This window comes from Acinetobacter brisouisimilis, assembly GCF_000368265.1.
GTDB lineage: Bacteria > Pseudomonadota > Gammaproteobacteria > Pseudomonadales > Moraxellaceae > Acinetobacter.
Window position 1 is genome coordinate 693,856 of sequence record NZ_KB851219.1, and the last position, 57,671, is coordinate 751,526.

The 57,671-nt window shown below is 42.5% G+C and carries 60 protein-coding genes and 1 tRNA gene (1 of these 61 running past the window's edge); 38 read left to right on the top strand and 23 right to left on the bottom strand.

From position 1 onward, the window contains the following. Positions 1 to 2: 2 nt before the first annotated feature. Positions 3 to 87: transfer RNA gene (locus F975_RS06980), tRNA-Leu, on the top strand. A 132-nt stretch (positions 88 to 219) separates the two neighbouring features. Here F975_RS06980 and F975_RS06985 read toward each other — a convergent pair. The 8 genes from F975_RS06985 to F975_RS07020 all read right to left on the bottom strand — a co-directional run bounded on the left by F975_RS06985 (position 220) and on the right by F975_RS07020 (position 7,031). Then, on the bottom strand, positions 220 to 423 hold the full coding sequence (locus F975_RS06985) for a hypothetical protein (protein ID WP_004751698.1): 204 nt from the start codon (positions 421 to 423) through the stop codon (positions 220 to 222). A gap of 301 nt (positions 424 to 724) precedes the next feature. Continuing rightward, entirely contained in the window at positions 725 to 1,459 is a 735-nt protein-coding gene (gloB, locus tag F975_RS06990) for a hydroxyacylglutathione hydrolase (RefSeq protein ID WP_004751700.1), read from the bottom strand. A 120-nt stretch (positions 1,460 to 1,579) separates the two neighbouring features. Next, entirely contained in the window at positions 1,580 to 2,503 is a 924-nt protein-coding gene (locus F975_RS06995) for a CysB family HTH-type transcriptional regulator (RefSeq protein WP_004751702.1), read from the bottom strand. Positions 2,504 to 2,542: 39 nt separating this feature from the next. After that, positions 2,543 to 3,598: a sulfate/molybdate ABC transporter ATP-binding protein gene (locus tag F975_RS07000; RefSeq protein ID WP_004751703.1), complete on the bottom strand. Its 1,056-nt coding sequence runs from the start codon at positions 3,596 to 3,598 to the stop codon at positions 2,543 to 2,545. Between the two features lie 16 nt (positions 3,599 to 3,614). Then, positions 3,615 to 4,502: a sulfate ABC transporter permease subunit CysW gene (cysW, locus tag F975_RS07005; RefSeq protein ID WP_004751705.1), complete on the bottom strand. Its 888-nt coding sequence runs from the start codon at positions 4,500 to 4,502 to the stop codon at positions 3,615 to 3,617. Then, the gene (gene cysT, locus F975_RS07010) at positions 4,499 to 5,332 is read right to left on the bottom strand and encodes a sulfate ABC transporter permease subunit CysT (protein ID WP_004751707.1); all 834 of its coding nucleotides are present in this window, start codon (positions 5,330 to 5,332) and stop codon (positions 4,499 to 4,501) included. The genes cysW and cysT overlap by 4 nt, the downstream gene beginning before the upstream one ends. Positions 5,333 to 5,396: 64 nt before the next feature. Continuing rightward, entirely contained in the window at positions 5,397 to 5,990 is a 594-nt protein-coding gene (locus F975_RS07015) for an RBBP9/YdeN family alpha/beta hydrolase (RefSeq protein ID WP_004751709.1), read from the bottom strand. Between the two features lie 27 nt (positions 5,991 to 6,017). Continuing rightward, positions 6,018 to 7,031: a sulfate ABC transporter substrate-binding protein gene (locus tag F975_RS07020; RefSeq protein ID WP_004751711.1), complete on the bottom strand. Its 1,014-nt coding sequence runs from the start codon at positions 7,029 to 7,031 to the stop codon at positions 6,018 to 6,020. 168 nt (positions 7,032 to 7,199) lie between these two features. On the opposite strand from F975_RS07020, the gene pabC reads away from it, so the two are divergent. From pabC to F975_RS07055, 7 genes are all read left to right on the top strand, one after another. Continuing rightward, positions 7,200 to 8,015, top strand: a complete 816-nt coding sequence (pabC, locus tag F975_RS07025; RefSeq protein WP_004751713.1) for an aminodeoxychorismate lyase — start codon at positions 7,200 to 7,202, stop codon at positions 8,013 to 8,015. 3 nt (positions 8,016 to 8,018) lie between these two features. Next, positions 8,019 to 9,086: an endolytic transglycosylase MltG gene (gene mltG / locus F975_RS07030; RefSeq protein WP_004751715.1), complete on the top strand. Its 1,068-nt coding sequence runs from the start codon at positions 8,019 to 8,021 to the stop codon at positions 9,084 to 9,086. Continuing rightward, positions 9,086 to 9,691 carry a dTMP kinase gene (tmk, locus tag F975_RS07035; RefSeq protein WP_004751718.1) on the top strand — a complete coding sequence of 202 codons (606 nt, stop codon included), beginning with the start codon at positions 9,086 to 9,088 and terminating at the stop codon, positions 9,689 to 9,691. Before mltG ends, tmk begins: the two co-directional genes overlap by 1 nt. 325 nt (positions 9,692 to 10,016) lie before the next feature. Beyond that, positions 10,017 to 10,910: an amino acid ABC transporter substrate-binding protein gene (locus F975_RS07040; RefSeq protein ID WP_004751720.1), complete on the top strand. Its 894-nt coding sequence runs from the start codon at positions 10,017 to 10,019 to the stop codon at positions 10,908 to 10,910. Between the two features lie 78 nt (positions 10,911 to 10,988). Then, on the top strand, positions 10,989 to 11,831 hold the full coding sequence (locus tag F975_RS07045) for an amino acid ABC transporter permease (RefSeq protein WP_004751722.1): 843 nt from the start codon (positions 10,989 to 10,991) through the stop codon (positions 11,829 to 11,831). Between the two features lies 1 nt (position 11,832). After that, positions 11,833 to 12,510: an amino acid ABC transporter permease gene (locus F975_RS07050; RefSeq protein ID WP_004751724.1), complete on the top strand. Its 678-nt coding sequence runs from the start codon at positions 11,833 to 11,835 to the stop codon at positions 12,508 to 12,510. A 17-nt stretch (positions 12,511 to 12,527) separates the two neighbouring features. Next, the gene (locus F975_RS07055; protein WP_004751726.1) at positions 12,528 to 13,271 is read left to right on the top strand and encodes an amino acid ABC transporter ATP-binding protein; all 744 of its coding nucleotides are present in this window, start codon (positions 12,528 to 12,530) and stop codon (positions 13,269 to 13,271) included. Positions 13,272 to 13,339: 68 nt separating this feature from the next. Here F975_RS07055 and F975_RS07060 read toward each other — a convergent pair whose 3' ends face one another. Continuing rightward, complete coding sequence (locus tag F975_RS07060) at positions 13,340 to 13,930, bottom strand: uracil-DNA glycosylase family protein (RefSeq protein ID WP_004751728.1); 591 nt, start codon at positions 13,928 to 13,930, stop codon at positions 13,340 to 13,342. A gap of 80 nt (positions 13,931 to 14,010) precedes the next feature. Between F975_RS07060 and F975_RS07065 the strand changes: the two genes are divergently transcribed. From F975_RS07065 to F975_RS07110, 10 genes are all read left to right on the top strand, one after another. Beyond that, positions 14,011 to 14,466, top strand: a complete 456-nt coding sequence (locus F975_RS07065) for an acyl-CoA thioesterase (protein WP_004751730.1) — start codon at positions 14,011 to 14,013, stop codon at positions 14,464 to 14,466. A gap of 148 nt (positions 14,467 to 14,614) precedes the next feature. After that, the gene (gene lepA, locus F975_RS07070) at positions 14,615 to 16,435 is read left to right on the top strand and encodes a translation elongation factor 4 (RefSeq protein ID WP_004751732.1); all 1,821 of its coding nucleotides are present in this window, start codon (positions 14,615 to 14,617) and stop codon (positions 16,433 to 16,435) included. 19 nt (positions 16,436 to 16,454) lie between these two features. Then, positions 16,455 to 17,318, top strand: coding sequence for a signal peptidase I (lepB, locus tag F975_RS07075; protein ID WP_004751733.1), 864 nt, complete (start codon positions 16,455 to 16,457; stop codon positions 17,316 to 17,318). 21 nt (positions 17,319 to 17,339) lie between these two features. Beyond that, positions 17,340 to 17,717 (top strand): DUF4845 domain-containing protein, encoded by a 378-nt coding sequence (locus F975_RS07080; protein WP_004751735.1) that lies wholly within the window; start codon positions 17,340 to 17,342, stop codon positions 17,715 to 17,717. Beyond that, positions 17,689 to 18,390 (top strand): ribonuclease III, encoded by a 702-nt coding sequence (gene rnc, locus F975_RS07085; RefSeq protein WP_004751736.1) that lies wholly within the window; start codon positions 17,689 to 17,691, stop codon positions 18,388 to 18,390. Before F975_RS07080 ends, rnc begins: the two co-directional genes overlap by 29 nt. A gap of 2 nt (positions 18,391 to 18,392) precedes the next feature. Continuing rightward, on the top strand, positions 18,393 to 19,412 hold the full coding sequence (era, locus tag F975_RS07090) for a GTPase Era (protein WP_171063169.1): 1,020 nt from the start codon (positions 18,393 to 18,395) through the stop codon (positions 19,410 to 19,412). Positions 19,413 to 19,436: 24 nt separating this feature from the next. Next, positions 19,437 to 19,655 carry an NF038104 family lipoprotein gene (locus F975_RS07095; protein WP_034425857.1) on the top strand — a complete coding sequence of 73 codons (219 nt, stop codon included), beginning with the start codon at positions 19,437 to 19,439 and terminating at the stop codon, positions 19,653 to 19,655. A gap of 8 nt (positions 19,656 to 19,663) precedes the next feature. Next, on the top strand, positions 19,664 to 20,380 hold the full coding sequence (recO, locus tag F975_RS07100) for a DNA repair protein RecO (RefSeq protein WP_004751743.1): 717 nt from the start codon (positions 19,664 to 19,666) through the stop codon (positions 20,378 to 20,380). 14 nt (positions 20,381 to 20,394) lie between these two features. Then, positions 20,395 to 21,123, top strand: a complete 729-nt coding sequence (gene pdxJ / locus F975_RS07105) for a pyridoxine 5'-phosphate synthase (protein ID WP_004751745.1) — start codon at positions 20,395 to 20,397, stop codon at positions 21,121 to 21,123. Then, a complete protein-coding gene (locus F975_RS07110) occupies positions 21,123 to 21,779 on the top strand; it encodes a MiaE family protein (RefSeq protein ID WP_004751747.1) in 657 nt (218 codons plus the stop codon). The genes pdxJ and F975_RS07110 overlap by 1 nt, the downstream gene beginning before the upstream one ends. Before the next feature lie 184 nt (positions 21,780 to 21,963). Here F975_RS07110 and F975_RS07115 read toward each other — a convergent pair whose 3' ends face one another. The 4 genes from F975_RS07115 to F975_RS07130 form a co-directional block, all read right to left on the bottom strand. Further along, entirely contained in the window at positions 21,964 to 22,590 is a 627-nt protein-coding gene (locus tag F975_RS07115; RefSeq protein ID WP_004751749.1) for an FMN-binding negative transcriptional regulator, read from the bottom strand. A 98-nt stretch (positions 22,591 to 22,688) separates the two neighbouring features. After that, complete coding sequence (locus F975_RS07120; RefSeq protein WP_004751751.1) at positions 22,689 to 24,005, bottom strand: ammonium transporter; 1,317 nt, start codon at positions 24,003 to 24,005, stop codon at positions 22,689 to 22,691. Positions 24,006 to 24,336: 331 nt separating this feature from the next. Next, positions 24,337 to 25,653 carry an ammonium transporter gene (locus F975_RS07125; RefSeq protein WP_004751753.1) on the bottom strand — a complete coding sequence of 439 codons (1,317 nt, stop codon included), beginning with the start codon at positions 25,651 to 25,653 and terminating at the stop codon, positions 24,337 to 24,339. A gap of 109 nt (positions 25,654 to 25,762) precedes the next feature. Further along, positions 25,763 to 28,168: a DUF1989 domain-containing protein gene (locus F975_RS07130; protein ID WP_004751754.1), complete on the bottom strand. Its 2,406-nt coding sequence runs from the start codon at positions 28,166 to 28,168 to the stop codon at positions 25,763 to 25,765. Between the two features lie 173 nt (positions 28,169 to 28,341). On the opposite strand from F975_RS07130, the gene F975_RS07135 reads away from it, so the two are divergent. The 11 genes from F975_RS07135 (at position 28,342) to F975_RS07185 (ending at position 38,867) form a co-directional block, all read left to right on the top strand. Then, positions 28,342 to 29,517, top strand: coding sequence for a sensor histidine kinase (locus F975_RS07135; protein WP_004751756.1), 1,176 nt, complete (start codon positions 28,342 to 28,344; stop codon positions 29,515 to 29,517). Positions 29,518 to 29,529: 12 nt separating this feature from the next. Continuing rightward, the gene (locus F975_RS07140) at positions 29,530 to 30,210 is read left to right on the top strand and encodes a response regulator (RefSeq protein WP_004751758.1); all 681 of its coding nucleotides are present in this window, start codon (positions 29,530 to 29,532) and stop codon (positions 30,208 to 30,210) included. Between the two features lie 7 nt (positions 30,211 to 30,217). Further along, positions 30,218 to 30,991 (top strand): PAS domain-containing protein, encoded by a 774-nt coding sequence (locus F975_RS07145; protein WP_004751761.1) that lies wholly within the window; start codon positions 30,218 to 30,220, stop codon positions 30,989 to 30,991. Between the two features lie 120 nt (positions 30,992 to 31,111). Beyond that, positions 31,112 to 31,609, top strand: a complete 498-nt coding sequence (locus F975_RS07150) for a cytochrome b (protein ID WP_004751763.1) — start codon at positions 31,112 to 31,114, stop codon at positions 31,607 to 31,609. 420 nt (positions 31,610 to 32,029) lie between these two features. Further along, on the top strand, positions 32,030 to 33,397 hold the full coding sequence (locus tag F975_RS07155) for a trimethylamine monooxygenase (RefSeq protein ID WP_004751766.1): 1,368 nt from the start codon (positions 32,030 to 32,032) through the stop codon (positions 33,395 to 33,397). Between the two features lie 478 nt (positions 33,398 to 33,875). Then, a complete protein-coding gene (locus F975_RS07160; RefSeq protein ID WP_004751768.1) occupies positions 33,876 to 34,385 on the top strand; it encodes a dimethylamine monooxygenase subunit DmmA family protein in 510 nt (169 codons plus the stop codon). Then, a complete protein-coding gene (locus F975_RS07165; protein WP_004751770.1) occupies positions 34,373 to 35,314 on the top strand; it encodes a PDR/VanB family oxidoreductase in 942 nt (313 codons plus the stop codon). The genes F975_RS07160 and F975_RS07165 overlap by 13 nt, the downstream gene beginning before the upstream one ends. Before the next feature lie 10 nt (positions 35,315 to 35,324). Further along, positions 35,325 to 36,338, top strand: a complete 1,014-nt coding sequence (locus tag F975_RS07170) for a heme-dependent oxidative N-demethylase family protein (RefSeq protein WP_004751772.1) — start codon at positions 35,325 to 35,327, stop codon at positions 36,336 to 36,338. A 52-nt stretch (positions 36,339 to 36,390) separates the two neighbouring features. Beyond that, the gene (locus F975_RS07175) at positions 36,391 to 37,521 is read left to right on the top strand and encodes an aminomethyl transferase family protein (protein ID WP_004751774.1); all 1,131 of its coding nucleotides are present in this window, start codon (positions 36,391 to 36,393) and stop codon (positions 37,519 to 37,521) included. Between the two features lie 201 nt (positions 37,522 to 37,722). After that, a complete protein-coding gene (locus F975_RS07180; RefSeq protein ID WP_004751776.1) occupies positions 37,723 to 38,301 on the top strand; it encodes a helix-turn-helix domain-containing protein in 579 nt (192 codons plus the stop codon). Between the two features lie 20 nt (positions 38,302 to 38,321). After that, entirely contained in the window at positions 38,322 to 38,867 is a 546-nt protein-coding gene (locus tag F975_RS07185) for a GNAT family N-acetyltransferase (RefSeq protein WP_004751778.1), read from the top strand. A gap of 162 nt (positions 38,868 to 39,029) precedes the next feature. Here F975_RS07185 and F975_RS07190 read toward each other — a convergent pair whose 3' ends face one another. Continuing rightward, positions 39,030 to 39,626 (bottom strand): GNAT family N-acetyltransferase, encoded by a 597-nt coding sequence (locus tag F975_RS07190; protein WP_004751779.1) that lies wholly within the window; start codon positions 39,624 to 39,626, stop codon positions 39,030 to 39,032. A gap of 112 nt (positions 39,627 to 39,738) precedes the next feature. Between F975_RS07190 and F975_RS07195 the strand changes: the two genes are divergently transcribed. Further along, positions 39,739 to 39,918 (top strand): hypothetical protein, encoded by a 180-nt coding sequence (locus F975_RS07195; RefSeq protein WP_004751781.1) that lies wholly within the window; start codon positions 39,739 to 39,741, stop codon positions 39,916 to 39,918. 173 nt (positions 39,919 to 40,091) lie between these two features. On the opposite strand, the gene F975_RS07200 is transcribed toward F975_RS07195, so the two are convergent. The 7 genes from F975_RS07200 to purU all read right to left on the bottom strand — a co-directional run bounded on the left by F975_RS07200 (position 40,092) and on the right by purU (position 47,424). Then, positions 40,092 to 40,430: a P-II family nitrogen regulator gene (locus F975_RS07200; RefSeq protein ID WP_004751783.1), complete on the bottom strand. Its 339-nt coding sequence runs from the start codon at positions 40,428 to 40,430 to the stop codon at positions 40,092 to 40,094. A 63-nt stretch (positions 40,431 to 40,493) separates the two neighbouring features. Beyond that, the gene (locus F975_RS07205; RefSeq protein ID WP_004751785.1) at positions 40,494 to 41,159 is read right to left on the bottom strand and encodes a sarcosine oxidase subunit gamma; all 666 of its coding nucleotides are present in this window, start codon (positions 41,157 to 41,159) and stop codon (positions 40,494 to 40,496) included. Then, positions 41,159 to 44,059: a glycine cleavage T C-terminal barrel domain-containing protein gene (locus tag F975_RS07210; RefSeq protein WP_004751787.1), complete on the bottom strand. Its 2,901-nt coding sequence runs from the start codon at positions 44,057 to 44,059 to the stop codon at positions 41,159 to 41,161. Before F975_RS07210 ends, F975_RS07205 begins: the two co-directional genes overlap by 1 nt. Beyond that, complete coding sequence (locus F975_RS07215; protein WP_004751790.1) at positions 44,056 to 44,373, bottom strand: sarcosine oxidase subunit delta; 318 nt, start codon at positions 44,371 to 44,373, stop codon at positions 44,056 to 44,058. Before F975_RS07215 ends, F975_RS07210 begins: the two co-directional genes overlap by 4 nt. 10 nt (positions 44,374 to 44,383) lie before the next feature. Further along, positions 44,384 to 45,622, bottom strand: coding sequence for an FAD-dependent oxidoreductase (locus F975_RS07220; protein ID WP_004751791.1), 1,239 nt, complete (start codon positions 45,620 to 45,622; stop codon positions 44,384 to 44,386). 27 nt (positions 45,623 to 45,649) lie between these two features. Further along, positions 45,650 to 46,558, bottom strand: coding sequence for a bifunctional methylenetetrahydrofolate dehydrogenase/methenyltetrahydrofolate cyclohydrolase FolD (gene folD, locus F975_RS07225; RefSeq protein WP_004751793.1), 909 nt, complete (start codon positions 46,556 to 46,558; stop codon positions 45,650 to 45,652). Next, a complete protein-coding gene (gene purU, locus F975_RS07230) occupies positions 46,555 to 47,424 on the bottom strand; it encodes a formyltetrahydrofolate deformylase (protein WP_004751795.1) in 870 nt (289 codons plus the stop codon). Before purU ends, folD begins: the two co-directional genes overlap by 4 nt. Positions 47,425 to 47,748: 324 nt before the next feature. On the opposite strand from purU, the gene F975_RS07235 reads away from it, so the two are divergent. Together F975_RS07235 and F975_RS07240 are read left to right on the top strand one after the other, a co-directional pair. Next, the gene (locus F975_RS07235) at positions 47,749 to 48,600 is read left to right on the top strand and encodes a 3'(2'),5'-bisphosphate nucleotidase CysQ family protein (protein WP_004751797.1); all 852 of its coding nucleotides are present in this window, start codon (positions 47,749 to 47,751) and stop codon (positions 48,598 to 48,600) included. Positions 48,601 to 48,658: 58 nt separating this feature from the next. Beyond that, positions 48,659 to 49,402 (top strand): histidine phosphatase family protein, encoded by a 744-nt coding sequence (locus tag F975_RS07240; protein ID WP_004751799.1) that lies wholly within the window; start codon positions 48,659 to 48,661, stop codon positions 49,400 to 49,402. Between the two features lie 45 nt (positions 49,403 to 49,447). Here the strand turns inward: F975_RS07240 and rpsT are convergent, their stop codons facing one another. Then, positions 49,448 to 49,714: a 30S ribosomal protein S20 gene (gene rpsT, locus F975_RS07245; RefSeq protein ID WP_004751801.1), complete on the bottom strand. Its 267-nt coding sequence runs from the start codon at positions 49,712 to 49,714 to the stop codon at positions 49,448 to 49,450. 205 nt (positions 49,715 to 49,919) lie between these two features. Between rpsT and F975_RS07250 the strand changes: the two genes are divergently transcribed. The 6 genes from F975_RS07250 to F975_RS07275 all read left to right on the top strand — a co-directional run bounded on the left by F975_RS07250 (position 49,920) and on the right by F975_RS07275 (position 56,629). Continuing rightward, a complete protein-coding gene (locus tag F975_RS07250) occupies positions 49,920 to 50,600 on the top strand; it encodes a Rossmann-fold NAD(P)-binding domain-containing protein (RefSeq protein WP_004751803.1) in 681 nt (226 codons plus the stop codon). Further along, positions 50,585 to 51,103: a ribonuclease E activity regulator RraA gene (rraA, locus tag F975_RS07255; RefSeq protein ID WP_409410256.1), complete on the top strand. Its 519-nt coding sequence runs from the start codon at positions 50,585 to 50,587 to the stop codon at positions 51,101 to 51,103. The genes F975_RS07250 and rraA overlap by 16 nt, the downstream gene beginning before the upstream one ends. 1,061 nt (positions 51,104 to 52,164) lie before the next feature. After that, positions 52,165 to 52,962, top strand: a complete 798-nt coding sequence (mhpD, locus tag F975_RS07260; protein ID WP_004751807.1) for a 2-keto-4-pentenoate hydratase — start codon at positions 52,165 to 52,167, stop codon at positions 52,960 to 52,962. Between the two features lie 24 nt (positions 52,963 to 52,986). Further along, positions 52,987 to 53,883: an acetaldehyde dehydrogenase (acetylating) gene (locus tag F975_RS07265; RefSeq protein ID WP_004751808.1), complete on the top strand. Its 897-nt coding sequence runs from the start codon at positions 52,987 to 52,989 to the stop codon at positions 53,881 to 53,883. A 12-nt stretch (positions 53,884 to 53,895) separates the two neighbouring features. Beyond that, positions 53,896 to 54,927 (top strand): 4-hydroxy-2-oxovalerate aldolase, encoded by a 1,032-nt coding sequence (dmpG, locus tag F975_RS07270; RefSeq protein ID WP_004751810.1) that lies wholly within the window; start codon positions 53,896 to 53,898, stop codon positions 54,925 to 54,927. Between the two features lie 391 nt (positions 54,928 to 55,318). Beyond that, positions 55,319 to 56,629, top strand: a complete 1,311-nt coding sequence (locus F975_RS07275) for an OprD family outer membrane porin (RefSeq protein ID WP_004751812.1) — start codon at positions 55,319 to 55,321, stop codon at positions 56,627 to 56,629. Between the two features lie 331 nt (positions 56,630 to 56,960). On the opposite strand, the gene hcaR is transcribed toward F975_RS07275, so the two are convergent. After that, positions 56,961 to 57,671 carry the 3' portion of a DNA-binding transcriptional regulator HcaR gene (gene hcaR, locus F975_RS07280; protein ID WP_004751814.1) on the bottom strand. It continues 189 nt past the right edge of the window, so only the last 711 of its 900 coding nucleotides appear in the window; the start codon falls outside the window, past its right edge; the stop codon is at positions 56,961 to 56,963.

Below are 57,671 nucleotides of genomic sequence, written 5' to 3' on the forward strand. Positions count from 1 at the left end.
ATGGGGGCGTGGCGAAATTGGTAGACGCACTGGATTTAGGTTCCAGCGCCGCAAGGTGTAAGAGTTCGAGTCTCTTCGCCCCCACCATATTTAAAGGCAAGATAGAACATCTTGCTTTTTTTATGCGCATAAAAAAGAGCCCAACAATGAGCCCTTTTTTCGAGAAATCCTTTTCCTCTCTTGTATTATTTTAGCCAATCAGTATAGAACGCAAAATAATTATGCTTTAAGGTGATCTTCAAATTCCTCACCCAATTGCATTGCTAAAGCATTGCCCGATAAATCATACGTCACCAAACCATATTCTTTTTTAAAGCTAAAGGTAAATCCTTTACCATCTGCCAAGTTTTTCACTGAATATCCTAATTTTTCTAACCAAATACGAAAGGCAATCAAATTCTTTGCTTTAACAACTTTTTTCATGGCTAAATCCTCAAAACAAAAACAACAAACAATTTTAATTATTTATAAGGCTGTCTTCAGCTTTTTTAAAGGGGGAATTTATAAATTATTTTGACAACCAACAAAAAAAGATCTGAGTTGCTAAAATAAAGAACAATTTGTGTGCAAATATGTGAATTTTTTTAATCATTTTGCAACTGATATTTTTAATAAAGATTAAAAATATCAGTATCTTATATTTTATTTCTTCATTTGGAAGTTGCATGGTCTGGGCTAAAAATCATGATATAAACTATGTAAAAAAATATTACATTAGACCGATTTAAAAATGATCTTTGAGCTCACGCAAGCGCTGAAACTCTTCAACAGAAGATGCCCGTAAAAATGGATTGGTGGCAAGTTCCTGCTCTATGCTACTTGGTAACGTAATTTTGTCTAAATAGCGTAAATGTTCAACATGATCGGCACGCTGCTGCAAGGCTACATTGTCAGGTTCTACACTCAGTGCAAATTTGGCATTGGCAAGTGTGTATTCGTGAGTGCAATAGACTTGAGTTTGCGGAGGTAGTGCAGCCAGTCGTTGTAAGGAATGGAACATCTGTTCGTAACTGCCTTCAAACATACACCCACAGCCCATGGCAAACAAAGTGTCTCCGACAAAGGCTGCATCGAGGTTTTCAACGTAATACACAATATGTCCGAGAGTATGCCCAGGAACTTCAATAATTTCCACTTCAAGGTCGTGAAATTTTACTTGGCTATGTTGATCGAGGGGAACACTCAGCATTGGAATTTTACTGAGTTCGGCACGTGGTCCATATACAGGAATTGTGTGTGCTGTAAGCAGTGCAGGAACGCCACCAATATGATCTTTGTGCCAGTGTGTCAGCCAGATTTGACTTGGTTTGAGTTGCTGCTGTGCACAGTAATCAAGTACCAGTTGCCCTTCAGTCGGATCAATAATGATCACTTCGTGTGAAGGTGTATGCTCAATCAGCCAGATATAATTTTTTAAATCATTTTTGACATCAATGACGTGAACTTTGTAGGCTGTCATAGCATGGGTATCCATTTTTATCTTATCTTGTTTTTATTATACGTGAAGATGGGATGCAAGCCGAACTCCAAAAAAGAGTTGGAGATTCGGCATATAAAAAGTGAAATCTAGCGATTACCATTAATAGTCAGGGTAAGCAACTTTTTTAAGTGCCTGAATGTCAGCATCAGGTGAGCATAACGAAATAAATTCATAACCATAACCACGGAGCAAATGCCCTTTGCGAACGGCAATCCATGTGGTATTTAAACCAAATACATCGGTTTTAATTTGTTTTAAGCGGTAATCACGCTCGCTGTCATATGCCACATCGTTAATAATCCCCACCCCCATGCCGAGTTCTACATAGGTTTTGATAACATCGGCATCAAGGGCTGACATGACAATATCAACATCGACCTGAGCAGCATCAAATGCTTGGTCGATTTTAGAACGTCCTGTAAAACCACCATGATAAGTAATTACAGGGTACTGAGCGACATCTTGTAGCGTGATTTCTTTGAGCTGAGCCAATGGATGGTCAAATGGGGTAATCAGGCTATGTTGCCAGTTATAGTAGGGCACACTGGCAAGATTATCCTCAGCGATCAGCGATTCGGTTGCAATGCCAATATCTGCTTGGCCTTGTAGCAGCATATTGGCAATTTCCGAAGGACTGGCTTGTTGTAAAATCAGGTGAACTTTAGGGAATGCTTGCTTAAACAAATTCACAATTGGTGGTAACACATAACGTGCTTGCGTGTGTGTAGTTGCAATAGTCAATGTGCCTTCATCAACTTTGTTAAAGTCATCGGCAAGACGTTTAATGTTGTCTGCATCAATCAGCATGCGTTCCACAATACCCAGTAAAGCCTGACCTGGTTCAGTTAGTCCAAGTAAGCGTTTGCCTTTACGAATAAAAAGTTGTACACCAAGCTCGTCTTCTAAGTCTTTAATATGTTTGCTGACACCTGACTGGGAGGTGTACAGGGCTGCGGAAGCTTCGGTCAAGTTAAAATCTTGACGTACCGTTTCGCGAATAATGCGTAATTGTTGAAAATTCATAATTGCTAACCACTAAAAAATCTTAAATTGGGCAAATTGTTATGCCGCATGATGTTCAAATAAATGTAAATGATTAATTTTCACCCAAACAGGTTGGTTAGGTTGAAAGTTTTGTAGCTTGGCTTGCTCTGCCGTTAATACTGCTTCAATAATCTTGCCTTGTCGATCTTGTAACTCAAGAAAAACTTTACCTGCAACCCAAACTTCACGCACAAAAGTTGCCTGAATAGCATTGTCTACAGCGTGTTGATAGACATTTAACTCATGTGGGCGTGCAAAAGCGATCAGCGAGCCTTGAGGGTGATGCGAAGCCAAGTGTAGCCGATCTTCACCTAAAATCAGTGTACCTTGCTGATGCTCGCCTTCAAAACGGTTGGCATGCCCCAAGAAATCAAACACAAACGGTGTTGCAGGTTTTTCATACACTTCGCGTGGTGAGCCAATTTGTTCGATATTACCTTTATTCATCACAACGATTTGATCGGCAACTTCCAAGGCTTCTTCCTGATCATGGGTGACAAAAATCGAAGTAATGTGCAGTTCATCATGCAAATGACGTAACCAGCGGCGAAGCTCTTTACGAACTTTGGCATCTAAAGCACCAAAAGGTTCATCCAGTAATAGCACACGTGGCTCAACCGCAAGTGCGCGGGCTAAAGCAATACGCTGACGCTGACCACCTGAAAGTTGTGCAGGGTAGCGATCTGCTAAAAAACCGAGCTGCACCAGGTCGAGCAGGGCATTGACTCGTTTTTTAATTTCGCTTTCTGATGGGCGAGTGGCGCGTGGACGCACACGCAGACCAAACGCTACATTGTCAAATACGCTCATATGGCGAAACAGCGCATAGTGTTGAAATACAAAACCAACTTGGCGCTCACGCACATGGGTATTGGTGGCATCTTGTCCTTCTAAGATTACCTGACCTGCGTCAGCGCTTTCCAAGCCTGCAATAATCCGTAATAAGGTGGTTTTCCCGCAGCCTGAAGGGCCAAGTAGAGCAACCAGTTGACCTTCAGGAAAGTCGAGGCTGATATTGTTTAGCGCATGAAATGCACCAAAGTTTTTTTCAATATTTTTAACTTGAATACTCATGAGGGCACTCCAAAAATTAATTCGTTTTGTCTAACTGCGCGTTGAGTTTTTCCTGACGTACTTCCACCCATGTTTTAATGATCAGGGTAATAATTGCCAGAAATGCCAGTAACGATGCCACTGCAAAGGCTGCGCTATAACTGTATTCGTTGTAGAGAATTTCAACATGTAACGGCAGGGTATTGGTTTCACCACGAATATGCCCCGACACCACAGATACCGCACCAAATTCACCCATTGCCCGTGCATTACACAGAATCACACCGTAGAGCAAACCCCATTTAATATTTGGCAGGGTGATTTTCCAAAATGTCTGCCATCCCGATGCTCCGAGTAAAATAGCGGCTTCTTCCTCTTCGTTGCCTTGCGCTTGCATCAGCGGAATTAATTCACGGGCAACAAAGGGCACAGTAATAAACACGGTGGCTAAAATAATGGCAGGAACAGCATATAAAATTTTAATGTCATGCTCTTGCAACCATTCACCCGCCCAACCTTGTGTTCCAAAAATCAGCACCAGCATCAGACCTGCAATCACAGGAGAAACCGAAAATGGCATATCGATAATGGTGGTTAAAATCGTTTTGCCTTTAAATTGAAACTTGGCCACTGTCCAAGCCGCAGCAACACCAAATACTACGTTAATCGGTACGGCAACTACGGCAGTGAGTAAAGTTAGCTTTGCCGCAGACAAAGTATCTGGATCAACCAAGGCTTGCAGATACACATTGACCCCTTGGTGGAACGCTTCTACAAAGACCAGAATCAGCGGTAAAATCAGTAAACCCAAAAAGCTGATCAGGGCAATACTCAGTAACAGGTAACGCACCCAGACTGGTTCACGCGTTGCATCACGTTTTTGCAATTGTGCTGCATAGTTTTGGCTATTGCTTAGTGTGCTCATGACGCTACTCTCCCTGTACGACGTGTTGCCCATGCTTGCAAAATATTAATCAGAAATAAAATCGCGAAGGAAATCAGAAGCATGATCACTGCAATGGTGGTGGCTGCCGCATAATCGTATTCTTCTAAGCGAGAAATGATCATGAGTGGCGCAATTTCGGTTTTAAATGGCTGGTTCCCCGCGATAAAAATAACAGAGCCGTATTCACCTACACCACGTGCAAACGCCAAAGCAAAACCTGTAAAAATGGCAGGGAGAACGATGGGGAAAATCACATGGCGAATGGTTTGCCAACGATTCGCACCAAGTGCTGAAGCTGCTTCTTCAAGTTCGGTTTCCAGATCACTCAGTACAGGCTGAACTGTACGTACCACAAAAGGCAAACCAATAAATACCAGCGCAAGGGTAATACCAAGTGGAGTGTAGGCAACTTTAATTCCTAACGGTTCTAGGTACTGACCGATCCAGCCTGTGGACGCATATAAAGAGGTTAAGGCAATCCCTGCAACCGCGGTTGGCAGTGCAAAAGGTAAATCAATTAAGGCATCGACCACGCGTTTGCCAAAAAATTGATAGCGTACCAAACACCAAGCCAGTAAAACGCCTAAAAATACATTCAGCAATGCAGCAGCAAGTGCAGTGGTAAAACTCAATTGCAATGCCTTTAAAATGCGTGCAGAGCTGATAATCTCCCAGAAACCACTCCAACCAATACCTAACGATTTAATAAATATGGCAGATAATGGTACGAGCACAACGATAGATAGATACAGTAGGGTAAAACCCAAAGAGAGTCCAAAACCGGGGAGCACCCGTTTACCTTGTAACATGCAATACCTCAATGGTGATGATAGGTCACCACAAACAAACTCAGATCAGACATAAATTGCGGAATTAATGCGGCAAAGCCGTGCCCAAACAGGGCATTCGCGAACAGGGAGAGAAATAAGGCTGCTCAATAAATGGCAGAATTTGTGGGAAAGCGCCAAAACCCGACGCCACATTGATATGTCCGACCTGCCCCATATTGAGATACGGAAATTTCCATACCTCTGCCAGATGCAGTGCATCATCAAATGCCAGCCAAGGGTCATTTTCACTAATCAGCATCAGGCTTGAGAGTTCAAGCTGAAGCTGTTCAAAATAGTTGAGGTAAGTATTTTGTCCTGCTTGAGCAAAACCTGTTTCACTAAACCGTGCAGGGTTAGCAGGTGCAACCAAAATCAGATTGTTGATTTTTTCCTGCAATTCAGGATGCTGTGCTAAAGCAGCCAAACTGGTCAGGCAACCGAAACTATGTGCAATAACTTGAATCGGTTCATGGATGTTATTGACATGTGCGACCCATTGTTCAATCCATTCTTGTAAAATCGGTTGTTGCCAGTTTTGTTGCACACGGGAGCTGTTTGGCAACTGGCGTTGTAGCCAAGACTGCCAGTGCTGTTCGTCACTTCCACCGACACCCGATACGATTAAATGATGAATCATGCGCTTACTCCCGTGTTGCTGAACCCATTATTTCTTGGCGTTGTTGCTTTGAACGATTTGGTCAAACACACCGCCATTTTCAAAGTGTTCTTTCTGAACTTTTTTCCAGCCGCCAAATTCATGATCAATCGTCACGAGTTTGAGTGGCTTAAAGACACTGCTGTATTTTTTCAGCACGGCTGGGTCGCGTGGACGGTAGAAATTACGTGCAATAATGTTTTGTCCCGCAGGTGAGTAAAGGAAGTTCAAGTAACCTTTTGCCAGAGCAAGGTTGCCTTTTTTCTGAGCATTCTTTTCAACAATGGCGACAGGTGGTTCAGTCAAAATGGATAATGACGGTGTGATAATCTCAAATTTACCGGGTTGTTCACGCACAGCTAAATGCGCTTCATTTTCCCAAGCCAACAGCACATCACCAATCCCACGTTCAGCAAAGGTTGTGGTTGCACCACGCGCACCCGAATCTAACACTTTGGTGTGTTGGTAGATTTTTGCAACAAACTCACGTGCGGTTTTGTCGTTGCCACCTGGTTGATGTTTTGCCCATGCCCAAGCTGCAAGATAGTTCCAGCGTGCGCCACCTGAAGTTTTTGGGTTTGGCGTAATAATATCGACACCCGGTTTAACGAGGTCATTCCAGTCTTTAATGTGTTTTGGGTTGCCTTTACGAACCAAGAACACAATTGTTGATGTGTATGGTGTTGAGTTTTGCGGTAGTTTCTTTTGCCAGTCTGGAGGTAACAGTTTGGCTTTGTCTGCAATCACGTCGATATCTGCAGCAAGTGCCAAGGTTACGACATCGGCATTTAAGCCATCGATCACTGCGCGGGCCTGTTTACCTGAACCACCATGAGATTGACGGAAATTCACATCTTCGCCAGTGTGTTTTTTCCAGTATGTACCAAACTGCTTGTTAATATCGATATACAATTCGCGTGTTGGATCATAAGAAACATTTAGAAAGTCTTTTGCGGCAAAGCTTACCGACGAGAATGACAATAGTGCTGCGAGTAATCCGACTTTTAATTGATTTCGTTGCATTTTCTTTTCCTTCATATTGGGTGCATCTTTCATGAAAAGAAGCATACGACGAGATTAAAATCTAAAAAAATAATAAAAATAGAATTTTATATGAAGAAAAGAGAAATAGAATTTAGATAGAAGTTTTTAAACTAAGCTACAAAATCAATTGCCTAGCAGATAAATCCCATGCAATGCTTTAAAAATGCACTGGCACAGCCACAAATTTCCTTGCTCGACCGAGCTTTTCATTATGGAGATGGCTGCTTTACCACGGCAAAAATTCTGCAAAATAAAATTCATTTAAGAGACAGACACTTACAGCGCTTACAAGAGTGTTGTCAGCGTATGGCATTGCAGGTGGATTTGGCGTTGATTGACCAGACATTGGAGCAGTTAAGTGCACAAGCTGAGCTGAATGGCACACTCAAAATCATCATCAGCCGTGGAGAAGGGCAGCGTGGTTATGCTTTACCTGATCATCCCGCCGATGTGTATGTATTTTATTATCCACAAACCGCGGCGGTAGATTGTGGTTTTAGCTATGTATCACAAGTTGGGATACTGGATCAGCGTATCGGTTTAACCATGCCACAGCTTTGTGGCTTAAAAACCTTAAACCGTTTAGAACAGGTACTTTTAAAAAAAGAAGCGGTCGAGAAACAACTCGATGAGGCACTGGTTTTAGATATTCAGGGGCGAATTGTTGAAGGAATCAGCAGCAATTGTTTTATTCTGATGAATAATCGGTGGGTGACGCCTGATCTTGAGTATAATGGCGTGCATGGTGTAATGCGGGCAGAAATTTTGCAACGTATGCAACATGCAGGAATTGAATGCTCTGAAATGGAGTTACTTCAAACTGACCTTCATCAGATTGAAGCATTATTTTTTTGTAATGCCTTGCATCCAATGCAGATTGCACAGCATTTAATGAACACCAATTTAAGCACTTCTCATGCAATTCAGTTGTTTAAAGACCTTCAACTTGATCAAATTCAATAAGCTATGGCAAATCTGAAATCCAAAAAATCTAGAAAAAAGCAAACGCCTTTTTTCAAAACAACAAAATTTATTGTGGCATGCGTCGTGACAGCATGTGTCATTATGTTGTTGGTGTTTTCATCCAGTCTTTGGCGCGCCTATCCTGTTCAGGGTGAGAAGCAATTTGTTTCGATCAATGCAGGAGATAACTACTCACGCTTGATTGATCGACTTGCCAGACAGCATAAGGTTCATTTTCCATGGGTGCTGAAAATTTATCAGAAACTGATGATTCATGACACGCTAAAAGCAGGCGTTTATGAAATCAAGCGTGGCATGAGTGTGCGTCAGGTTTTAAGCATGATGTCAAATTCTGACAATGCGCAAATGAGTCGTATTTTGGTAGTTGACGGTACAACCTTTAAACAATTGGTTGAGAAATTACGTAAAGATCCATTGATTGAAAAAACAGTGGTTAATTTACCAGAAGATCAAATGGTTCAGGCACTTGGCATTCCATATTCAAATCTTGAAGGGTTATTTGCACCCAATACCTATTTTTATAACAAGGGTGAATCTGATAAGAAAATTCTGCTAGATTTGTATCAGCATCAAATGGAAAATTTAAATACTGCATGGGAAAATCGTGACCCGAACTTACCATATAAAAATAAATATGAAGCCTTGACCATGGCATCAATTATTGAAAAAGAAACCAGTCTGAACAGTGAATTAAACCAAGTCGCAGGTGTATTTATTCGTCGTTTGCAACAAGGCATGCGTTTGCAAACCGACCCAACAGTCATTTATGGAATGGGTGATAAATACACAGGTAAATTGACGAAAGACGATTTACGTACGCCAACCGCATACAACACTTATACCATGGCAGGCTTGCCGCCAACCCCGATTGCACTTCCTGGTAAAAAAGCCATTGAAGCTGCCATGCATCCAGATCATTCCGATAATGTCTATTTTGTCGCAACAGGCAATGGTGGGCATAAATTTAGTGCAACTTTGGCAGAGCATAACCAAGCAGTACAGCAATATCTTGCAGTTTTAAGAGAGAAGAAAAGTGGAGCAACGCCATAATGTTTATTAGTTTTGAAGGTACAGAAGGCGTTGGAAAGAGTACCCTGATTCAAAAAATACATGCGCATTTTGAACAGCTTGGACGCGAAGTGGTGCTCACCCGTGAACCAGGTGGAACACCACTTGCTGAAAGAATTCGGGACTTACTCCTTGCGGTAAACCATGATGAACGAATGTGTGCCGATACTGAGCTATTACTGGTTTATGCGGCGCGCAGCCAGCATTTGAGTCAAGTGATTTTGCCTGCATTGCAGCAAGGGAAAATTGTCTTGAGTGATCGTTTTTGCGATGCCAGTTTTGCGTATCAGGTCATGGGGCGTGGGCTTGATGCCAGTAAACTTGAGCTTTTGAACCAGAACTTTGTGAGTTCTATGCCAGATGTTACATTTTGGTTAGATGCACCGATTGAACTTGGCATGTCACGTGCGCGTGCACGTGGCGAGCTGGATCGCTTTGAACAGGAAAAACTGGAATTTTTTACGCGTGTACGTGAAGGCTACCGAATTTTGCATGAGAAAAATCCAAAACGTATGATTCGTTTAGATGCAACACAATCTGCTGAACATGTCTTTGAACAGGCAATGCAAGCTTTATTTACAATGTAAGTTAAGCTATTTTTATAGGGGATATGTTAAAAACATATTCCCTATAGTTTGTGTTTAAAATGAAATAATAGATTGAAAAATAAATGATTTTTTAAAATAAGAAAAAGTTCTTAATTTATGAAAAATTAGACTAAAGTCTAATATTGCAACATTTTAGTTCACTCTATGCACCAAATTGGGTATAAAAATACGATTAGTAATTTGAATTATAAAATATTACTAAACAATTGGCTTGATATTTGCTTGGGATAAGCAGGTATTTAGTCAAATCCACTTATCAGGATAAAAAATAGCTAAAACAAACAATTAATCACAGGAGTGAATAATGAAACGTTCTTCAAAAGCAGTACTTACCTCAACCTTAATGCTTTGTATGATGGGTGGTGCAAGCCAGGTTCAAGCAGCCGATACTTTAGCTAAAATTAAAACTACAGGAAAAATCGTCATTGGTCATCGTGAATCCTCAGATCCGATTTCTTATGTGGTGGCGGGTAAACCTGTGGGCTATGCCATCGATATTTGTAACAACGTTGCCAATGAAATCAAAAAAGAACTCAAAATGCCAAACCTTAAGGTTGAGTATAAGGCAGTTACATCTTCAACCCGTATTCCTGAATTATTGGCAGGGAATATTGACATGGAATGCGGTACCACCACTAACTCTTTACAACGTCAGCAACAGGTCAGTTTTTCAACTAACTACTATGCAACTGAAGTTCGCATGGCAGTGAAAGCAAGCTCAAATATTAAACGGATTGGAGACCTGAATGGTAAAGCCATTGTGACTACACAAGGCACAACCTCTGATAAATACATCAAAATGAATGAAAAAGGTCAATCTTTAAACGTGCAGAACGTATATGGTAAAGACCATGCTGACTCCTTTTCAATGCTTGCATCAGGTCGTGCTGCGGCATTTGTGATGGATGACAATATTTTGGCAGGCCTGATTGCTAAATCTTCAAATCCTAAATCATTTGCCATTGTAGGCCCAGTTTTGTCTTCTGAACCATACGGTATTATGCTGCCAAAAGGTGATGCAAAATTTAAAGCAGTGACTGACCGTGTTGTCATGGGTATGTGGAAATCAGGTCAGATGGATAAACTGTATAAAAAATGGTTCCAGTCACCAATCCCACCTAAAAATGTCAACCTAAATATGGCATCAAGTACATCACTCAAAAAATTAAAAGCTCGTCCGACTGATGCTGGAATTTAAACCGCAATAATAGGATGCACTGGTCACGATGCTATGGAGAGCGGAGTGACCAGGTTATAGTTTTTATAAGGGGAATGTATGTCTCTTGGCTCATTAAATTGGACAACTTTTTGTTCAGCATCAAATGAATATGGTGTAAACAAAGCACAATGGGCTGAAACAATCTGCCAACATATTGGTGGCACAAGCTATTCGCAATTTGCTGAAGCACCAACTTGGCTACAAATGCTTGGCAATGGTGTTATGACCATGCTGTGGACAGCCTTACTTTCATTTGTTATTGCATTTTTTTTAGGTTCATTACTTGGTGTTATACGAACGCTACCCAATAAACCGCTTGCCGCGATTGGTAATCTATACGTTGAAATTTTTCGTAATATTCCATTAATTGTTCAGCTTTTTTTCTGGGCATTTGTGTTTCCTGAATTTTTACCTCAAAGCTTGAGTGCTGGTAGTGGCGAAATGGTCGCAGGTGGCTGGTGGAAAAGCTTACTCAACCATAACCCTGCCAGTATTGGGGTCATGGCTTTAGGTTTATACACTGCGGCACGTGTCTCCGAGCAAATCCGCGCAGGGATTTTAACTGTGCCGCGTGGGCAAAAATTTGCCGCATCTGCAATGGGCTTTACCATAGCTCAAAGCTATCGTTATGTGATTTTACCTGTAGCCTATCGTATTGTTTGGCCGACGATTACGTCTGAGTCCATGAATATTTTTAAAAATTCAGCTGTTCTATATGCTTTAAGCGTGCTGAATTTCTTTGCTTATACCAAAACCATGCGTGAAGAAACTTCTCAGGACATCGTGATTCTGGTTTTATCAACACCTGTTTATCTCATTATTACCTATACCATTAAAGCATTTATGGCATGGATTGAGAAACGTATGTCAGTGCCAGGCTTAGGTTCAGGGGGGAAGTAAGATGGATTTTAGCTTATTACAACATCCTGATGTTACGCAGGCTTTGCTCAAAGGTTTTGGTTTTACTCTAACGGTTACATTGCTCGCGATGGTTGGCGGCATCATGATTGGTACACCACTTGCCATGATGCGCTTGTCCAGTAATGGACTGGCACGCAATTTTTCTAAATTATATGTTGACTGCTTCCGTGGTATTCCCCTGATTCAGGTGATTTTTATATTTTATTTTTTATTGCCTAAAGTTTTTGATTTTCAGTCAGATACCTATTATGGACCACTATTTGCCAGCATCATTACTTTTGCTGTCTTTGAAGCTGCCTTTTTTTCGGAAATTGTGCGTTCAGGAATTCAGTCAGTCTCTAAAGGTCAAGTATTTGCAGGTTATGCGCTCGGCTTTACTTATGGGCAGTCCATGCGTTATGTGGTGTTACCACAAGCTTTTCGCAATATGATTCCTGTATTGCTCACTCAAACCATTGTCTTGTTTCAAGACGTGTCACTGGTTTATGTGATTAGCGCACCTGATTTACTGGGAAATGCCGACACACTTGCCAACACTTATGGATCAGAAACCAAAGCGACTTTTTATTTGGTTGTGGCAGTAGTGTATTTCTGTACATCATTCTGTTTATCTAAACTCGTCAAACACTTACAAGAAAAAATCGCCATTATTCGCTAATTTTAGGAGATCGCAAAATGCCTATGATCGACATTCAACATATCTCTAAATGGTATGGTGATTTCCAGGTTTTAACCGACTGTACAACCACAATTAAAAAAGGGGATGTGGTGGTGGTCTGTGGTCCTTCAGGTTCAGGTAAATCAACCTTAATTAAAACTGTGAATGCACTTGAGCCTTTTCAGAAGGGCGACATTATTGTCGATGGTGTTTCACTTAAAGACCCAAAAACCAACCTTGCCAAATTCCGTTCACGTGTCGGTATGGTGTTTCAGCACTTTGAATTATTTCCACATATGACTGTGCTTGAAAACTTAACGATTGCCCAAGTCAAAGTGCTCAAGCGCAACATGACCGATGCACGTGCCAAAGCGACTCAATACCTTGAACGTGTGGGTTTGCTGGCACATAAAGATAAATTTCCAGGGCAGCTTTCAGGTGGTCAGCAGCAGCGTGTGGCGATTGCCCGTGGTTTGTGCATGGATCCGATTTGTATGCTGTTCGATGAACCGACTTCGGCACTTGACCCTGAAATGGTGGGTGAAGTACTAGATGTGATGATACAGCTTGCCAATGAAGGCATGACCATGATGTGTGTCACCCATGAAATGGGTTTTGCGAAAAAAGTATCCAATCGTCTGATTTTTATGGATCAAGGTCAGATTCTGGAAGACTGCGCAACTTCTGAGTTTTTTGGAAATTTGCATGTACGTCATGAACGCGCTAAACAGTTCCTAGATAAAATTCAAGCCGTTCATTAAGTCGATGATTTGAAGTGAAATGACCACAATATGCAGAGGTATATTGTGGTTTTTTATGGTTATAGCGTTTAGAGCAAACCAATATTTTTAAAGAAATCTGCATAAATTTCTGCCTTTTTCTCTAAAGCTAAGGGATATGCTCGCGAGCTTGAAGGTAAACGATATAAATGCAATGAACGATTAAGAAAATTGACTTGGCTTGGTGCTGTAAATTTTGGCTTGAGCGTATCTTTTGGGAAATTGGTCATAAGTGTATCTGTGGCTTTGTCACCTGTAGTCATAATGCTATGGCATGCGGGAATTTGCTTGAGTAAAACCGATAAGTCGGTTGCTCGAACCACCTGTAAAAATTGATCTGAAGCATTACCTTTCAGTCGAATCACTTCACAAGCTGCATCAAAAATTGCAATGCCTTTTTCAGTCAGAAACTCTTCAATTTGAGGCTGAAAGAAGTTTTTATTATCAAGATCTAAAAAATGATTTTTATCATTAAAAAAACAGATTCCCATAATCCGCCACATGTCGTTTTGAAAATTGGGATAGTAAAATCGCATTTTCCATTTATTTTGAGGTGGTGGGAAACTGCCCAGCATCAGTAATTGGGCATTTTGAGGTAGGAATGGATGCAAAGGATGGGTTTCGGTCATAGATTCAGACATGATTTTGTTCAATTCTTGCAGAAGCTGTAAACAGTGTAGCAAAATACTCACTTTGATGATTGCATGATGTTGCTAGGGACATGACGACTTTTTTTGATTTGGAAATACAGGTTCAGCCTGAACATATTGACCTACTTGGACATGTCAATAACGTAGTGTATGTCAGTTGGATGCAGGATGTTGCACATGCGCATATTGCAGCTTTAGGTGTAGGGCTTGAACAATATATGCAAATGAAACATGCCATGGTCGCAGTCGAACATCAAATGCAATATCGTAAGGCAGCCCTCGAAGGCGATCAGCTGATTTTGAGAACATGGTTCTCCGATTTAAATGCCATGTACTCATTTCGCGAATATGCTTTTTTTAGAGTCAGAGACCAAGCCCTGATTTTTCTCGCAAAAACCAAATGGACCTGTATTGAAATTGCCACAGGTCGTCCAAAGCGTATGTCACCTACCTTTTTAAATGCTTATCAGCCGCTTGACCCTGAAATTAATCCGTATGATTTTTCAGATAAAATAGAAGCTTCCTAATTTTTCGGCGAATCATCTCTAGTGGCTTAAATAATGGATACTTTAAAATATCCATCTGCTATAATCCTCGCAATTTCGTTAACGGTTTGTGCTGTGTACAACATGAATTTTAGCGTACATAGCGATTTTTAATTTCTTAAGGTAGCCCATGGCGCAAGCTAAAAAATCTGTTGATATCAAAAATATACGTAATTTTTCTATTATTGCGCATATCGACCACGGTAAGTCCACGCTGGCAGACCGTTTCATTCAAATGTGCGGTGGTTTGCAAGAGCGTGAAATGCAAGCTCAGGTCTTGGACTCGATGGAGCTTGAGCGTGAACGTGGGATTACCATTAAAGCGGCCTCAGTAACACTGTACTATACTCATCCAAACGGTCAGGAATATCAGCTTAACTTTATTGACACACCAGGACACGTAGACTTTTCTTATGAAGTTTCGCGCTCTTTGGCAGCGTGTGAAGGCGCTTTACTGGTTGTGGATGCAGCACAAGGTGTTGAAGCACAATCGGTTGCAAACTGTTATACCGCTATTGAGCAAGGTCTGGAAGTTTTACCGATCCTGAACAAAATTGACTTGCCTCAAGCTGAACCTGAGCGTGTGATTCACGAGATTGAAGAAATTATCGGGATTGAAGCAACAGATGCGCCAACTTGCTCGGCAAAAACTGGCTTGGGCGTTGAAGGTGTATTGGAGCGTCTGGTTGATGTGATTCCAGCACCTGAAGGTGATCGTGATGCACCACTTCAAGCTTTAATTGTCGATTCATGGTTTGACAACTATTTAGGTGTTGTCTCATTGGTTCGAATCAAGCAAGGTCGTATCCGTAAGGGCGACAGAATGCTGGTAAAATCAACAGGTCAGGTTCATCCTGTTACATCTGTTGGTATTTTTAATCCAAAACATACCGAAACAGATATGCTCGAAGCAGGTGAAGTTGGTTTCGTGATTGCAGGGATTAAAGATATTTTTGGTGCGCCAGTGGGTGATACCATCACGCTTGCAGCGACACCAGAAGTCGCTACTTTACCTGGTTTCAAAAAAGTGAAACCGCAGGTGTATGCAGGGCTGTTTCCAATTGATTCAAGCGATTTTGAACCGTTCCGTGAAGCGTTGCAAAAGCTACAAATCAATGACTCGGCATTATTCTTTGAACCTGAAAGTTCAGATGCGCTTGGTTTTGGTTTCCGCTGTGGCTTCTTGGGCATGTTACACATGGAAATCGTACAAGAGCGTTTAGAGCGTGAGTATGATTTAGACCTGATCACTTCAGCACCGACTGTAATTTATGAAGCGGTGACCAAAGCAGGTGAAACCATTTATATCGACAGCCCATCAAAAATGCCTGATGGTTCAATGGTTGAAGATTTACGTGAGCCGATTGCTGAGTGTCATATTCTTGTGCCACAAGAATATTTGGGTAATGTCATGACCTTGTGTATTGAGCGTCGTGGTATCCAAAAAGACATGAAATTCTTGGGGAATCAGGTTTCAATCAGCTTTGATATTCCAATGGCTGAAGTAGTGATGGATTTCTTCGACCGTTTGAAATCATGTTCACGTGGCTTTGCATCGTTAGATTATAACTTTGTGCGTTTTGAAAGTGCGAGTTTGGTCAAAGTTGATGTCTTGATCAATGGCGATAAAGTCGATGCCTTGGCAATGATTTGTCACCGTAACGATGCACGTTACCGCGGTAATGCTTTAGTGGAAAAAATGAAAGATTTGATTCCACGTCAAATGTTTGATGTTGCAATTCAGGCTGCCATTGGTGCCCAGATTATTGCACGTTCGACAGTGAAGGCAATGCGTAAGAATGTGTTGGCAAAATGTTATGGTGGTGACGTATCCCGTAAGAAAAAATTGCTTGCGAAACAAAAAGAAGGTAAAAAACGTATGAAGCAAGTGGGTAATGTTGAAATCCCACAAGAAGCCTTCTTAGCCGTTTTACAAGTCGATAAAAAGTAAGTGTCTTTAGGAAAAGTCCATGGATTTTGATTTTAATTTGATCCTCGTTCCCGTTACCTTGATTTTGTTCTTTGTCTGGTTACTTGACAAAGTTAAATTAAAGCAGCGAGCGAATAAAGGTAAAGGCAATGAATATTTTATTGTCACATGGGCTTATGACTTCTGGCCAGTTTTGGCAGTTGTATTGATTTTACGTTCATTCTTATATGAACCATTTAATATTCCTTCAGATTCCATGGTGCCGACCTTGGAAACTGGAGATTTTATTTTGGTGAATAAATTTGATTATGGCATTCGCTTGCCACTCATCAATAAAAAGGTGATCAATGTCGGTGAGCCACAGCGTGGTGAGGTGATTGTTTTTCGCTATCCTTTACAACCGAATATTAGCTATATCAAGCGTGTTGTAGGTTTGCCAGGTGATCACGTGGCTTATCATGACGGTAAGCTCTTTATCAATAATCAAGCTGTTGCAACAACTGTAACCCAGTTTAAACGTGACAAAGACCAGTTGTCTTCATTTGAAGCCAAATATACTTATGAAACTTTAGGCACGCACAAGCATTTGGTACGCCATCTTGAAGGGCGTGATCCTTTAGTTGAACAGTACAACTATGCCATGAGTGCTAATCAGGCCAGTGCAATTCCGTTTGTTGCCAATCTGAATAAAACCTTTGTGCAAAATGATGGTAAAGCTTGGGAGGTTACTGTGCCTCAGGGACATTATTTTGCGATGGGCGATAACCGTGATGAAAGCGCCGATAGTCGTTTTTGGGGATTCGTTCCTGAAGAAAACCTGACAGGTCGTGCTTTTTATGTCTGGATGCATAAAGAATCTGGTTTGCATCTTCCAAGTTTTTCCCGAAATGGTAAAATTGACTAAAAATCAACTTGGATAATAAAAATGCATAAACTTCAACGTGGGGCATCTTATAGCAGTTTCCTGTTAGGATTGATTGTTTTTTCAATCGCGCTAAAAGTTATTGTAGCAATTTGGCCAGCATATTGGGATGACCATATTATTGATAAGCAAATTCAATCCGTTCTAGATGACAATGCAGCAGCACTTAGTTCGGATAAATTTATATCTGCTATGAATGCACAGTTATCAATGAACAATATCAATGATCTAAAGATCGAAGATATTGCTAAGGTGTCGAATGATGGTGGACAATTGCATGTGGCGAAGCACTATGAAGTGCGTCGGCATTTGTTATTAAATATTGATTTAGTGTTAAGCTTCGAGAAAAATTTTGATCAAAGGACAGTCCAAGCTAAGTAATTTTCGCTTAGCTCAGCAAATCGGCTATGAATTTAAGCAACCTGAACTCTTACAGCTTGCTTTAACTCACCGATCCGTGAGTCATAAACATAACTATGAGCGCCTAGAATTTCTAGGCGATTCATTGTTAGGAATGATGATTGCACATTACCTATATCATGCTTATCCGTATGAAAACGAGGGGCGCCTGACGCGGATGCGAGCAACTCTGGTCAGACAGGAAGCTTTAGGAAAAATTGCCAATGATTTGAAATTAAGCCAGTATATGATTATGAGTACAGGCGAATTAAAGTCAGGTGGTCATCATCGTGAGTCTATTTTAGCCGACACAGTCGAAGCGATTATTGGTGCTATTTATCTCGATTGTGCAGATTTGGAAGTGCTGAAAAAAATTGTTCTAAAATGGTATATACCTTATTTCAGTCATATTGAGCCAACAGATCAACTCAAAGACCCTAAATCTCGGTTACAAGAATATTTACAAGCACACAAAAAGCCTTTACCTGTCTATGAAGTGACTGATATTCAGGGTGATGCACCCAATCAGCATTTCAGAGTGGTGTGCAAGGTGGAAGATTTTCCAATCACACAGGGTGAAGGTAACAGTCGACGTTTTGCAGAACAGTCTGCAGCGGCTGAAATTTTAAAATTATTGGAGCAAAAAACAGCATGACGATGTCATCTGATCAACCAGACGATCAACCTGTGAAACCTGAAGATTCTGATTTGATTAATCAATTTTTTAGTTCACAAAATACCACGATACCTGCTGACTTCCGCAGTGGTTTTGTGGCAATTGTTGGTCGTCCGAATGTAGGCAAGTCGACATTAATGAATCACTTGCTTGGGCAAAAGCTGTCTATTACTTCACGTAAACCACAAACAACACGCCATAAAATTATTGGAATCGACACGCGAGAGAAATCGCAAGCGGTTTATGTAGATACTCCAGGGATGCACAAAAAAGAAGTACGTGCCATCAATAAAATGATGAACCGTGCAGCGCATTCAGCACTACGTGATGTGAATTTGGTGTTATTTGTCGTTGATGCGTATAAGTGGACACCAAATGATGACTTGGTGTTAGAGAAACTACAAAATGCACAAATGCCAGTGATTCTGGTCATCAATAAAGTCGATACGCTTGAAGATAAAAAATCATTGTTGCCACTGATTCTGGAGCGCGCTAAGCTCATGAAATTTGCAGAAATTGTTCCTGTTTCTGCATTGCGCGGCGCAAATCTTGATCAGTTACGTAATACCATTGAAAGTTATTTGCCATTTTCTGAACCATTGTACTCACCAGACCAGATTACTGATCGTTCTGAGCGTTTCTTGGCGAGTGAAATTATTCGTGAAAAAATTATGCGCCAGCTCGGTGAAGAGTTGCCTTATGATTTAACAGTACAAATTGAATCTTTCCGTACTGAAGAACCAACTGTGCATGAAAAAACTGGACGCTTAAAGCCAGCATGTACTTATATCGATGCGACCATTTTTGTAGAACGCCAAGGTCAAAAAGCCATTGTGATTGGTGATAAAGGTGCGAAGCTGAAACGTATTGGTATGGAGGCGCGCGTTGACATGGAAAAAATGTTCGAGCAAAAAATCATGCTGACGCTTTGGGTGAAAGTCAAAGGTGGTTGGTCAGATGACGAACGTGCATTGAAAAGTTTAGGTTATAGCGATATTTAATCGTTTTACCATAAGGGGAACAGCATGATGCGAGTAGGAATAATTTTGGCTGCTGTGATTTTATTGCAGGGCTGTATTACGAGCTTGGTGACTGTTCCCGTCGAGATTGCCTATAAGACCACCAAAGGTGTGGTCAAGGGCACAGCCGCAGTTGTACGTGCTGTGACTCCAGATGGGGATGATGACAAAGATAAAGAACAAGATAAACAAAAAGATCAACAAAAAGACCAAGAGAAAAATTAAACAGTTTCATGCGCAATGAAGTCTTACATGGGTATCTCATTCATCACCGAAAATACCGCGAACGTAGTCAGATTGTTCATATTTTTAGCCAAGAATATGGGCGAATAGATGGCGTATTACGACAAAACTCGCCACCACAATATCAGCCATTGCGCTTACAGGCTTCTGGCAAATCAGAACTCAAAAACTTTAGTCATCTGGAAATTCAGTCCCAACCGATTTTTTTTCATGGGGATGCTTTCTTTTGTGGTTTTTATCTGAATGAACTGATTTTACGTTTATGCCCATTAGAAGAAGCCTTGCCACAGAGTTTTTTGCAATATGCATCGGCAGTCCAAAATTTACAGCATTTAAATCTGCAAACTGAAACAGAAAAACCTATATTTTTAAAGCAGATTTTACGTCAGTTTGAGCATGTATTATTGCAAGAATTGGGTTATGCAATTGATTTTTCAAAAGATGCTAATCAGAATGATCTTGTGCCTGAAGCCTATTATCAGTTCCATCTCAATGAGGGCTTTTTACCTGCGGTTAGTCATAGCCCTGCAAACTTGCAAGGCGAAATGATTTTAGGCATGCAATCACATATTCAGGGTGGGGATTTTTCTGTACAGCAGTTACAATGTCTCACCAAGCTTTACCGACAAATGATAACCGCACTTTTGGGTGAGCGTCCCCTAAAAAGTCGGCAGTTGTGGATACAGCATCGTCAAGTTCAGAATTAAATAGGAAATACGTTATGGCTGCCTTACTGGGTGTAAATATTGACCATGTCGCGACTTTAAGACAGGCGCGTGGAACCCAATATCCTGATCCTGTCAAAGCTGCACTCATTTGTGAGCAGGCAGGTGCAGAAGGAATTACCTTGCATTTGCGTGAAGATCGTCGTCATATTCAAGATGATGATGTGCGTCGCATGCGCCCAGCATTGAAGACACGTATGAATTTGGAATTGGCAGTGACTGATGAAATGGTGGCATTTGCCAAAGAGATCCAGCCACATCATGTTTGCTTTGTACCTGAAAAACGTCAGGAATTGACCACAGAAGGTGGTCTGGATGTGGTGGGTAACTTTGAACATGTTAAAGCTGCGACTCAGGAACTCACTGCTATTGGTTGTGATGTGTCGTTGTTTATTGATGCGGATGTTGCACAAATTGATGCAGCCGTAGCCTGTGGTGCACCCACCATTGAGCTGCATACAGGTGCTTATGCCGATGCAGAAACCCCAGAAGCACAGCAACACGAATTGCAACGTATTATTCAGGGTGCTGAATATGCCGTGGCAAAAGGTCTGGTGGTGAATGCAGGTCATGGTTTGAATCTGGAAAATGTGGCACCGATTGCTGCGATTCCACAAATTCATGAATTGAACATTGGACATTCGATTATTGCAGATAGCGTATTTGTCGGTTTGGAACAAGCAGTACAACAAATGAAAGCCGCAATTCAGGCAGCGAGTGCATAATGTCAACGCCAGATTATGATGAATTGATGCAGCCTGTCATCGGTTTTTTAGGTTGTGAAACTCCTAAAGCATGGTTAGATGAAGCATTGAATAACTTAGAATTATTGATGCAAGATCATGCTAACTGTGAAAAAAAGGCTGCTGGAACAGCGATGAATCTGATGTTCCGTTATAGCTTCTTCACTGATTTGCAGGTCAAACTGGCACAGCTGGTACGTGAAGAAATGCTGCACTATGAACAAGTGTTAGAGTTCATGGCAAAGCGTGGTCAGGAATGGAAAGCTGTGAGTGCAGGGCGTTATGCGGGTGGTCTACGCAAAGAAATCCGCACTTATGAGCCTGAAGCACTGGTGGATGTTCTGATTATCGGGGCATTTGTAGAGGCACGTTCATGTGAACGATTCTATGCTTTAGCACCACTGGTTGATGAAGAGTTAGGGCGTTATTATCGCTATTTGCTCAAGTCAGAGTCACGCCATTATGAAGATTATTTGGCGCTTGCACTTGATGTGGCAAAAACTGCAAAAATGAAAAAACCTGAAGAAGATATTCAGCAGCGTATTGCACATATTCGTGAAGTTGAAAAAAAACTGATCTTAGATCCTGATGATACTTTCCGCTTCCATAGTGGTGTGCCTGCAACGGTTGCAGCATAAGTAAAACATATCAAAGAGCTTCTAAAGCTAATGCCAGTCAGTGAGAAAATTGACTGGCATTTTCTTTTTGAATTTTAACTTTTAAAGTCAGGTTTTGGAGTAAATATCTAAAAATTAAGGTGCTTATTGCAAAAAACCTTAACAGATTAACATTACAACCTTAAAGGTTTTTATCGGCGTAAATTTATTCTAATGTACTTTGTACAGACTGCGATAAAGCCAGATTGCCTTGTTCAGCCAGTCCTTTGACTACACCTTGACGATCTTTAACCGAACGGTTTTGGCTGATCTTGAATTTGCCTTGGAGGTCGGTGATCTCAATTTCAATCCCCACAATTTCACGTAGTAATTCAGCCACATAGTCTGCGGGCGCATCTGACATTTTCCACGGCTGTGGTTGAGTCGCTTCATGTTGGCGGGTTAGACGTGCCAATAAACCGCGTAGAAATTTTTCGTCATCATGAATACGGATTTTGCCGCGAACATGTACCACACGATAGTTCCATGTGGGTACAGCCCGATGATGCTGTAATTTTTCAGGATACCAGTTGGGCGAAATATAACCTTGATCAGCTTGGAATACGACCAAAACTTCATCTTGATCTTTGAGTTGTTGAAAAAGTGGGTTTTCACGGGAAATATGGGCTCTAAGAACACCTAAACTTTGGGTTTCTTGACAGAGTTCAAACGGAATATGATTGGCGTCGAGTCGTCCATCGTGCTGGGTCATCAGGCAGCCGAGAGCATTGTTATTGATTAAATCATATAAAGCATCTAAATTTTTTTCTTCAAACTGCGCAGGAACGTACATGTGATGATCCTTAAATATGCAAAACTTCAGACAAAAAATCCGCAGTGTTGAACTGCGGATATTGGCTTGAGTGTGGCATAGCCGATTACAATAAGCAATTAAGGATTATAGGCTTTTTCATTGTGATCGCTCACATCCAGGCCTTGCTGTTCTTGTTCGGTGCTGACCCGTAAGCCGATGGTTTTATCAAGCACAGTCAAAATTAGCCATGTGAAGAAACCGCAGTACACCACAGTTAAACCAATTCCCATGAGCTGGATAACAACTTGAGAGCCAATAACTAAATTGGCAATGTTACCGCCTAAAGCAGGTGCAGCGAAAATACCTGTCAAAACTCCACCGACCATACCGCCTATCCCATGCAAGGCAAAGACATCAAGTGCATCGTCAAAACCAAATTTGCGTTTTAGACCTGTCACTGCAAAGAAGCAGCAAACACTGGTGATGAGGCCGATAGCAATTGCACCAAATACTCCCACATAAGCTGCCGCAGGCGTAATGCCAACCAAACCAGCAATAGCACCAGAGGCGAGACCTAAAGAAGTAACATGACCTGTCATGGCTTTTTCAATCAACATCCAGCCGACAATCCCGCCGCAAGTCGCAATCATGGTGGTCATAAGAACCAAGCCTGCTGTGGTATTGGCTGCTAGTGCCGAGCCAACATTGAACCCGAACCAGCCAGCCCAAAGCAGTGCTGCGCCAATCATGGTAAAGACCAAGTTATGTGGTGGCATAGATGTGGTTGGCCAACCTTTACGCTTACCTAAAATCAGTGCCCCAACCAGTGCAGCAACTCCCGAATTGATATGTACGGCTGTACCGCCTGCAAAGTCGAGAACTCCCCAATTGTGCATGATTGCACCTGCACCACCCCAGACCATGTGTGCCAGTGGCCCATAAACTAAAATCAGCCAAAGTGCACCAAATAAAACCACAGCGCTGAATTTCATGCGCTCAGCGTAACCACCCACAGCAATAGCTGGGGTAATCATGGCGAAAGTCATCCCAAAGACCGCGATCACATATTCGGGTACACCCGCGATCAGTGTTTTCTCGTTAATTCCATGCATAAAAGCTTTGCTTAAGCCACCAACAAAACTGTACAAATTCAGCGAGCCTTCAGTCATGCCTGTAGTATCGGCAACCAAGCTATATACAAAACTCACCCATAAAATACCGACGACAGCAGCGATGGCAAAGAATTGCGAAAAAATCGACAGGATATTTTTAGCGCGAATCATGCCGCCATAAAACAGTGCCAAGCCTGGAATGAACATGATCAGCACTAAAATGGCAGAAATCATAACCCAAACTGTAGATGCAGCATCGAAGGGTGCATCTGCAGCAAATGCGTAGACGGGGGTAAACAGCAGGCTCCCCAAAGCCAATTTAACCAGAGAACGGGAAATCATAGATCCTTCCTGTATGCAAAAAGTTAGGCGAAGATGCGGTTTTAAAAATTAAAATATGTAGTTTGCTAATATTCTTTAAGAGAATATTAATTTCATTTTGGTTATAAGCAATTCTTGTACCAAATTTTATGAAAAGTGAATTTAATATAACGACTGAGAAATCAAAGGTTTGTTTTTAATAGATAATCTTGTCTGGATAAAGAAACAGCTATATTTTGTGAACAAAAAATGTGCATAAATACGTTAAAATAGTAGGGAGTTGCAATCAATTGGCGCAAAAAAATCGGGCAGAAGCGCAGCTTCTGCCCGATTGAAAAAGTATTTAAAATGTTTAGTTATAAGCACGCTCGTTATGATCGCTCAGATCGAGACCTTTTTCTTCCTGTTCATGCGAAACACGTAGGCCGACAGTCAGTTCGATCACTTTGAAGATACCCCAAGTACAGACTGCGCTATAGACAACAGTCACACCAATCCCGATGAGTTGTGAAATAAACTGTGTACCAAAATCCAGACCTGCAATATTGCCGCCCAATAGTGGTGAGGCAAAAATACCTGTCAAAATTCCACCGACCATGCCGCCAATTCCATGTAGGGCAAAGACATCGAGAGAGTCATCAATATTGAGCACGTTTTTAAGGCGAGTGACTGCATAGAAGCAGACCATGCCTGTGATCAGCCCGATTGCTGCTGCACCAAAAACGCCGACATAAGCTGCCGCAGGCGTAATGCCAACCAAACCTGCAATGGCACCAGAAGCAAGACCTAAAGACGTGGTGTGTCTGTCGAGAACTTTTTCAATGATCATCCAGCCTACAATGCCTGCACAAGCTGCAACTTGGGTATTCATCATGATTAAGCCAGCACTTGCATTGGCTGCAAGAGCAGAGCCGACATTGAACCCGAACCAGCCTGCCCAAAGTAAACCCGCACCGATGAAGGTGTATACCAAGTTGTGTGGGGCAATATTTTGGGTTTTCCAGTCTTTACGACGCCCGATGATCATCGCACCAACCAGTGCAGCAATACCTGAGTTGATATGTACGGCTGTCCCGCCAGCGAAATCGAGTACTCCCCAGTTATGCATAGCAGAACCAACACCGCCCCAGACCATGTGTGCCATAGGTGCATAAACAATGGTTGTCCAGAGAATCACAAAAATAACCATTGCACTAAACTTCATGCGTTCTGCATAACCACCGACCACAATCGCAGGGGTAATCATGGCAAAGGTCATGCCGAATACTGAAGTTACATATTCAGGAATATCGCCCATGAGAGACTGATCAGTGATGCCACGCATAAAGGCTTTGTCGAAACCACCAACAAAACTGGCAAGGTTAAAAGTACCGTCATGCATGCCTGTGGTATCGACAATCATGCTGTAAATATGGGTAATCCACATCAGCCCGATAATGCCCGCAAAGGCAAAAAATTGGGTACAGATCGACAGCACGTTTTTACTGCGCAGCATGCCGCCATAAAATAAGGCGAGCCCTGGAATAAACATGATCATGACAAAAACAATCGATGTCATGACCCATGAGGTCGATGTTTGATTTAATGTTGCTGTTTGTGCTGCCTGAGCAAATTGTGGCGACAACAATAAACAACCCAGAACTAAGCTCGAAATAGAACGAATATTCATATTTCTCTCCTCGTGTAATGATCACAATACGTTGCGTTTTGCCGAAACAAAACATCCATTTTTTGTAGATTGCCCAGTTCGTACTCGGCAATCAGGAGAATTGAAAAACTTAGGCACGTACCCGTGTGCGTTCGGGATCGTAAAACGGTAAATTGACCACTTTGGCTTTGAGGCGTTTCTTTTGCCCATCAAGCTTGCCAACTTCTAACGTGGTCTCGGCACTGGCGTATTGCGGGGCAACCCGACACAGCGCAATCTGTTTTTTCAGTAAAGGTGAATTGGTGGCACTGGTGACGACACCGACAGGATAGCGGTCGACATAAATCAGATCGCCGTGTTCGGCAGCTTCGTTTTTTTCCAAGATCAAGCCCACCAATTTATGCCGACTTTGTGAGGTCTGGTTTTGCATGGCTTGTTTACCCAAGAAGTCTTCTTCTTTACTTTTTAAGGGAACGGTAAAACCAATGCCTGCTTCAAACGGATTGGTTTGTGCATCAAATTCATGTTGTGCAAAAATCAGACCTGCTTCGATGCGCAGCATATCCAGTGCTGCAAAACCCATTGGCGCAATTTCAAAAGCTTGTCCTACCGACCAGATCGCATCCCAAACCTGTTCAGCATGAGTGGGGTGACACCACACTTCAAAGCCGAGTTCACCTGTATAGCCTGTACGTGAGACCATGACGGGAATGCCTTGGGCATTGCCTAAGCGCCCGATGGTGAAATGGAACCACGCCAGTTGATCAAGATTGGGTTGATGCTCAGGTGTCCAGATGAGTTGCTTGAGCAGCTCGCGACTGCGAGGCCCTTGCACAGCAACATTGTGAATTTGATCTGAAGAATGGCGAATACTGACCCGATATCCGAGTTCTTGAGCTTTTTGTTTCAGCCATGTGCCTGTGTATTCATCGCCACAGACCCAGCGAAAGTTATTTTCGTCCAAACGGAAAATCGTGCCGTCATCGAGCATACCGCCTGTATCGAGACAAATCGCAGAATAGGCAATTTCGCCAATTGCCAGTTTGCGTACATTGCGCGTCAACATGTATTGCAAGAAACTTTCGGCATCTGGGCCTGTAATTTCAAATTTGCGTAAAGCTGTTAGGTCAATCATCGCCACGCGTTCACGACATGCCAGATATTCGGCTTTGGCACCCCAGCCATGATACTCATTAGCCACCCAATAACCATGATATTCAACCAGTTGTGAGGTTAGGGCGGCAATACGGGAATGAAAGCCACTTTGTTTGGTCATGCGGGGCATCTCCTCGGGATGGGTACGGTACAGTTGGGAACGTGCAAATTGCTCGGATTCTGCATAAATTCGCACATGAATGTCGCTGGGAACCCAACCGTTGGATGGGTCAATGTCATCGGGGCAGGCGGATGATGCACAGAGCAGATCTTTGTGCGCACGCAGCAAAATATAGTCGCCCGCACGTGACCACGGCTCGTCCATGCTGATGCTGCCGCAGGGTTCAACTTGGGTGTTGTAGAAAAAATTAATGGCTGGCCATGCTGCTTTGGGAGCAAGTCCCAATGGATTTAAAATACGGTTAAAGTTGTCGGTACAGGAGATATGTCCAAAGTAGCCACTGTCTTCATAAAATTTTGGACTGCATGCGGTGAGAAACATGTCATGTCGCCCAACTGTATCTTGAACCACTTCAACTAAGGCTTGCATGTCTGTGCCATAAAATCGTGAGTGAATGCCTGGACTTGGCGTGCTATGACCCAGTAGTGTGCGTGTTGCGACTGCATCTAGTCCAATTTCCTGACCTTGAGCCAGTGCATTGGCATCAAAGGCTAAAAAGTCCGAGCATTGCTTGCCTGAAACATCAATAATCTGAATCCATTGTCCCGCTTTCACGCGATAGGTTTTTGCACTGGCTTTACTGACACGGATCTCCTGAATGGATTGTGCCAGTGGTGCAGGCAGATATTCAGTCTGCGGTTTGGCTTTATGAATTATCACTTGAACTTCGTCGATGGCATCCTGCTGATCGACCTGCATATTTTTGCCCGTATTGAGCACAATCACGGAAAGGGGTTCAGGCGCATGAAAACGAACTTGCTCAGTGTGTTGAACACGTAGCACCACGTCTAAATCTGTGTGAGCAATATTGAATTTTTGTAACTGGTATTCAAGACGCTGAGCAACGCTGTCTTGTTGCACAAGTTGTTCAAGCGTTTGTACTGCTGTTCCAATACCGATAATGCCATTTGGGCTGACCAGTTGCAGTAAGGGCAATTGGATTTTACCTTGTGCATTTCGTACCAAGATTTCAATGCCTTGACCTGTTGGAAGATGCAGTTCGAAGTCATCTTGAGCATCGAGTTCAAATATTGCTGCTGATTGTGGATCAACCCGTAACTGAATCTGTTGCAGTGCTGTTTGTAAATGAAAAAACTGCTCAGTTTCGACTGAAAGATGCTGTGATAAATTGCCCATATGCATTGCCTTTGCGCTGTTGTCCTCACTTGCATCACCACACGCCCATTTGCCTGTTGTCATGCCTTGATGAGTTTCAATATCGCCAGTTCAAAAACAGATCACAATTGCCCAGAATGATTACTCACAATGAGGTAAAAACTGATTTTGGCATGAATAATGCTCAAAATTTATAACTATCAAGAATAAAATGGGGCAAAAATGCAGTGGATTGGGCAATACGATACGGAACCAGCATGAAAGTTTGGCAGTCTTTGTCGCAGGTATGGCAAAAGCGTCGAACTGGCGCAGATGTAGCAGAAACCTCGCTGCAACAGCAGCTCTTGGCCGCAAAATTTGAGGTGGTATTGCTCCGACTGATGCTGAATATTGCCCGTGTTGAACAGCCTAATGAACAATTTCCTGCGCTATTGCATGATCTGCAACAACAACTCGACAGCACTTTTGCAATGCAGCATGTACCAAAACTGTGCTTTGTGTTGTGCTATCCATTTACACAGGAATGTTTTATTTACCATGCTCAAAGCACACAACTTGAACGACAAGATTTAAACCATATCCAGTCTGTGCTGTTAAATCAGACCTACTATGCCCAGTCACAAGTTGAGAACCAGCTACAGATTCAGAGCCATCAGGCGCGCTTGATAGTGCTTGGGCAAGAAATGGTGGTGTGGCGTTTGTATGTACAACAGATTAATGCAATAGAAAGCAGCATCCAGCCATATTTACAACAACTCGATGATGCCTTGCAACAAGGCTTTCAGCACTGGATTGAACAGCAACAAAAACGGCAGGCGATTTTACTCAAAGAGCGCCGTGAATTTGCTGCAGAACTGCATGACAGCATTGCACAGGTACTGGGTTTTTTACGCCTGAAGTCGGCACAACTGCATAGCCTTTGTAAAAATCAGCCAAGTTACAGCGCACTGTTACCACTGAGTGAAGATCTTGCCAGTTATACCCATTATGCCTATCAGCAAACGCGTGAATTGATCACGGCTTCACGTTTAGCCTATCAAGAACTGGATTTTGCTTCGGCACTAAAAAAAGTTATGGATGAATTTGCACATCAGTCCAGTATTTCCTTTGAGCTGGACAATCGTGTAGCACATCTGAACGTCAGTGCCAAATACGCCATGCAACTGCTCTACATTATTCGGGAAAGTCTGAGCAATGTGGTGCGACATTCGCATGCTTCAAGTGCGCAGGTACGCATTGAATATCTGGCTTCAGGAGCATTGCAAATCTGTATTTGTGACAATGGGCGTGGCATTCAGTTAAAGAACAAACGCAGTGACAGTTTTGGTCTGGAAATCATGCAGGAGCGGGCGGAACGTATTGGAGCAGAACTACGTTTTGTTGCCAATTCGCCGCAAGGCACCTGCGTCATGCTGCATTTAGAACAACATTAGAGGAATATGCCCATGTGTAAAGTCAGTATTGTCGATGATCACGCACTATTTCGCCGTGGTGTTGCCGATATTATTCGGCAGGAACAAGGCTATGTTGTACTTGCCGAATATGCGTCAGGTGCCGATTTTTTGCAGGATTTACCCGAACAATATCCCGATGTGCTGCTGCTCGATGTGCAAATGCCAAATGAGTCGGGTTTGGACATTTTAAAGCACATTCGCCAGAGTGATCAGGAGTTAAAAGTGATTATTTTAACGGCTTGTGAAGATGAGCAGGTGGTGATTGATGCAATACAGCTTGGCGCCAATGGATTTTTGCCTAAAGATACTTTGCCCGAAGTGATTTTACAAAAATTGCAGGATGTACTGGATGGGCAGATTATCTTACATGGGCAAGGCGTGAGTATTTTGGCGCGGCAAGTACGCCGTGTACAGCCGCAACTCAGTGAAGCTGAATCTTGGCAAATCGATCAGCAAGAACAACAAGATCTGGCAGATATGACCGCTCGTGAAAGGGAAACCTTATTGCTGATTGCCAAAGGGCTGAACAATAAACTGATCGCGCGCGAACTTGGAATCAGTGATGGTACAGTCAAAGTCTATGTCAAAAGTCTGCTACGAAAACTGAATGTGCATTCGCGTTTGGAGTTGTCGGTGTGGGCGCATCAACATCTCAAATCACTGCGGAGCTGAGGTGGATATGCTGAAACTGTTTCGCCGTCCTGCGCAGGTTTATCCTTTACAACTATTGCAAACTTACTGGTCGCCTGTATTTGACCGTTTTGCCGAAGTGGTCCTGATAGTTGATCAGTACCTGAATATCTATAAAAGTAATATCATCTGGCAGCAATTTAGCCGCACCGATGGTCGGGATTTGACTCAATGGTTGTACCCCGAAGATGTTTATCAACTCAAAAGTCTGCTCAGCTCGCCACAGTTGACTAAAAACTGTCGTATCCGCCTGATGGATGCCCAGCAAAACTTACGCTGGTTTGAGCTCTCGGCCAATTATTTGCTGAGTCAGCCCGATAGTCAGCAGTATTTCTGGTGTTTACTGCTGTCAGATCAGACCGAAAAAATTAAACAACAATATCTACAATCGGCACAGCAGCGGAGTCTCAATGACCTGATTAAGCGGTTGCCGATGATGCTGTACCGTTCCCGCAATGATTTCGACTGGACTATGGAATACATTAGTGATGGCTGTTTCGATGTGACAGGCTATACGCCTGCGGAATTACTCAATACGCCACGTTATGGCCAAATGATTCACCCTGAAGATGCACCTTCAGTATGGTCTGCGGTACAGGATGCACTGAATCAGAAAGAATTGTTCAATGTGATATATCGTATATTACCCGATGAAGAACGTGTGGTGTGGGTGCAGGATATTGGCTGGGGCGTTTACTCGGAAAGCGATATGATTTTGGCAGTTGAGGGAATTATTTGGTGTTCACAGTCGGCTAAATCCTAAGAAACCCTTAAGAATTAAGCCTATATACCTTTAATTTGTGTATTTTTTATTAAAGCGAATGTTATTCGTATATTGCCCGTGATTTAATCAAACTACAAATGTTGAATTTAAGAAATCACCATGATTAAAAAATATCCTAGAACTATGATGGCTATTCACTGGATTACGCTGATTGCTGTTGCGACAGCTTATATTACCAGTGGGAATCCATTAAAAGATCCTCAACTTGGAACAATTCATCTTCTTTCTGGCGGGACCGTATTTGTTTTATTTTGTTTGCGATGTATCGCTTTTTTACTGTTACATAAAGATTTTCCAAAAAATGAAATCATCAATAAACTACAAAATTTTCTATTTAAAACAGTCAAAGTGCTTTTATATGCGTTGCTCATAATTGTGCCTGTTTCAGGATATCTTGCTTTGTCGAGTATTGCAGACAGCTATTCACTTTTTGGTCAAAATGTATATGTCATTGAAAGTTTATATGGTGATTTTTATTTAGGGGACATTCATCAAGTGTTGGGTAATGTATTTGTTTCGCTTGTCGGATTTCATGCTTGTGCTGCCTTATTTCATCATTTCTTTCTTAAAGATAATGTTCTGAAGTCGATGATATAACGGGCTTGTTTGATTGATGAGTCATGTTTGGATTAGTCAAATGCGCTGATAAATCTATGCAACTTTTATGACTCAATAATACGCAATTATTTATTCTAAATCATGCATTTGAAATGCGCCTGAGCAGAATATGAAACAGGTAATTGTCGTTATTGGGGTGGGAACGATTGCTCAAGCTATTGCCCGACGCATTCGCATAGACAAACTCAAAACTTGATAATCTTACTCATCAGTCGAGATTTTTGCTTGAACCTGCCTTTTTAGGCAGGTTTTTTATTGCAAATTTTAAGAGCTGTTTTTCGGTATCCCATTTGTGTTACCCCGTCTTAGGAATTTCACGATCACAGACTTCGTCCTATGTTAATTGCATAGTGTTTCTACACTTTAACTCTTTTAATAAAATCACATGGGGATAAAGCTATGACGCGAGTTGCAATTATAGGTGCAGGGCCAAGTGGGATGGCGCAATTAAGAGCATTTCAGTCTGCTCAAGCTAAAGGTGCGGATATTCCTGAAATCGTTTGTTTTGAAAAACAGGCGGATTGGGGAGGGCTATGGAATTATACATGGCGCACAGGGATCGATGAAAATGGTGAACCTGTGCATGGCAGTATGTACCGTTACCTATGGTCAAATGGCCCGAAAGAAGCCTTAGAGTTTGCTGATTATAGTTTTGATGAACACTTTGGCAAACCGATTGGGTCATATCCTCCACGTGCAGTGCTTTGGGATTACATTAAAGGGCGGGTCGAAAAAGCCAATGTACGCCGTTATGTGCGTTTCAACAGTGCCGTGCGTCATATTGAGTTTAATGAACAGACTCAGCAGTTTGCAGTGAGTGTGCATGACCATAATCAAGATGTGGTGTATACCGAAATCTTTGATTATGTCGTGGTCGCCAGCGGGCATTTCTCTACACCAAAAGTGCCTGAATATGATGGTTTTAAAAGTTTTGGCGGGCGCATCTTACATGCGCATGACTTTAGAGATGCTCTAGAGTTTAAAGATAAAACTGTGTTGGTGGTGGGCAGTAGCTACTCTGCCGAAGACATTGGTTCACAATGCTACAAATATGGCGCAAAACAGATTATTAGTTGTTATCGCAATAGCCCGATGGGTTATAAATGGCCTGCAAATTGGTCAGAACGCCAGAAATTATTACGTGTTGATCAGACACATGCGTACTTTGCTGATGGAACAAGTGCCGAGGTTGATGCCATTATTTTATGTACAGGTTATCTGCATCATTTCCCGTTTATGGAAGAGTCAATTCGTTTAAAAACCGATAACCGTTTGTATCCACTGAGTTTGTATAAAGGCGTTGTTTGGGAGAAAAATCCTAAACTGTTTTATTTGGGCATGCAAGACCAGTGGTATACCTTCAATATGTTTGATGCGCAGGCATGGTATGTGCGCGATATTATTTTAAATCGTATGGCTTTGCCGAGTTTATCAGAAATGCAGGCGCATACTTTAGCATGGCATGAAGAGGAAAAGACCCTGACTGACGCCGCACAAATGTATAAGTTTCAGGGCGATTATATTTTAGAGTTGATAGAAGCTACCGATTATCCGACTTTTGATATTGAAGCTATGCGTTTAATTTTTCTTGAATGGAAAAAGCATAAAAAAGAAAACATCATGACCTTCCGCGATCATATTTACCGTTCAGCGATTACAGGCACGTTGGCAGCACCGCATCATACACCGTGGCTAGATGCCCTTGATGATTCGCTTGAAGCTTACTTGACGGATACGCCAGAAGTGCCACAGAAAAAAGTGGGGTAGGTGTTGTGAAGAGAGAAGGAGTAATTTTTTAAAAATTTAATCCTTTCTTTGTAATCCTAATTGGCATTTGCTCGTGCAGAACGTCATCCACAACCTGCGTGGTTTATATAATATATTGTTTTTGCGATGTAATTAAATAGCTGCTGATGTTGAACAGGTTTTGTGGATGACAAATGGTTTTGGTTCTTTTGCCGAAACAAAAGAATAGATGAGCTCCAATCATAGAATTATAAAAGGTAAGACTCCGCTATGAGCTGTCTTTGATATTAAGCCTTTCAAATTATCGGTATCATTTATAAGAATCTTAAAAGCATTAAACTCTCTCAAAACCAGTCAATTCACTTGACTGGTTTTTTGCTTTTTTAAACTCCACGAACTTGCATTACCCCCTTAGAGGTATGTTTTAAAGGGAATTGATTGAATGAATTAAATAATTTAAATATTTGATTATATTAATTTATTTATTGGAGTAACTGCCATGCAAGAGGCAATGCGAAGCACTCCGAGTTATCGGCAGGCACAGAAGCTCAAACCTGTACATGGGCAATATCTGTTGATATTACAACAAGCCAATACATTGGAAGCACAGCATCTGGCTGAACAGTTTGCAGCATTCCCGACGTTGCTTGCAACTTCAGAGGCATTTTTAGATGAACTCACAGCCCAGTTGCAACAGGCACATGCAGGCCTGCATGTGGTGTTGTGTGGCGATGAAATCTTTTTATGGCAAGTCACGCAAAGCTTGATGGCACAAGGCTTGATGAAAGATGAAATTCAACTGGTTCAAACCCAGACCGAACTCAAAAAAGTTTACTGCGTACATTGTGGTGAAACGCAAACCACGACTGCCGAAGAGTTTTGCAGTTGTGAGCATTGCGGTGTGTATTTACTGATTCGCAGCCATTTTTCCGAGCGTTTGGGGGCGTATATGGGGGTATGTGCCAACCCTGATCAACCGATGCAAGCGGAGGGCGTATGTCTACATTAATTCCTGTGCGTGTGCGCGATATTCAGCAAGTCACACCACTGATTCGTGAATTTACTTTGGAAGCGCTGGATCAGCCTTTACCTGCATTTTCTTCTGGAAGCCATGTGGTGGTGCAGTTACCTTTGCCCGATCGGATATTGCGTAACGCCTATTCCTTGACCAATGATCCCGCACATGATGATCACTACAAAATCGCGGTACGCCTGCAGGATGACTCGCGGGGCGGCTCTCGGTTTTTACATGAACAGGTCATGATTGGTGATGTACTAAATATCTCCGCGCCGCTGAATTTATTTGCATTACATTCACAGGCACACAAGCATGTGTTTATTGCAGGTGGCATCGGGATCACACCATTTTTGGCACATATCCGTGAGCTGATGCATACAGGTGGCAATTTCGAGCTGCACTACGCCTGCCGCGATCAAATCAGCAATGCCTATGAAACGCTGCTGACCGAGTTATTTCCTGAGCAGGTGCACATCTATTCGGAAAAAACTGCGCGCCGTTTGGATGTGATGCAGTTGTTGCAGCAACAAAGTTTAAACAGCCACGTTTATGTCTGTGGCCCAGAGCGCCTGACTCAGGCGGTACAAGATGCAGCGCAAACTTTGGGCTGGTCAAAGCAGCGTGTTCACGCCGAAGCTTTTGCAGCGCCTGCTGCAGGTGCAGCATTTACAGCCTATCTCACTCAAAGCCAACAGGAAATTGAAGTTCCGAGTGATTACAGCCTGCTTGAAGCCTTAGAAAAACATGAAATTCCCGTGACCAGTTTATGTCGTGGTGGCGTGTGCGGGCAGTGTGCAACCAAATATACAGGTGATGTTGAGCATCATGACCATTATTTAAACCCACAGGAACGTGAGCAATTGTTGATGCCGTGTGTGTCACGAGGCAAACAGGGCTGTCGGATTGAGCTTGAGCTATAGGAGAACTGCCATGACCGTACAATTTAACCCTACGGAAAATATGCGTGATCAGTTTCATTATCACAACAGTGCCAAAGCCATCGCACGGTTTCCATTTCCATTTCCTGAAGACAGTTACATGTATTCGGTGAATATCGAACCTGCATTATCTAAACCAGGAACGATCTTTGAACATTGGTTTGACATTGACGAGCATTATCTGACCGAGGTCAATGAGCGTGCCTTGACCCTGAAAAATGACCCGAAACGCTGCATTGTGTTGCCGCATATGCAACAGGCAGCGTGGGATTTTCTGAAAATGGCAATGCTGCACTTGTCAGCAGATTATCCCGAACATTTTCAATTAGAACGACAAGGCAAGGCGTGGCACTGGATCAATCGCCCGATGAATATCGATGTGCATTTCCAGTTTGGCGATGACTCAAGCTTGCCGCTACCCGCATTTGAGTTTATCTCACGCCAGTTGCAAGGCGATATTGCCTTGCTGGATCAGCGTGAAGGTGATCTGTTTATGGATGCAGGCATGATTACAGGTCCTGCGGACTGGTCTCTAAACTTTGATGCAGGCATGAGCTTTAAACAGTGGCATGCTCCAGTTCCGAAACTGGCACATGACGCAGGTGTGTTTGAACGGGCGCTGAAATTTCTACTCAACATTCAAGTCGGACATCCATACCGCCGCCTTAACTGGACCATGACCATTAATCCACGTATGGACACCTCTTCAGAAACTTTTCATTTGTGGGGGCACGAGCGTGGCTTGGTCACCAAAGACAATGTAGGCGAGTTAGTGCATTTACGGGTTGAACTGCAAATGATGCCACGTCTTGCACGTAGCAATGCACTGTTATTTAGCATCCGTACTTATCTGATTAGCCTGAATGATCTGGTCACCAATCCCGCATGGGCAAAACGCCTGCATCGGGTGATTCGGGACTTGCCTGAGTCAATTGCCGACTACAAAGGCATTAGCCGTTACCGTGAACCACTGGTGCAATGGCTGAGTCAGTTCGATCAAGAATAAACCATGATTTAACAATGAATTGATATTGATACAAAATGAAGGAAAAATACTTATGGCAAATTTATGGCGTATTTCAGCACTAGCAGAACGTCACCGTCAGCTTGGCTCAAATCTGGAAGACTGGAATGGTATGGGCACGGCATGGACCTATGCCAGTGATACTGCCGAGCATTATCTGGCGATCCGAACCAAAGCAGGTTTGATGGACGTTTCAGGTCTGAAAAAAGTGCATTATGTGGGACCACATGCAGAAAGCTTGCTTGAATATGCCACCTCACGCGACATTTCCAAGCTTTATCCAGGCAAATCGGTATATGCCACCATGTTGAATGAAGAAGGAAAATTTGTCGATGACTGCGTGATTTACCGTACAGGGCCGAATGCCTTTATGGTGGTACACGGCACAGGGATTGGCTTGGAAATGCTGACCCGTTCGGCAACAGGCCGCCAAGTTGCGGTGCTGTTTGATGATGACCTGCATGATTTATCCTTACAAGGGCCTTTGGCAGTGGATTTCCTTGCCGAATATATCCCTGATATTCGCAACTTGCCGTATTTCCATCACATACAGACCAAACTGTTTGGTTGCCCTGTGATGATTTCACGCACAGGCTATACGGGCGAGCGTGGTTATGAAATTTTCTGCAAGGCGATGGATGCACCGCTGATTTGGGATACGATTTTAGAAAAAGGCGCGAAGTATGGGATTATTCCATGCTCATTTGTAACCTTGGACTGGGTGCGTGTGGAAAGTTATTTACTGTTTTATCCTTATGATAACTCTGAATATTTCCCGTTTAAAAATGATAAGTCAGGCGATAGCTTATGGGAACTGGGACTCGACTTTACCGTTTCACCGAGTAAGGGCGAGTTTCGAGGTGGCTATGAGCATAAACGCTTGCAAGGTAAAGAGCGCATCAAGATTTTTGGTGTGATGCTCGAAGGTGAGCAAGCTGCGCAAATGGGCGATACCTTGTGGGATGGAGATACGCAAATCGGGGTGATTACCTGTGGTATGTATTCACCGCTCAGCAAGAAGTCAGTGGCTTTAGCACGGGTTGACGTACCTTATGCGGTGCAAGGACGCGAGATTCAGGTCAAAGGCAGTTTGGAAGTTAATGCGATTACGCATACTTTACCATTTGATGATCCACAAAAACTCAAAAGAACAGCGAAAGGTTAATTTGCTTCATTGCATCCAAAATCCTGCATCAAGCAGGATTTTTTTATGGGAATTTGCTGTGTCATTTAAATAGCCTAAGCATTTTAAAAAGATTAACGCGCAGATCAGAATTAAAACTATACAAAATTCGCTTGCATCTATTTTTTAAATTCTATTATATTGGATATATATTCTAATATATTGAATATGAAAAGGAGGGTTATGAGCGAACAACAACCTGATATTAATCAGCATATCGCCCAGCATATTCGTGAACTACGCCTTGCCAAAGGCTATTCACTTGAGCAGTTGGCGGCACGAAGTGGGGTTAGTCGCTCCAGTATTTCCCTGATTGAACGTGCTGCAACCAGCCCCACCGCGGTGATTCTTGAAAAACTTGCTGCCGCTTTGGATGTTTCATTGGCGAGCCTATTTGTCTTTGATGTAACAATCAGCGAGTCACAACCGTTATTGCGTTATGAGCAGCAGAAGCAATGGCGTGATCCTGCATCAGGTTATCTGCGACGGAATTTGTCGCCTATGAGTGTGGCATCACCAATGCAACTGGCTGAAATTACTTTCCCTGCAAATACGCAGGTTTCTTATGACTTTGTACCGCGTGAGGTCAAAGTTTATCAACAGATTTGGCTGTTAGACGGTGAAATGAAAATTCACTGTGGCGAGCAGAGCTATACCTTGCAACAAGGTGATTGTCTGTCGATTCAGTTGAATCAACCCATCATTTTTCAAAATTTCACAGCCAATGAAGCTCGTTACTTGGTAGCAGTGTGTGAAATGTAATGACAATAGGAATACAAGCAATGTACAAAAGTGAAAATATTCAACTCATTGAATGTAATGAAGCTGAGCATGCCCAAGCCATTTTAGACATTTTTAATGAAGCAATTTTAAACTCAACGGCGTTGTATGATTATAAACCGCGCAGTTTGGAACAGATTCAAACTTGGTTTGCCTCTAAACGTGAACATGGTTTTCCTGTGATTGGAGCAGCCGATATTGAAGGCAAGTTACTTGGCTTTGCCAGTTGGGGCGGCTTTCGCGCATTCCCTGCGTATAAATATACGGTTGAACACAGTATTTATATTCAGCATGAAGAACGTGGGCGCGGTTTAGGAAAACTGTTGTTGCAAGCCCTGATTGAACGTGCAAAACAACACGGGCAGGTACATGTGCTGATTGGTTGTATTGATGCCAGCAATCAGGCGAGCATAGCCTTGCATGAACGTTTGGGTTTTGAACATTCGGGAACATTCCCGCAGGTCGGTTTTAAGTTTGGACGTTGGCTGGATGCGGCATTTTACCAGTTGATTCTGCCAACACCTTTAAATCCAAAAGATGATGTTTGAGATGAAATAGAAATCTGAGAGAGCAGGATCAAATTGTGATTAAAAGTTCCTTCTCCCTTTTTGGATGAGGAACTCTGTTTCGCAAGAGGATGAAGATCTCTTAACGGTGAGTCTATTATTTAAAAAATGACTGATGAAAAACGCCTTTTATATCAAAAATTGTTAATACACTTTCTGCAATAAATCCTGCAAATGCGCTTTGATCTCTGCCCATTCTCCAGCACGAATACTGTACATGACAGTATCGCGCACTGTGCCATCTTTGCGCGGTTGATGATGGCGCAAAACTCCATCTTTTTTTGCTCCTAAACGCTCAATCGCACGTTGGCTGCGATAATTAAAATTATCCGTACGAAAGCCCACGAGCTGTGCACCCAAATTTTCAAAGGCATGACGTAACAACAGAAATTTACAGGTGGTATTGACATGGGTTCTCTGCACCGAAGTGGCATACCACGTATAACCAATTTCAAGGCGCTGAATGTTGGGCACAATATCGTGATAACTGGTGGTTCCGAGCACTTTGCCTGTTTGCGTGTTAATCACTGCAAAGGCTTGGCGTAACTGCTGTTCGCGCTGTTGTAAGGCGTGTTCAATATAGGCTGCAACCTGATCGGGATGTGGCGCGGAAGTCACGCGAATATTCCACAGTTCGCCATCTTGTGTAGCTGTAATCAAACCTTGCAAATGTTCGATACTCAGCGGTTTGAGGCGAATGTTGCCATGTTCAAGAGTTGGTGCAGCAGCTAACCAGTTCATTTTGTTTATACTCGATCAAGTAAGGATATGGAGATAGAAAAGCAGAATCTGACTCGACTTTTTTCATTACTTCCTTTCTCCCAATGAGAGAAATCAAAGAGGAGCAATCATTATGAAAGCAGTCGGTTTTCTCTGTAAAAATAACAAAAAGAGTAAAGCAAGTCTAAAAATCAATGCAGGCTTGACTCTTTATCATTCATGGCAAGCTTTAATGAAGGATAGAACACTTCTAGGGTTAATATTCAAGATCGATTTGGCTGTCTTTGAGAGTAGTTTGCATCAGGGATTCTGATCTTGATGAAGAAATCAAAGATGAGAGACATAGATGATGCTCGATCTTTAAAAAAAGTGAGGAGAGTACTCCACGAAGCAATCAAGCTTTTGTTGTACTGTCCCTTATAATGCATATATGGCGGCATCCATGCTGCCGATCATGAGCATTCAGATTGTATCTGGAATTTGGTTTTATAATGCATCCACACCAGTTTCGCCTGTGCGAATCCGAATTACCTGTTCTAGATGGGATACAAAAATTTTGCCATCACCAATTTTACCTGTTGCGGCAGCTTTGCTAATCGCTTCAATGGCTTGATCCAGTGCTGAATTGTCCAGTGCAATTTCAAGTTTGACTTTAGGTAGAAAATCCACCACATACTCTGCACCGCGGTACATTTCAGTATGTCCTTTTTGTCGACCTGCGCCTTTGACTTCAGTCACGGTTATACCTTGGACACCAATAGCTGCGAGTGCTTCACGCACATCATCAAGTTTGAACGGTTTTATAATTGCGGTAATCAGTTTCATTGTTATATCCTCTTAAAGTAAAAGACACCTGAAACATTCAGATGTCTGGTCGGTTGTTATAATTTAAATTAACCCTTCAATGCCGCTAATCTCACCGCCGAATTCTGAAATGGCATCTTGCAGGACTTGCCACAAATACAGCGCTGCGGCACGGTCGCAGAGAATATTCAGTTTTTGCGTTTGCAGGTCGCCGACATTGATCACGATGGCATTCACCCGTGCCACCGAGGTTTGCGCCACTTTACCGACAGGAAAGGTTTCAGGCGATAAATCCACGGCACAGAGTTTTGCCATAATTTCGGTATTGAACTGACCTGTCAGTTGTATCCATGCGTGGCTGTCCTGACGCGGTAGTAAATAGTTGGCATATTGTTCATCGGGTTGCCAGTCATTTTCAAGCTGGGTAATCCGTTCGCCAAAATCATCCAGACTGCCCAAAACTAAATATTCCGTCATCGACAGTCGCGCAATCCAGCTGCCATCGACCTGTGCCAAGGCATGGTTGGGGTGTTCAGGCAGACTAAAACCAAAACGGTGCAAATAGGCTGCGCTGTCCAAGCCACGAAAACCCACACGAGACAAATTGGTCAGGTCAACTACCGCACAGTGCTGAATTTTTCGTTCAGCCTGTGAAGTCGCTTCACTTAAAAATTCGCGTTTGCTGCGCCCAAAAGCATTATAAGGTTGCTGTGCAATTGGGCTGCATTCAGTTGCTAGAGTTTGCATCATCAAACCTCCTGCCGTTGGTTGTCTGGATCATAAAAGGGTGCTTTGACCACTTTGGCATGGACCATTGCGCCATGTTCTACCCGAATCGGGAAGTTTTGCCCGATTTCACTTTGTTCAATCCCGACATAGGCCAAGCCAATAATCTTGTCGAGGGTTGGTGAGTATTCACAAGAGGTAATGTTGCCTGTGATTTTGTCGCCATTGAGGACAATATGTCCTTCAAGCGGTTGAGTCTGATGTTTGTCCAGTTCAAAGGCGACCAGTTTGCGTTTTAAAGGCTGTGCTTCCAAAATCGCAATCGAACGTTTGCCGACAAACCACGGTTTTTTGCGTGCAACCGCCCAGCCCAGATCCACCTCTTGTGGATGGGTCATGCCATCGGTATCTTGACTGATGATAATGTGACCTTTTTCAAGGCGCAGTAAACGCTGGCTTTCCACGCCAAATGGCTGCATGTTAAAGGATTGACCTGCCTGCATGAGGGTATCCCACATATACTCGCCAAAACGCGCAGGGAAATGGATTTCATAACCGAGTTCGCCGACAAAGCCGACCCGTAAAATCCGCACAGGAATGCCATGAATCGTGCCGGTACGCACGCCCAAATAAGGGAAAGCTGCATTGGATAAATCCACATCCTGACAGACTTTTTGCATGACTTGGCGTGAATTCGGCCCTGCAATATTCAGCGCAGCAAGGGCTGTGGTGACGTTGGCAATATCAACACTGAGACGCCACTGGGCATTCCATTTCAACATTTGCTGATAAATCCGATCAACACCGCTGGTAGTTGCAGTCACATAAAAATGGTTGTCACTCAGGCGTGCAGCCACACCATCATCAATTACCACGCCATGTTCATTGGTCATCACGGCATAACGGGTTTTCCCAACAGGAAGTTTGGCAAAACCAAAGGTATATAAACGGTTTAAGAACTCGGCACTATCTGGACCACGAACATCTAGTCCACCCAGGGTTGAGACATCAATAATGCCGACATTTTGATGCACGTTTTGTACTTCACGGGCAATGTGTTCTAGGCGCTGTTCAGGATTGCCATAAAAAGCAGGGCGCTGCCAGTTGCCCGCAGGCATCATTTTCGCACCTGCTGCAAGATGGCGAGCATGCATTGGGGTTTGGCGAAATGGGTCGAAACCACGCCCCGCAACATGTGCCAGTTTCTCGGCAGTAAACGGAGGGCGGGCAGTAGTCACACCTGTTTCGCTGATACTCCGTTGAGTCGATTTTGCCACCAAACGTGCTGTTGGCAGTGCAGAGTGACGTCCTTGCGATGGTCCCATACCCACAGTTGAAAAGCGTTTGACCAGTTGTACATCTCGATAACCACTTTTGGTGGCATTGACGATATCGCGAATTTGCAGGTCTTCATCGAAATCGACAAATTCCTTGCCTTTAGGATGTTCGAAGATCGGCCAAGGAAAATTCATCGAGCTTTCTTTAACGTTTGGTGCAGTGATTTTGCTGGCATCTTCACCACGCAAAGCGGCAACGGCAACTTTGGCAATGTAACTGGCATCTTGCAAAACATGCTCAATCTGGTGAATGCCATTGACCGAACCTGTAATCGACAAGCCTTTTGGTAAACCTGAAATGTTAAATGCCGCTTGTTGATCGTTGTAGCTCAGCTTACCACCCGCCTGACATAGCAACTGATACACAGGCATGTAACCTGCCGACATGCACAGGACATCGCAGTCAATTTTTTGAGCGTTGGCATCGACCTGACCTTCGGCTACGATGCGGCGTACATCTACGCCAGTCAAATGCTGCATGCCACTATTGTGCAAGGCTTCATATACAGTGCTACTCAAATGGCAGGCGATGCCTTTGGCTTTTACCGCACTCAATAAGGTGGTATCAGATGCTACAGGACGCATATCCACCACGGCTTTGACGGTTACACCTGCTTCCGCCAAGTCTAGTGCAGTCAAATAACCATCATCATGCCCAGTCAACACCACTGCCGTTTGCGCAGGTTTGACTGCATACAGTTTCATCAGGCGCTGCGCTGCACTCGACAAAATCACACCAGGCAAGTCATTGTTACGGAAAATCACGGGTTGATCGAAGCTGCCGCTCGCTACAATACATTGCGCTGCACGGACTTTGTACATGCGTTTGCCTTGAATAATCGGCAAATAATGATCGGTAAACCATGCATTGCAAGTGGCTTCAGTCAGTACAGTAATCTGTGCGTGTTGTTCAACTGCACTGACTAGACGTTGTTTGAGTTCAGCCGCTTGTTTGCCTGCGGCATCAAGGCGGGCATAGTTCAGGCTACCACCCAAGATTTTCTCTTGTTCAATTAGTAGGACTTTTGCACCTGCTTCTGCTGCAGTCAGTGCTGCCTGTAAACCCGCAGGGCCTGCACCAATAATGGCGATATCGGTAAACAAATAGGCTTTGTCGTAATATTCAGGCTGAAAGTTGAGATCCAGAACCCCCAAACCTGCTTTTTTACGAATAATCGGTTCCCAAAGTTTCCAGATGCCTTTTGGTTTGTAAAATGAGCGATAGTAAAACCCGACAGGCATAAACTTGGAAAATTTACCCAAAAAGGCATCGGAATCTTTTAGGAGTGAACCTGAAAAGTTTTGTCCAGTGACTTGCATATTCGGTTTAATCACCGTGGTATCAGCAAGTACGTTGGCTTCTTCAGGCAGTTGTACCAAAGTGTTGGCATCTTGCCCCGCCATGGTCAGTGGTGCGCGTGGACGATGGTATTTAAATGAGCGTGACATAATCCAGCGCTGATTTGCCACCAGCGCACTGGCAATACTGTCACCTGCAAAACCTTGGAAACGACTGTGGTCAAATTCAAATTCAACAGGCTGTTGACGATTAATTAACAACCCATAAGGCAGGGGTAATCGGTTCATATCATAGACTCCTTCTGAACTGAAGATGGGCTGCTTTCATTAAATTCGACCCGTTGCTGGAACAGCTCTTTTGGGTCATAGGTTTTTAAAATTTCATCGGTGATGGTGTTGCGCTCAGCAATAAACCAGTAACTGCTCGGAGCATGCATCCACCATTCACGTACCACACCTGCAAGGTTATCGCAGTTAAAGACATAATCTGCCCACTCTAGGTCGCTACAGTGGTTCTGGTCTGGCATGTCTTTGAGTTCGCCACCATAAACAAATTCACTGATATTGCGTGGACCATTGAGTGGACAAGGCATAATTTTCATCAGATTCTCCTTAGTGGCTCGCCGCAGTTGCGCCCATTTCATTAACTTGCTGGAAGGTGCTGAAACGCTCCAGTGCAAAAGGTTCAATCAGGCGAGGGGTTTTGCCTGTTGCCACCAGTTCCGCCATGGTCTTGCCGCAGATCGGCGTGGCTTTAAAGCCCCATGTGCCCCAGCCAGCATCGAGGTAATAATTATCGACAGGGGATTTCCCCATAATCGGGCTGTAGTCGGGGGTCATATCGGTAATGCCTGCCCATTGGCGCATAAGTTTGACATTGGCCATAAATGGGAACATTTCAATGGCATGTGCCAGTAAGCTTTCTTTCAAGTCTAGCGTCGAACGAGTGTTATACAGTGGATATGGATCTGAACCACCCCCAAACACGATTTCGCCACGACTGGTTTGTTGTACATAACAGTGCAAAGCCGATGAACTGACCAGAGGTGTCAGGAAGGGTTTAAACGGCTGAGAAACCATCGCTTGTAACGGGAAGGTCTGAATGGGCGCACGGATCTTGGCTTTTGCCATCAAAATCGAAGATGCACCTGCAATTGCCTGTACCGCACAGCCACATTGCACTGTGCCACGATTGGTTTTGATGGCTTTGATTTTATTGTTCTCAATCACCAGATCTTGCACTTCGGTGAGCTGATGAATTTCCACCCCGCGTTTAGCCGCTTCTTTGGCATAACCCCAAGCCACGGCATCGTGACGTGCGGTTGCCCCATCAATATGCCAAAGCCCAGCCAATACAGGCAAATGTGCAGGATCAAGATTTAGGCAAGGCACCAACTCTTTAATCTGCTGGCGATCCAGCATTTCAGTACGCCCACCAAAGTGCTTGTTGACTTCAGCACGTTGACGGAAGGCACGGACAGTCGAGTCAGTATGCGCCAAGGTGAGCTGACCACGCTCGGAGTACATGATGTTGAAATCAAATTCGTTAGAAAGATTTTTAAACATTTTGACCGATTCGGCATAAAACTCGACACCTTCAGAGGTCAGGTAGTTGGAACGAATGACCGCCGTATTACGTGCAGTATTGCCCCCACCCAAGTAGGCTTTTTCCAGAACCGCAATATTGGTAATGCCATGATATTTTGACAGATAGTAGGCTGTCGCAAGACCATGCCCACCACCACCAATAATCACCACATCATAATGCGGTTTCAGAGCCGTCGGTGGAGGTAAATCCACTTCGACAGGATATTCAGAACTTAATCCATATTTCAGTAGACTAAATGGCATGAGTCCTCCACAGCGCTAGGCATTGACTTAAACGGAAGTTGAATGAGTTTGTGCATGCTGCAACTTCGCGGCATGTACTGTATTTTTCATCAGGTAGGCAATGGTCATTGGACCAACACCACCGGGTACTGGGGTAATGGCACTGACCATCGGCAGGACATCTTCATAGTCCACATCACCCACCAGACGGTTTTTGCCATTTTCCTGAATGCGGTTAATGCCGACATCAATCACCACTGCATTGGTTTTTAAATAAGATGAGTTGATCATGCGCGGACGTCCCACCGCTGCGACCACGATGTCACCCAACTGGCAAAGCTGTGCCAAATCCTGACTTTTAGAATGCACCACAGTTACGGTGCAGTTTTCCTTGAGCAGTAAAGCTGCCATCGGTTTGCCGACAATATTGGAACGTCCAACCACAACAGCGTGCAGTCCAGTCAGATCGCCCAAAGTATCTTTAAGCAAGCGAATACAGCCTGTTGGCGTGCAAGGGGTAAGCACATCACGCCCCTGACTTAAACCGCCGACATTTTCACTGTGGAAACCATCGACATCTTTTTTCGGGTCAATCCGTTCCAGAACCGCGGTTTCATCGATATGTTTTGGCAGTGGCAGTTGTACCAAGATGCCATGTACGCTGTGATCTGCGTTCAGTTCATCAATTTTGGCGAGTAGTTCCGTTTGGCTAAGTTCGGTAGGAAAACGAAATTCCAGTGAGCGAATGCCAACCATCAAGGCTTTTTCGACCTTGTTACGGACATAGACTTGACTTGCAGGGTCTTCACCGACCAAAACCACAGCGATGCAAGGTGTAATACCTTGCTGTTGCAGAGCAGCAACATCGTGTTTAACTTCTTCGAGTACCTGTGCAGCGGTGGCTTTACCATCGATGACGGTAATTTCAGATGTTGTAAATTGACTGAGTAAACTCATTTGAACACCACCGTACGATTGTCGTTGAGGAATACGCGGTGCTCGACAAAGTATTTCACCGCTTTAGACAGCGCGATGGTTTCTGTGTCACGACCAAGAGAGACCAAATCTTCAGGCATATAGGCATGGTCAACGCGTTGCACGGCTTGCTCAATGATTGGACCTTCATCCAGGTCACTGGTCACAAAGTGCGCCGTTGCACCAATCAGCTTTACGCCACGGTCAAAGGCTTGGTGATAAGGTTTTGCACCTTTAAAACCTGGTAAGAATGAATGGTGAATGTTGATGGCACGACCTGATAACTGTTTGCACAGATCGTTAGACAAAATCTGCATATAACGTGCAAGAATGACCAGTTCAGTGCCTGTTTCATCAACAATTTTGATCAGCTCTTGTTCTTGCTGTGTTTTATTGCCTTTAGTGACAGGCAAGTAGATAAAGCGAATCCCTTCACGTTCTGCAACTGCACGCAAATCTAAGTGGTTGGAAACAATCGCAGTAATTTCAAAATCTAACTCACCTTTGTGATAGCGATACAGTAAGTTCAGTAGACAGTGGTCAAATTTACTCACCATAATCAAAACCTTAACAGGCTGATTTTGATTATAAAAAGTGGCTTGCATGTCAAAAGCATCACTCACGTTGCTAAAGTTTGCTTTGAGCTGTTCAATATCTCCATCGACCCCAGCATTGAAACGGAACACAGCACGCATAAAGAAATGCCCTGTAGTTTCATCGTCAAATTGTGCCATTTCACTGATATAGCAACCGTTACTTGCTAAATACCCTGAAACTGCTGCAACAATTCCAGATGCTGCAGGACAACTAATTTTTAATACATATTGCTCAATTTGGTGGTGTGCCATGGTGGTGCTTCCTCGCCGTGTGGTCTTTAGGAAAATTCCCCTTTAAAAATTCTTCATGGGAAAATTATTTTCTTCAAGGTAATTTATATAAAAATTTAACCACGTCGTCTAGCACTTTTTGAATTTTTTTTTCCTGATAGGAAACTTTTGTGAGGTATCTCATTGGGAGTAGAGCATCATATTGCTGTGCAATATTTTTTCTTATGAAGAATAAAGCAAGGATTGTGCCTAGATTTTCAATAAACCCAAAAAATCTAGTCCATTGAGCTGTATTTCAAAGAATGAGGCGGTATGATGAGTAAATCGTGAAAATGAGAAGCAATCATGTTTGTGCCAAGCGATCGCCCCAATGATGAATTAATACATGCTGTTGTGCAGATTTTGCAGCAAGCCAGTGAAATTATTCGGCAGGAATATCTGAACTTTTGTCAGGGAGAAAAATTTCATGTGCAGACCAAACATGATGATTCACCCGTAACGCAGGCCGATTTAAAAGCCAATCAGTTTATTGAAGCTGCATTGCAAGAACTCACGCCAACACTGCCACTTTTATCAGAAGAAAATGAACATCATGAGCGGCATTCTTGGTCACACTGCTGGTTACTTGATCCTTTAGATGGCACCAAAGAGTTTTTACATCAACGCCCAGAGTTTACGATTAATCTGAGTCAGATCGAAAATGGTAAAACCCTGTTTTCTGCCATTGCCATTCCTGCACAGCAATTGATTTATATTGGCTATTTGGATCAATATCCTTATAAATACGATGCAGAGCAACAGCAATGGTCTATTTATCAAATCCCTGAGACCCAGACACTTGAGCCGATTCATGTTGGGTTGAGCCATAGTAGTAAGCAACCCGAATATCAGCAGTTTATTGAGATTTTGCAGCAAGATCATGCGATTGAAACCTCACATGCAGGCAGTGCTTACAAATTCTGTATGATGCTGGAAGGCAAAATTGATTTGTATCCGCGTTTCCATCCCACTTCAGAATGGGACACCAGTGCAGGGCAAGGGCTGCTCGAAAGTATTGGCGGTGGTTTAGTCAGTTTGTCTGGGGAGCCATTTATTTATAATCAGCGTCGCCGTTTATTGAATGATGGCTTTATTGCATTTTCACAACCTGCATATCAGGAAATCGCGTTGAATGCACTTCGCCTAATGATGAAATGACATTGCAGTCCAAAAGCAGCATGATATAGTGGACAAGTAACCACTTGAATCCAGAAGAATGTCATTACAGTTATTACCTCAAAGCATGTATCGGGCCATTGATTTACTTCCTGATATCACCACACCTGTGACTTTATTTACACGACACTCGGTTCGTGAAGTTGTGGCTGGGCAAGGTTTGGCGGGATATGACTTGCAGTTGACAGGTGAGGGGCGTGAACTGGCACAGGCGTGGGGCTGTTATTTAATTGAAAATACAGGGCGTGTAATTGAACAGTGCATGTCTAGCCCAATTCAGCGCTGTGTCGATACTGCTGCATTGATGATTCAGGGCGCAGATCAGATCACACAGAATGCCAATACCCATCATATTGAAATTGTGGAACAGGGCTTACTGGTTGAACCAGGGAGCTTTGTGCTGGATATTCAGCAGGCAGCGCCGTATTTTCGCCAGCAAGGTGCATTGGGTTTTATTAACAGTTTTGTGAATAATGCTTTACCTGGCATGAAACACCCGATTACGGGCGTGGTCGATGTTCTGGAACTGATATATAACGCTCATCCGCAGCACAGTGGTGGTTTAACGCTTGCGGTCAGTCATGACACGATTATTGCAGCTATGCTGGCAGTCATGCGAAATCAGACCCTGTTAGAAAAAAGTGACTGGCCTGAAATGATGGAAGGGGTGTTCGTCTGGTTTGAAGGCGATAACTTTGCCGATAGCGTGCTGAAGTGGATCTGGCGCGGTAAGATTCACCAGTTGTCCATTCGTGAATTTATCCAGCAAAAAAGCGGATCTTGAACCAATAAAAAAGCCCCAAATTTGGGGCTTTTTTATAATGCAAAATTAGTTAGCTAAAGCTTTAACTTGTGCATTCAAACGGCTCTTATGACGAGCAGCTTTGTTTTTATGGATGATGCCTTTATCAGCCATACGGTCGATTACAGGAACAGCTTTTTTGAAAGCTTCTGTAGCAACAGCATAATCACCAGCTGCGATTGCACTTAAAGTACGTTTGATGTAAGTACGAACCATAGAACGCAAGCTTGCGTTGTGTTTGCGCGCTACAACGTTTTGACGCGCACGTTTTTTTGCCTGAGCAGAGTTTGCCACTCTTGCACTCCTTGAAATAGATTGGTCTGGGCGGGCTGAAACAATACTGAAACTACTCAGATTGCCTTCACCAGCCCGTAAACAAGTGCGATATTTTGATGAATCAGCGTTATGAAGTCAAGTATTATCAGGGTTTGATCGACTTTTGCAGTCAAAAAAAGTATAAAATCTAAACATAATTATCGCTCTAGATGAATATCTTCTCATGCAAAAAGTAAAAATACAAAGTGCAATTGTAATTGGAGCAACAGGCTTGATTGGTCAGCAGTTGGTGCAGCAATTGCTACAGCTTCCCGAATGCCTAAAAATCACCCTGATCTTACGCCGTGAACAGATTCAGTACCAAGGAAACAGTAAGATTCAACAATTGGTTCTGGATGATTTTTTGCTATTGAATGAAGAAGATGTCAGTCAGCATACACATGCTTTTAGTTGTCTCGGCACAACTTTAAAGCAAGCAGGCTCGCGCCAAGCCTTTTATGATATTGACTACGGCATCAACATGCATTTTGCCGAGCTTCTACAAAATAAGCACATACATTATCTGCTGGTCAGTGCCATGGGAGCATCGCCAGATTCTCGTTTTTTCTATAATCGGGTCAAAGGTGAGTTAGAGCGTGACGTTCAGGAATTTGACCTCGATACCATTTCTATTTTGCGTCCATCACTACTGATTGGTGAGCGTGAACATTCGCGAATTTTTGAAGGTTTGGGACAAAAATTATTTCATTGTACAGAACGGTTTTTACCGCGATACTATCGCTATAAACCTGTGACAGCATTACAGGTGGCTAAGACTATGGTCGCGGCTGCAATGCTACAAACCGAACACGTTCGAATTTATAATAACTTAGATATACAAAACACAACATGGAGCACAGTATGACAGCATTTGTAACTTGTGATTTACTGGATGATCATCCTGACAGCAATATTCAGGTGCTTGGTCCGAGTCTGGACAACAAATTTTTTAAAAGTTATGGTGGTCGTAAAACCTTTGGTGGTGAAATTGTCACAGTTAAATGCTATGAAGATAATTCACGTGTAAAAGAATTACTTGCCAGTGATGGTACGGGTAAAGTGCTGGTGGTGGATGGCGGTGCATCTATGCGCTGTGCGCTCATGGGCGATATGATTGCTGAATCTGCAGTACGTAATCACTGGAATGGTGTGGTGATTTACGGTTGTGTGCGTGATGTCGATGCGATGGCAGAACTGGATTTGGGCGTGCATGCTTTGGCAGCTATTCCACGAAAAAGTAACCGTCAGGGTGTGGGGGTGATTGATATTGCACTGCATATTGGCGGAGTGATTATTATCCCAGGAAATTATATTTATGCTGATAATAATGGCATTATTATTTCAGAAGAAAAACTGGTAGAACTTTGATTAAACAGTTTAAATCAAGATTGTTAACACTGTCATCATGACAGTGCAAATAGATCAAAGAACAAGTTTAGTCCAACAGGTTGAGCTTGTTTTTTTATTTGAGGGCTTTGTAAAATTGGTTTGAATTTGAGCGTTTGAATGAGTTTCTTTTTGCCCTTGGGCAACTATATATGCTTTATTTAAAACAGACTCTCTCTACTTTCGATTTAACCATTCAGTGAATTTAGGCTCTAATTGTCATAGGATTGGATTTGTAATCATCAAGCCAACGGAGTGAGTGCCTTATTAGGCTTCTTTTATTCATTTGTTTTTAATTGTCTTGCACTTAATGGAAGTGTCATTCAACTGTCAAGAATTATTTAGTATACCGCCATATTGAAGAATCTTTATATTGCGTAGCAATATCTGACGGAATATGCTGCGATCAATCATTGCTAGAACTTCGTGATACTAAAGCAACATAAATATTCGCGACAGTATGTTGATTTTTATTTTAATTTCAGTTGATTTAATATTATAAATGCTTTGACTGATCTATTTTTCCCCGTGAGAAAATACAAAGGGTGGATAAAATATGATGAAAAAAGCCTAAGCATGCATGCTTAAAAACAGTTTTTAGACAAAGCTGTATAGTGATCTTTTTTATTAGGTTTCTTTATTGGCTCATTTTATACTCTATTGAAATATATTTAAATTTTTTCTAAAAGAGAATAAGTCAGTCATCAGTTATGATAGAAAATAGATCTATTGATTCAAATAATTAAAGATCAATTACAACGCTGTAGTAATTTGTTTGGTATTGGCCTAAGGCTATAATCGATTTATTTTTAGACATAGAACCTATAGTAAGAAATAAAATAAGTATTGGTATTCTATTCGACTTTTTCCCATTCTTATCCTCGCTTAGAGCTAGGTTTAATTTCAATAGATTTCTTTTATTCGTCCTTTTTCTCTTTTTTGGAGAAATACAAAAAAGACGTCTAATAAATCAAAAATGCTTGATTTATATTTCTTTTCTTAGCTCAAGGTGTTTTAAAAATTTAACTTTTAAGGAAAAGTTGATGTCAAATTCTGCTGTAGTTGAGTCAGTTGCCTTAAGATTAAGGCAAGCTGAATTATTACAGGCGGCGATAACTCCTATTCGTTCCGAACTTGGTGGTGAAAGCGCTGATGTAGATATTGCCTATGCAGTGCAAGAGATCAATACGCAACATGCATTATCGGAAGGACGCCGCTTAGTCGGTCGTAAAATTGGATTGACGTCTAAGGTTGTTCAAACTCAACTGGGCGTTGACCAGCCTGATTTTGGTATGTTATTTGCCGATATGGCTTATGGTGACGGTGAAGCCATTCCAGCCGGTTTATTGATCCAGCCTAAAGTGGAAGCTGAAATTGCGTTAGTCATTAATCAGGATTTAACTCAAAAAAAACACACTTATGCAGACATTATTAGTGCAACCGAATATGCACTACCTGCCATAGAAGTCGTGGATAGCCGTATCGAAAACTGGAAAATCTCATTGATTGATACCGTTGCTGATAATGCATCTTCAGCAGCTTATGTTTTAGGTTCACGTCCAGTGAAACTCGAACAGCTGGATCTTGTAAATTGCAAAATGACCATGACCCGCGGCGACGAAGTGGTTTCGCAAGGTGTTGGCAAAGCCTGCCTGTCTAACCCATTAAATGCCGCTGTTTGGTTAGCTGACGAAATGGTACGTCGTGGTCGTCCACTTCTTGCAGGCGATATTATTTTAACGGGTGCGCTCGGACCGATGGTGGTCGCGAACCCAGGTGATGAATTTCACGTTGAAATCGAAGGTTTTGGTTCAGTAACAGCTGCTTTTGCTGCTGAATAATCTAGTTCTTTAGGGAAGTTTTTCATGAAAAAGATTAAATGTGCATTGATTGGGCCAGGGAATATTGGTACTGACTTGCTTTACAAACTTCAACGTAGTGACATTCTTGAGCCAGTCTGGATGGTCGGAATTGACCCAACCTCTGAAGGTTTGGCCCGTGCAGAAAAAATGGGCTTAAAAACCACCGCAGAAGGTGTCGATGGTTTGTTGCCACACGTGATCGCGGATGATATCAAGATCGCTTTTGATGCAACCTCTGCCTATGTTCATGCTGAAAACAGCCGCAAGTTAAATGAACTTGGCGTACAGATGATTGACTTGACGCCTGCAGCGATTGGTCCTTTCTGTGTCCCGCCTGTGAATCTGGAAACCTTGCTTGAAGCAGGTGACTTGCCAAACGTCAACATGGTGACTTGTGGCGGACAGGCGACCATTCCGATGGTTGCTGCAATTTCACGTGTTCAACCTGTTGCATATGGTGAAATCATTGCCACAGTATCGACCCGATCTGTCGGTCCTGGTACGCGTAAAAATATCGATGAATTTACCCGTACCACAGCAGGTGCGATTGAAAAGGTCGGCGGAGCAAAACAAGGCAAAGCGATCATTATCATCAACCCGGCTGAGCCACCACTGATGATGCGTGACACCGTACACTGTTTGGTTGAAGGTGAACCCGATCAGGCTGCGATTACACAATCTGTGCATGCCATGATCAAAGAAGTTCAAAAATATGTTCCAGGTTACACACTGGTGAATGGTCCAGTCTTTGATGGCAATCGCGTATCCATGTTCCTTGAAGTTGAAGGGCTGGGCGACTTCCTACCAAAATATGCGGGTAACCTTGACATTATGACTGCTGCTGCTGCGCGTACCGCAGAAATGTTTGCAGAACGTTTACTAGAAACAGCTGAAGCTTAAAAGGATCGCCACATGTCTAAGATTATTATTAATGATATGACTTTACGTGATGGTATGCATCCAATGCGCCATCAAACTACACCTGAGCAAATGGTGAAAATTGCAACTGCACTGGACGATGCAGGTGTGCCTTTAATTGAAGTGACCCATGGTGACGGCTTAGGCGGTAACTCGGTCAACTACGGCTTTGCAGCAGCCAGCGATGAAGAATATCTCAAAGCCGTGATTCCACATCTGAAACAGGCCAAAGTCTCTGCACTGTTACTGCCAGGTATTGGAACGGTCGACCATCTGAAAATGGCACATGATGTTGGCGTTGCTACCATTCGTGTTGCAACCCATTCAACCGAAGCCGATGTATCGGAACAGCATATTACGGCTGCGCGTAAATTGGGTATGGATACTGTGGGCTTCCTGATGATGGCACACATGGCGACTCCAGAGAAATTGCTCGAAGAAGCACAGAAAATGGTGTCTTATGGTGCCAACTGTATCTATGTGACTGACTCAGCAGGTTATTTGTTACCACAAGATGTCACAGATCGCGTGGGTATCTTGCGTGCCAACCTGTCAGCAGACGTGGAAATCGGTTTTCATGGTCACCATAACTTAGGTATGGGTGTGGCAAACTCAATTACTGCGGTAAATGCAGGCGCAGTACGTGTGGACTTGGCCTCTGCAGGTTTAGGTGCAGGTGCGGGCAATACACCGCTGGAACTGTTTGTTGCAGTGGCCAACCGTATGGGATTGGAAACAGGTGTTGATCTGTTCAAGGTTCAGGATATTGCCGAAGACATTATTATTCCAATGATGACTCATCCGATTCGTGCAGACCGTGATGCAGCAACTTTAGGTTATGCTGGTGTGTATTCATCATTCTTGCTGTTTGCTAAACGTGCCGAAGCCAAATATGGTGTTTCTGCACGTGAAATCCTGCTTGAGTTAGGACGTCGTGGCACGGTTGGTGGTCAGGAAGATATGATTGAAGATCTGGCGTTAACTATGTCTAAATCTATTGCACAAGATGTGGCTAAAGTTAGTTAAGTGATTTAATCAATTCAAAAAAGCATCCTTTTTAGGGTGCTTTTTTTATAAAAAAGATACTTATTAACAATAACATGAAAGGTTTTAGCTATTAATAAAAGCAAGGCATCGGAATATCTATTTTTATATTGACATAAAAAATCAATTAAATAAGATTTATTTCCATTCTTTTTAAATAAAAAATAATATAAAACAAGTATTTATTTTTATTGAAGATGGATGTCTATTTAGTGTTATTGTTCATTTATATTTTATAAATATAAAAACATAAATTATCGAATTGTCTAGAATAAAATCAACGGAAAGTTTACTACTGTTGTCTGATATTCGATCTTTGACATGTTCTACATTATAGCGCGCTCATTACATTGTTCGGTTAGGAAAGTAGACAATGCGTCATTATGCTTTATGGATGGCTTTTGTAGGTACAAGTGTTGGAATTACAAGCCCTAATACTTTTGCTGATTTTTTTGAGGATAGTCAAACTCAGCTCAAATTCAAGAATTTCTATTTAGATCGGCAATATGATACTGTATCAAGTAAAAACTGGGGTAGCTGGTCTCAGGGTGTGACTCTAGATACAAAATCAGGCTATGCTGATTTAGGTATGGTGAAAGTTGGTGCTGATCTTTTAGCACAATATGCGGTACGTTTAGATGGACGAGATCGTAATCCAGACTGGGTTTTACCTTATGAAGGAAAGCCTGGAACAGGACAACAGGCTCGGGAGTTTGGTCATATTGGCGCGACATTAAAAGCGCAAGTTGCACAGACTGAAATTCGTGTAGGTGAGTTGCTCCCTGTTACGCCTGTATTGGTTTATGACCCGTCTAGACAACTTTTAACGACTTATAATGGTGCTTGGTTAGAATCGAAAGATATTAAAAACACCAAAGTTACTTTGGGTTATATCAAAAGCATAAATGCGCGTTATGAAAACCAGCCGATGGATTTAGGTTTATGGCCGAAAAATCTGTCTAAAGATAGTAAAGTCAATGGAATGTATATTGCCGGGGTTGATTATAAATTTAACCAGAATGTGCAAGGTTCTTACTTTTATGCAGATGTCGATAATATCTACCAACAAAACTATTTGGGTTTAAGCTATAAAGAAAACCTAAATAAGGATGCGAAATTAGATACCCATATCCGTTTTTTTGATAATCGCCAGTCGGGGGATGCTTTATACGGAAAAATTGATAACCAGGCTTTATCTTTAGGAACCACGCTTACCTATAAGAATCAGACGATTGGTTTGGGCTATCAGCAAATGTTTGGTAAACAAGGATCTAATCCAAGTGCTGCAACTGGTGCACCATATTTCCCAACATTAGCGGGTTGGGTACCACAGCCGTATTTAGATAACTGGGGTGTTGCAAGTTTTATTCGTAAAGACGAACAATCATTGGGTATGACTTATAGCTATAATTTTGCTGGTTGGGGAATCAATGGCTTAAAAGCAACTGCCAAATATTGGGGTGGCTGGAATATTGACTCGCATTATGAAAGTAATGGTGTGAAATCAGGTCGAGGAACAGAAGATGAGTTTAACTTTATTTTAAACTATGTTGTTCCTGAAGGTAAATTTAAAGGTCTAGGTTTTGAATGGATGTATATTGATGTCAACTGGCATAATGTACAAGGCCAGATCAGCAATTTGAAAGAAAACCGAATTGCGACAACTTACACCTATAAATTCTAATTTTTAGGGTAACTGCAATGCTTTTTACAGTTACTCCAAAAAGCAATGGCTATACAGCCATTGCTTTTTTATTGTTTTTATTCGCTCTAGTCATATTTTGATCACATATAAAGGCTAAATTTAAGAAACCCCTTTCGCCAGCTCATAATATTTCTTTTGTGTTTTATTGGCCTATATTTCAATTTTGCTCATGGAGAAAATCAAAAAGTATAATCCGTGATGAAAGAAGCCTATTCTGTAAAAAAAGAAAAAGGATGAGATCCATCCTTTTTCTAATACTTAGGTCTATAAATATGATTAAAATACTATCTAAAACCTATAACTATCAACTTTAGTCTCGATTAATATTTAGGTAAAAAACTTTATTGAGTAGTTCAATAAGTTTCTTGATGCCTATAGATTCGGATTCTTTTCGATAACTTACAAATAAATCAAGATAAGGTAATTCAACTTCTAAAGGGCGAATTACAGTGTTATTGACCGTCAATGGTTCAATATAAGCGGGTAAAATTGCACAGCCCAAACCCATGCCAATTGAATTAATATTAAAGAGAATATTATCTGCTTTTTGTACAATATTAAATTTAATATTGTGGGCTTGTGCGAATTCTAAAATCGTATGGTGGAGAACTGCAGATTGTTCAACAGCAGGAATAATAAAATCAATACCATTCAATGCTTTGACTGGAATACGATCGTACTTGGTTAATGGATGATCTTTATGCAATAGAAAGATCAGGGGTTCACGCAATACAAACTGACTTTGAATTTCATCGGTATTTAGATTCTCTCGTATAAAGGCAACGTCTAATTCACCTTTCTTAAGGGCTTCTATTTGACAAGTATTGTTCATACTCAGCAATTCAATTTTCAAGTCAGGATTTTGTACTCTAAGACTTGGTAAAACATAAGGAAATACTTTCATTTCAGCAACAGGCACAAAGCCAATTGTGAGGAGGTGTTTTTTTGATTTAGCGACTTGGCGAGCCATGGTGACAGCCTTGTCTGCCTCGGCCAGAGTAATTTTTGCCCGTTCTAAAAA

Bases quoted from the DNA above. Each gene is read 5' to 3' on its own strand.
- F975_RS07015 (WP_004751709.1), bottom strand. From the start codon at position 5,990: ATGATTCATCATTTAATCGTATCGGGTGTCGGTGGAAGTGACGAACAG.
- F975_RS07065 (WP_004751730.1), top strand. From the start codon at position 14,011: ATGACGACTTTTTTTGATTTGGAAATACAGGTTCAGCCTGAACATATT.
- F975_RS07110 (WP_004751747.1), top strand. From the start codon at position 21,123: ATGTCAACGCCAGATTATGATGAATTGATGCAGCCTGTCATCGGTTTT.
- F975_RS07060 (WP_004751728.1), bottom strand. From the start codon at position 13,930: ATGTCTGAATCTATGACCGAAACCCATCCTTTGCATCCATTCCTACCT.
- F975_RS07265 (WP_004751808.1), top strand. From the start codon at position 52,987: ATGAAAAAGATTAAATGTGCATTGATTGGGCCAGGGAATATTGGTACT.
- F975_RS07045 (WP_004751722.1), top strand. From the start codon at position 10,989: ATGTCTCTTGGCTCATTAAATTGGACAACTTTTTGTTCAGCATCAAAT.
- F975_RS07130 (WP_004751754.1), bottom strand. From the start codon at position 28,168: ATGACAACAGGCAAATGGGCGTGTGGTGATGCAAGTGAGGACAACAGC.
- F975_RS07215 (WP_004751790.1), bottom strand. From the start codon at position 44,373: ATGAAAATTATGCCTTGTCCACTCAATGGTCCACGCAATATCAGTGAA.
- mltG (WP_004751715.1), top strand. From the start codon at position 8,019: ATGGCAAATCTGAAATCCAAAAAATCTAGAAAAAAGCAAACGCCTTTT.
- F975_RS06995 (WP_004751702.1), bottom strand. From the start codon at position 2,503: ATGAATTTTCAACAATTACGCATTATTCGCGAAACGGTACGTCAAGAT.
- cysT (WP_004751707.1), bottom strand. From the start codon at position 5,332: ATGTTACAAGGTAAACGGGTGCTCCCCGGTTTTGGACTCTCTTTGGGT.
- F975_RS07190 (WP_004751779.1), bottom strand. From the start codon at position 39,626: ATGAACTGGTTAGCTGCTGCACCAACTCTTGAACATGGCAACATTCGC.
- F975_RS07140 (WP_004751758.1), top strand. From the start codon at position 29,530: ATGTGTAAAGTCAGTATTGTCGATGATCACGCACTATTTCGCCGTGGT.
- F975_RS07080 (WP_004751735.1), top strand. From the start codon at position 17,340: ATGCATAAACTTCAACGTGGGGCATCTTATAGCAGTTTCCTGTTAGGA.
- cysW (WP_004751705.1), bottom strand. From the start codon at position 4,502: ATGAGCACACTAAGCAATAGCCAAAACTATGCAGCACAATTGCAAAAA.
- F975_RS07145 (WP_004751761.1), top strand. From the start codon at position 30,218: ATGCTGAAACTGTTTCGCCGTCCTGCGCAGGTTTATCCTTTACAACTA.
- folD (WP_004751793.1), bottom strand. From the start codon at position 46,558: ATGAGTTTACTCAGTCAATTTACAACATCTGAAATTACCGTCATCGAT.
- F975_RS07125 (WP_004751753.1), bottom strand. From the start codon at position 25,653: ATGAATATTCGTTCTATTTCGAGCTTAGTTCTGGGTTGTTTATTGTTG.
- lepB (WP_004751733.1), top strand. From the start codon at position 16,455: ATGGATTTTGATTTTAATTTGATCCTCGTTCCCGTTACCTTGATTTTG.
- F975_RS07240 (WP_004751799.1), top strand. From the start codon at position 48,659: ATGTCATTACAGTTATTACCTCAAAGCATGTATCGGGCCATTGATTTA.
- F975_RS07050 (WP_004751724.1), top strand. From the start codon at position 11,833: ATGGATTTTAGCTTATTACAACATCCTGATGTTACGCAGGCTTTGCTC.
- pabC (WP_004751713.1), top strand. From the start codon at position 7,200: ATGCAATGCTTTAAAAATGCACTGGCACAGCCACAAATTTCCTTGCTC.
- F975_RS07055 (WP_004751726.1), top strand. From the start codon at position 12,528: ATGCCTATGATCGACATTCAACATATCTCTAAATGGTATGGTGATTTC.
- F975_RS07185 (WP_004751778.1), top strand. From the start codon at position 38,322: ATGTACAAAAGTGAAAATATTCAACTCATTGAATGTAATGAAGCTGAG.
- mhpD (WP_004751807.1), top strand. From the start codon at position 52,165: ATGTCAAATTCTGCTGTAGTTGAGTCAGTTGCCTTAAGATTAAGGCAA.
- F975_RS07235 (WP_004751797.1), top strand. From the start codon at position 47,749: ATGTTTGTGCCAAGCGATCGCCCCAATGATGAATTAATACATGCTGTT.
- F975_RS07020 (WP_004751711.1), bottom strand. From the start codon at position 7,031: ATGCAACGAAATCAATTAAAAGTCGGATTACTCGCAGCACTATTGTCA.
- purU (WP_004751795.1), bottom strand. From the start codon at position 47,424: ATGGCACACCACCAAATTGAGCAATATGTATTAAAAATTAGTTGTCCT.
- F975_RS07175 (WP_004751774.1), top strand. From the start codon at position 36,391: ATGGCAAATTTATGGCGTATTTCAGCACTAGCAGAACGTCACCGTCAG.
- F975_RS07210 (WP_004751787.1), bottom strand. From the start codon at position 44,059: ATGAACCGATTACCCCTGCCTTATGGGTTGTTAATTAATCGTCAACAG.
- dmpG (WP_004751810.1), top strand. From the start codon at position 53,896: ATGTCTAAGATTATTATTAATGATATGACTTTACGTGATGGTATGCAT.
- F975_RS07180 (WP_004751776.1), top strand. From the start codon at position 37,723: ATGAGCGAACAACAACCTGATATTAATCAGCATATCGCCCAGCATATT.
- era (WP_171063169.1), top strand. From the start codon at position 18,393: ATGTCATCTGATCAACCAGACGATCAACCTGTGAAACCTGAAGATTCT.
- F975_RS07275 (WP_004751812.1), top strand. From the start codon at position 55,319: ATGCGTCATTATGCTTTATGGATGGCTTTTGTAGGTACAAGTGTTGGA.
- gloB (WP_004751700.1), bottom strand. From the start codon at position 1,459: ATGACAGCCTACAAAGTTCACGTCATTGATGTCAAAAATGATTTAAAA.
- F975_RS07040 (WP_004751720.1), top strand. From the start codon at position 10,017: ATGAAACGTTCTTCAAAAGCAGTACTTACCTCAACCTTAATGCTTTGT.
- F975_RS07155 (WP_004751766.1), top strand. From the start codon at position 32,030: ATGACGCGAGTTGCAATTATAGGTGCAGGGCCAAGTGGGATGGCGCAA.
- F975_RS07195 (WP_004751781.1), top strand. From the start codon at position 39,739: ATGAAAGCAGTCGGTTTTCTCTGTAAAAATAACAAAAAGAGTAAAGCA.
- F975_RS07200 (WP_004751783.1), bottom strand. From the start codon at position 40,430: ATGAAACTGATTACCGCAATTATAAAACCGTTCAAACTTGATGATGTG.
- F975_RS07220 (WP_004751791.1), bottom strand. From the start codon at position 45,622: ATGCCATTTAGTCTACTGAAATATGGATTAAGTTCTGAATATCCTGTC.
- F975_RS07170 (WP_004751772.1), top strand. From the start codon at position 35,325: ATGACCGTACAATTTAACCCTACGGAAAATATGCGTGATCAGTTTCAT.
- pdxJ (WP_004751745.1), top strand. From the start codon at position 20,395: ATGGCTGCCTTACTGGGTGTAAATATTGACCATGTCGCGACTTTAAGA.
- F975_RS07160 (WP_004751768.1), top strand. From the start codon at position 33,876: ATGCAAGAGGCAATGCGAAGCACTCCGAGTTATCGGCAGGCACAGAAG.
- F975_RS07250 (WP_004751803.1), top strand. From the start codon at position 49,920: ATGCAAAAAGTAAAAATACAAAGTGCAATTGTAATTGGAGCAACAGGC.
- F975_RS07120 (WP_004751751.1), bottom strand. From the start codon at position 24,005: ATGATTTCCCGTTCTCTGGTTAAATTGGCTTTGGGGAGCCTGCTGTTT.
- F975_RS07095 (WP_034425857.1), top strand. From the start codon at position 19,437: ATGATGCGAGTAGGAATAATTTTGGCTGCTGTGATTTTATTGCAGGGC.
- F975_RS06985 (WP_004751698.1), bottom strand. From the start codon at position 423: ATGAAAAAAGTTGTTAAAGCAAAGAATTTGATTGCCTTTCGTATTTGG.
- tmk (WP_004751718.1), top strand. From the start codon at position 9,086: ATGTTTATTAGTTTTGAAGGTACAGAAGGCGTTGGAAAGAGTACCCTG.
- F975_RS07135 (WP_004751756.1), top strand. From the start codon at position 28,342: ATGAAAGTTTGGCAGTCTTTGTCGCAGGTATGGCAAAAGCGTCGAACT.
- F975_RS07205 (WP_004751785.1), bottom strand. From the start codon at position 41,159: ATGATGCAAACTCTAGCAACTGAATGCAGCCCAATTGCACAGCAACCT.
- F975_RS07000 (WP_004751703.1), bottom strand. From the start codon at position 3,598: ATGAGTATTCAAGTTAAAAATATTGAAAAAAACTTTGGTGCATTTCAT.
- lepA (WP_004751732.1), top strand. From the start codon at position 14,615: ATGGCGCAAGCTAAAAAATCTGTTGATATCAAAAATATACGTAATTTT.
- F975_RS07165 (WP_004751770.1), top strand. From the start codon at position 34,373: ATGTCTACATTAATTCCTGTGCGTGTGCGCGATATTCAGCAAGTCACA.
- F975_RS07150 (WP_004751763.1), top strand. From the start codon at position 31,112: ATGATTAAAAAATATCCTAGAACTATGATGGCTATTCACTGGATTACG.
- F975_RS07115 (WP_004751749.1), bottom strand. From the start codon at position 22,590: ATGTACGTTCCTGCGCAGTTTGAAGAAAAAAATTTAGATGCTTTATAT.
- rraA (WP_409410256.1), top strand. From the start codon at position 50,585: ATGGAGCACAGTATGACAGCATTTGTAACTTGTGATTTACTGGATGAT.
- recO (WP_004751743.1), top strand. From the start codon at position 19,664: ATGCGCAATGAAGTCTTACATGGGTATCTCATTCATCACCGAAAATAC.